Consider the following 57,671-nt stretch of genomic DNA (forward strand, 5'->3'; position numbering starts at 1 on the left):
GAGAAAACTTCTGCGATCCGGACGGGACTCGAACCCGCGACCTCCGCCGTGACAGGGCGGCATTCTAACCAGCTGAACTACCGGATCAATTTTTTAAAAAGAAATTGAGAAAACTTCTGCGATCCGGACGGGACTCGAACCCGCGACCTCCGCCGTGACAGGGCGGCATTCTAACCAGCTGAACTACCGGATCAATTTTTTAAAAGAAATTGAGAAAACTTCTGCGATCCGGACGGGACTCGAACCCGCGACCTCCGCCGTGACAGGGCGGCATTCTAACCAACTGAACTACCGGATCAAATTATTAAAGAACTTCGTTTCTTTTTCGTGGTTGCAAAATTACACCTTTTTTCGTTACCTGCAAATTATTTTCAAAAAAAATGCCTCCCAATCATGGAAGGCATTCATTACCAAAGTTGTTTTTTTATAAGTGAGCGCTTAATTTTTCAGCGATTACCTCTTTTGGAGCTACACCTACTAATTTGTCTACCACTTCTCCATTCTTAAAAATAAGAACTGTAGGGATATTTCTGATACCATACTGCATAGAGATTTCCTGGTTGTTGTCTACATCTACCTTCCCAACTACTGCTTTACCTTCAAAATCTGATGCTACTTCTTCGATGATTGGTCCTAACGTTCTGCAAGGTCCGCACCATACTGCCCAGAAGTCTACTAATACCGGTTTGTCTGATTTTAAAACCGTATCCTGAAATGAGCTGTCTGTAATTTCTAAAGCCATTTTGTTTCTTTTATTTTAATTAATATTATTTTCTTTTTAATCCTTTATTGGATGTTCAAAATTACGATTTTTAAAGCATAAGACTATCTATGCTCAACATTAGTTTTTTCTATGGTGTAATCGCTTGAAATTTCCTTCAAGGCACTTACTAATGTGTCAATCTCTGCTTTGGTCGTCATATGGCTGAAAGAGATACGTAATGGGGTACAATGATCCATTTCGTCCTCAGAAAGTACCATCATCATTACCATTGAAGGTTTTGAAGCTCCTGATGAGCATGCACTTCCCTGAGAGATTGCAATTCCTTTCATATCCAGCTGAAGTCCTATTAATGGGTTTTTATAAGGTAATAAAGCACTTAAAACCGTATAAAGACTGTTTTCCTTTTCAGCACTCCTTCCGTTGAATTTAATTCCTTCAATTTCGGCAGAAAGTCTTTCAATTGCATAAGTTTTGATATCCTGCATATGATTGGTATATTCATCCATATGATTCAGAGAAAGTTCTAAGGCTTTACCCAGTCCTACGATACCGCAAACATTTTCTGTTCCGGCTCTAAGGCTTCTTTCCTGAGGTCCACCGGTAATAATTCCTTTTAAACCAGTGGCCTTTCTGATAAACGCAAATCCTGCTCCTTTTGGCCCATGAAATTTGTGGGCACTGCATGAAGCAAAGTCTACAGGGATATCGGAGAAATCAAGGTTCATGTGAGCCATTGTTTGTACGGTATCCGAATGGAAAAGCGCATGATGCTCTTTGCACAGCTGGGCAACTTTTTTAAGATCAATTATATTCCCAATTTCGTTATTAGCATGCATTAAGCTTACCAATGTTTTTTTATCTGAAGCTTTTAAAAGTTCTTCTAATTTTGCAAGATCAATATCTCCTTTTTCATTCGGGCGGATGTAGTTTACTTCTACTCCTTTTCTGCTTTTCATATCCAGAATACTTTCAGAAACACATTTGTGTTCCAGAGGAGAACTGATGATTCTTTCTACACCAAGGTGTTCTACTGCGGATTTGATGATCATATTGTTGGATTCTGTTCCGCAGGAAGTGAAAATGATTTCAGCAGGAGTTACATGAAGATAGTCTGCAACCTGTCTTCTTACATTTTCAATAAGGATTTTTGCTTCCTGGCCAAAGCTGTGCGTTGAAGACGGGTTTCCGAAATTCATCTTCATAGTGCCCACCATTGCATCTATAACTTCTTCTGCAAGCGGAGTGGTTGCGGCATTATCTAAATATACTTTATCCATTATTATTTTGAATATTTTAATTCTACGGAGGTAAACTGGTAATCTGCGGGAACAGTGAAAATAATCCAGGGACTGGAGATCATCTGAATTTCCATTCCACCGGAAGGTTCTCCCGCCGGAACTTCTACATACAAAATCTGATTTTTCACAGATGTATTTTTAATTTCATCAATTTTGTGACTTCCCGATCTGAAGGTTCCCAAATTGTATAAAACGACTTTTTTGTTTTTCGGAAATGAAGGATATTTGATGTAAGATTCTTTATCAAGGTCTACAACACCAAAACTTCCTCTGACTCTGTTTCGAAAATCTTTTTCGTCTTTAATGATTGTAAAGCCGGGCACATCGGTTCCTCCCTGAGATTCAGAGACAAGGAGTTCAGTATTTCCCTGCACAGCAGAAGACTTCTGAGATGAAGTGCTTGCACAGCTCATCAGGATTGCTGCACATGCAATTAACAGGCTTTTCATTTTTTACAATTTTATCTCCCAAAATTAGTGAAAAAATTGGTAATGTCCCTCATTTGCCCATTTCAACATTGGCCGATCTCCCGAAGTATCACCAAATGCAATAATTTTATCGTATTTAGAATCGTTGATTTCTTCTTTAATTCGTACCAGTTTTTCTTTCCCGTTGCAGTTTTTCCCCACAAAATTTCCTGTGAAAACACCGTTCTTAAACTCTGCCCGCGTAGAAACGAGTTCCATTTTAAGTGCCTGAGCGAATGGCTTCACCCAGATATCCAAGGAAGCAGTAACCAATAAACTCTGTGTATTGTTATGATCTATATTATTAATAAAGTCAAGTGCATTTTCACGCACAATTTTAGGATAATGTTGTTCAAAAAACAGTTTGGACTTCTGTTCTATTTTTTCCTGAGTCTGCCCTTTTAAAATAGAACCAATAAAGCTTTTTTTCACTTTTTCGGTTTCAGCCAGTTTCAGCTTCAGCAGAATAAAGAGGGGAACGTGTCTTAAAAATTGTATACGGTATTTTGTAGAATCGTAGAATTTGAGATACATAAACATGGTATCTTTATACGTCAGGGTTCCGTCAAAATCAAAACAATACAATTTTTTCATTTCTCTTAAAGCTTTAATTTTTTAAATACAAATTCAGGGATATTCCTGATAATCATCATAATAATACTCCAAACCGGCAAAACATATGCCACGTTTTTCTCCTTTTTGAAGGCTTTATAAATGCAGGCAGCCGCTTGTTTCGGAGTTGCTGTCAGTTTTGGATTTAAAGGCAGACCTTCTGTCATTTTGGTCGCCATAAACCCTGGTTTTATTGTAAGAACGTGTACTTTTTTATCAAAAAGATAGTTTCTCAGACCACTCAAATAGGCTGTAAATGCAGCTTTAGCACTTCCATAGATGAAGTTACTCTGTCTTCCTCTGTCTCCTGCTACTGATGAAAGCCCGATAATAGTTCCTAATCTTCTGCTTTCAAATTTCTGGGCAAAATAGTTCATCACAGGAACCAGTTTTGAATAATTGATATCTATGATACGTTCCGTATTCCTGTTGTCATATAATCCTTCTTCGGTTCCTTCTCCTAAATATCCTACGGCACAAAATAATACATTTGAATTGATATTATCAAATCTGTTGTAATCAATTTCTTTTGTCAGGTCCAGTTCGATGACTTCTGCCTGCTGCAGAAATTTCACATCAATATGTCTTGCAAACCGCTCTGTAGTTTCTTTATTTGAGGTAAATAGATAAATTTTTTCAAACTTTTCTCCCTCCTGGAGTGCTTTTTCCACAAAAGCCTGTGCCACTTCAGATGTGCTTCCCAGAACTATCATTATGAGTTGTTATTTATGATTCTTTTGTGCTGTAAAGACACAAATTTAGGATTTTGAATATTTTTAAGGTAATTGGTGAGCGATGATCTGCTCATGCTGTCTTTGGTAAGATAAATCCTTCCTCCGAATTCCTGTACTATAGCATCAAGCTGATCTACCAGTTTTTTCAGTTTTGAATTCACTTTAAAATCCAGCGCCAGTGTATACCCTTCTACAGGGAATGAGTTGTAAGCATCGGTATTATTTTTTCCAAAAAGCTTTAAAACAGCCAGAAATGATCCGTTTCCACTATTTGCGATCGTTTCAAGGATTCTTTTCATTCCTTCTTTTCCTGTTTCTTTAGGAATTACCATCTGATATTGTATAAAACCGGATTTACCGTAGATTTTGTTCCAGTCATTAATAGCATCCAGCGGATAGAAAAATGTTTCGTAATCAATAAAATTTTTAACTTCTTTCTTAGCCTGCTTTTTATAGTACAGCCAGTTGAATATTTTCACAGTAAGCGCATTCAACACAAACCCTGGAAAATAAAACGGAACTGTAGGGGAAAATTTTTTCTTTAATCTTAAAGGAGTTTTCGAAAAGTTTTGAGGAAGTTCATGTTGAAAAGCATGTTCGCCTCTCATGAGAATACTTCTTCCTATATTTTTTCCTTTCTGAAGACAATCAATCCAGGCAACGGTATATGTCCAGCTTTCACTTTCGTCAAACAGCTTAAAAATTTCATCCAGATTTTCCGCTTTGATACTTTCCTGACGGATGTATGCGGATTCTATATTTTTAAGCTTAAACTTTGCAGTAAGAATGATTCCTGTAAGCCCCATTCCTCCAATAGTAGCCCAAAATTTCTCTGCATTCTCTTCTCTTGAACAGGTAATAATTTCTCCGTTCTCCGTCATCAGTTTAAATTCAATCACATATTCCGAAAAACACCCTTCTGCATGATGATTTTTACCATGAACATCGGAAGCGATAGCACCTCCTACCGATATAAATTTCGTTCCGGGAGTAACATACAGGAAATATCCCTGAGGAATAGCTATTTCCAGAACATCTGAAAGCAGTACTCCGGATTCGCATTCTATAACTCCGTTCAAACGGTCAAAATTGATGAACTTATTTAATTTTTTTGTCGAAAATATAGATTCTCCCAACGAGGCATCTCCATAACATCTTCCGTTTCCCCGGGCAATAATCTCGTTGTGATTGAGTACAAATTCTTTTATTTTTTTGAAACTGTCCTCAGATCTCATTTCTTTTTCCACGATAGGGAAATTGCCCCAGTTGGTAACTTTCTGTGTGAAATTCGGCTTCATTTCTTAAAATAAATTTGAATTAAAAATGCAGCTACCCAAAGTAATAAGGTAACCTGTATATAACGATCTCTGTACACAATTTTCGTAGGAGATTCTGTTCTGTTGTAAACCAGCGTCTGCTGAAGATACCTCAACAATGCAAAAACTACAAAAATAACTGTATAAAAAACCCTTGAATGAAATCTTTCCTGAACTTCCGGCGAGAGGGTAAACATCAGATAACACACAATGGCCAGCGTAATAGAAATAGATAATGCAATGTCTGCAAACTGAACGTTATACCCATCCAATGCACGTCTCGTTTTTCCTGAAACCTGTGCATTGATAAGTTCTCCTCTTCTTTTTCCGATGGCCAGTACAAGTGCCAATACAAATGTTAAAAGAATAGCCCATTGTGAAATACTGATTCCGGTAATATAACCTCCCGCCAATACACGCAGGACAAATCCTATAGCAATAATGAAAATATCAATGATCGGAACATGCTTGAGTCTGAAGGTATAGGCAAGATTCATTACTACATAGAACCCTATGATGGTGGCAAATTTCCAAAGATACTCATGGAAATATATCTGTGTAAAAAATACAAGAGCAATGTCTGTAATGACCAAGCCAATAAGAATTCCTATAGCTTTTGATTTTGAAATGGCTCCACTAGCCAGGGGTCTTCTTCTTTTTTCCGGATGCTTTCTGTCTGCTTCAATATCATTATAATCATTCAGAATATACACAACACTTGCCGCAAGTGAAAATATCACGAATGCAAAAATGCTTTTAACCAGCAGATCTATATTTGTAATATTCCCTGAAAAAAACAGAGGGACAAATACAAACAGGTTTTTCACCCATTGCTCCACACGGAGCAGTTTTAAATATTTCTTCATTTATGTTATTTCAAATGCAAAAATAATAAATTCAAAATTCTTAGCCTAAAAATACAAAAAAAACCGCCGGGGCGGTCTTTTACGAAAATATTTATATAATAAATTAACTATTGCCCTTGTTTGGCATCATTAATCATTTTTTCATTTGCAGTAATGGCAAACTCTACTCTTCTGTTTTTAGCTCTTCCTTCATCAGTATCATTGCTTGCAACCGGCATATTTTTACCTTCACCTTTTGTGAACATTCTGCTTGATGCAATTCCTTTTCCTACTAAATAAGCTTTTACAGCGTCTGCTCTTCTTTGAGAAAGTGCTAAGTTATAAGCATCTTTACCTACGCTGTCTGTATACCCATAGATATTAATATTTGTATCTGGATTTTTAACCAATACGTCACCTAATTTATCAAGGTTAGCCTGTGCTACAGAAGTAAGGTTTGAAGAGTCAAATGCAAAATTAACAATACTTTCATTCATTGTTACTTTAATACCATCTCCTACTCTTTCTACCTGAGCTCCAGGTAATGTTTCTTTAATATCTCTAGCCTGCTTATCCATTTTGTTACCGATAACGTTACCAGCAACACCACCGATAATACCTCCTAATACAGCACCAATAGCTCCGTTTCCTCCTTTTCCTACGTTGTTACCAAGGATCCCTCCCAATACTGCTCCTGAAGCAACACCTACCGCAGTACCTCTTTGTTGGTGATTTGAATTTTGAACCGCTTCACAGCTTGTCAATAATAATGCTGATGACAAGAAAAGGGCTCCTACGTATGTTTTTGTAAATTTCATTTTTTTTGATCTTTTATGTTGATAAATTATTTCATTCCTGCTCTCTGGAAGTTGTAAACTACTTTTACATTACCTCCTTCAAAAGGAACATCCTGCTGAAGTGAAAACTGATCTGTTGTCTGATTGATCAGAGTAAGGCTATACCCTACAGAATTTTGTTTTGCTTTTGTACCTGCAGCAATTTTTTTAAACATAAACGTGTTACCGTCTTTTACTTCAAATTTGATAGGTTGTGTAATTGCAGGGCAATCTCCACCACCGTTTAAAGTATATGCTCCTGTCCAGTTGTTAGGAATTAATCTCCAGTGGCTCCCTACAAAACATTGAGCATCTGCACCTTCGTCAAAAGGTTTGATTTTGTATCCTTTTTCGTAGTCTATGCTTACGATTTGCCAATCTCCTTTCATTTTCAGAAAGTCAGCTCTTTGGTTCTGAGATGTAGCTGCTTTGTTAACAGAGGAACACGACACTGCAAAAAGTGATGTTCCCAACATCCCTGCAAGTAGTAACTTTTTCATTTTGTTGTTTATTATTTTGTTACTATAAAGTTACAAAAAACCGTGCCAAAATTTAAAATAAAAAATAAAAAGTCCGAAAAAATTCGGACTTTTTATGGTTTCTCCTTAAATATAGGGAGATAAATTATTTTTTAACAGCCTTTTTTACGGATTTCGAAGGCTTAGAAGTACCTGCCGGCTTACCTTTATAGAAATTAGTATAAGCGTATTCTGCTGCTTTTTTCAGGTCTATAACTCCGCCAGCCTGTGACTGATCTGTAAAGCCATTTGCAGTGCTTGGATTGCTGCTTTTCACCAGTGCTTCAATGATCTGATAAGGCTTCAGATCTGGCATATAAGCTAATAAAACAGCTGCTCCTCCGGCTACTACAGGAGAAGCCATTGAGGTTCCCTGAAGGTATTTGTATTCGTTTTTAGGAACGGTAGAATAAATTTCTTCTCCTGGAGCGAAAACATTCACCATTTTTTATTATAGTTAGAAAAATCTGCTCTCAAAGCATCATTTTTATTGGTACTTGCTCCTACCACAAGGACATTGCTTACAAATGGTTTTTCATCTGTAATATTTTTAAAATTGGTAGGATATGCCAAATGCTCAGCTACATCTTCATTTTCGTTCCCTGCAGCCTTTACTAAAAGAACACCTTTATCTTCAGCATATTTAAAAGCATCCCAGACAACGTTCTTACCTGGAGAAACAGGTTTTCCGAAGCTCATGTTCAATACTTTTGCCCCATTATCTACTGCATATCTGATTGCATTCGCGACATCTTTATCTCTTTCATCTCCATTTGGAACTGTTCTTACAGACATGATTTTAGCAACTTTTGAGGCTACTCCGTACTGCACTTCTTTTCCTTGTGGAAGTCCTGCAATGATCCCTGCTACGTGAGTTCCGTGCTCTGCATCAGGTCCTTCATAATGGTTATTACCATAGTTCTTTTCAGAGTAGTCATCGTAGTTATCCCCTACAATTTCTTTTCTTGTATCATATGAAAGATCATATTGTTTGGCGGCCGGAGCAAAGTGATCGATAGCCTCTTTCATCTCCTCTTTCATCTTTTTTTCAAACTCAGCAGATGATTTTCCTTTGAATTCCGGACTTTGAGAAATCTGGCCCAAGAACTCCAAAGCAATGGCATCTCTTTGATCTGTAGGAGCTTTAATTGCTGAAATCGTTTCAGCAGTCACAGCCTTACCCCCCAATAATTTTATCATATTAGGAATCAATTCGTTCAGCATAGAATAGGTCTTGAAATTCTGTATAGCCTCGATACTTTTCTTATTAAACATATCTTTGGCCTTCATATACATATCAAATTCGTCCTTCATCTGAGCCTGGTTAGCTTTGTTCTTTGCAGAATCGCTGCCTTCAAAAACAGGTTTATATTTGGCAACTACTCTTGTCACTTCCATATTATCGATATCAACATCACCGTTTTTACCTCCTATGAAGTTCCACCCGTGTATATCATCAATATATCCGTTTCCATCATCATCTTTACCATTTCCGGGAACTTCGTTAGGGTTTGACCAAAGATTTTTTACCAATCCAGGGTGATCTACCTGTACTCCGCTATCCAAAACTCCCACCACTACGGTTTTAGGCTTCAGTCCTTTAGATTCTAAGTATTTATAAGCATTTGCTGTATTTACCCCATATACTTTTGAAGTAGTAAAATCTTTATGATACCAAGTCATCAGATCTTTATCTTCGTTTGGATCAATGCTCTTAGCCTTTGCTTCCTGAGCATAAGAGAAACTAAAACCTGCCAGAAAAACTGCAGCTAATAATACCTTTTTCATATGTTGATTTATTTTTTCTGAAGTTATATACAATCGCCTCTTTTGGTTTATTTTCGGATAATTGTTGTTAACAGCGATTTCATAATTAGTATGATTGTTTAATATTTTTTTATATAAGTCAAAGATTCAGGGCCTTTGTTACAAATAAGATCCAAAACTGATAGATCTTCCAAAAACCCGAATTTATCAGAAAAGGTCTGGTAATATTCTTCCATTTGAAATTCTGAAGGAAGTTTTGCCGAAAACTTCTCTCTGAAATTTATACTTTCAGGATTTTTGATATATTCTTCATTCAAAGAGTGTGCCTTTTCTGTTTTCAATATCTGTTGGATCACTTCTATGCCTTTAAGGTTAAAATCCAAAAGGAACTTTTCTTTAAGGTCAAATACTTTTCTGAACTTATCTTCATAATATTCAAAATAAGGAGAGCTTTGGTATGCTGTCTTGATTGATTTCCAATGAAGGGTCCTCCAGTCTTCACGGTAAGAGATTTCTACATCTTTAAATTCTCTTTTTCCGTTATGATTGATAGGAATTATTAACGACAGTTTTCCGTTGGCTCCATAGATGTTTGTTCTGTTTCTATAGGTCTGTTTTGGAAAGTTTTCAAATTGTTCCAATACAATTTCATTCTCAGGGTTCAAAAACACTGAAAACCATGAAATTGGAGGCATATAAAATGCTGGCAATAATACATTCGTCATATTCATAATGCAAAAATGAAGTATTTTTTCAAATACTTCATTCTATTTTAAGTTTAATTTTTCTATTAGTCGTCTTCAGTTTTTTTCTTTCTGAATAGTTTCACGAAATATTCCCATCCGAAGAATAAGATCAGGATCATTGCAGCAATCCACCAGTAAGAGGTTTTGTTGGCTTCTCCTGTATTGGTTGCTTTGAACATTCTCTCCCAGCGGATTTTGAATGGCGCCTGATAAGTAGAGCTACTGTCAGCAAATGCTCCCTGAAGGCTCATCCATGTGAACATTGGTTTACCAACAATATTTTCTTCCGGAACAAAACCAAAGAATCTTGCATCTAATGAAGCGTCTCTATTGTCTCCAACCATCATATAATAATCCTGTTGAATGGTATACTGACTCGCTTCTTTTCCGTTGATGAAGATTTTTCCGTTTTTCTTTTCTAAACTGTTGTGCTCATATTCAGAAATAATCCACTGATAGATTGGAAGTGTTTCCTGATTGATCGCTACCACATCTCCTTTTTTAGGAATCCTTAATGGGCCATACCAATCCTGATTCCAAGGTTTGTTGATCGGGAAGATGGATTGTGTAGTATCAATTTTTGTTTTGGCTTCATCTCTGTAATATACTGCAGCTTCTCCTTTTGGTGAAACTTCTTCTTTCATATCAAGAACCTGAGAAAGTCCTTTAATTTCTTTAGCTGTTTTATCTGTCAACCCCTGAAAAGCATAAAGATATCCTTTATCAGTCTGTAATTCCTGAACTGGTAAAAACCCGTACGTATTATATAAAGAAGGGATATCCAGCTGGCTTCCTGTTGTTACAATATATCTGTGCTGTACTTCCTGATCTCCTAAAACGGTTTCCGGCTTTCCGTTAACGAAAAGTCTTCCGGCTCTCATTTCAAAAGTATCACCTGCTGTAGCTACACATCTTTTTACGTAAGGATCTTTTCTGTCGATCGCTGTGTGTACAGAATCCTGAGGATAGTTGAAAACAACTACATCATTTTTCTGTGGTTTGTTGAACTGCAGAATTCTTGTATAAGGTAATTTTACAGCATCCACATAAGATTTTGGATCGTCTTTAGGATTTCCTTTCTGTCCCGTATCCATGATAGTTCCCTGAAGGAAAGGTATTGCTACCGGACGCATCGGAAGTCTGTAACCATAGCTCCATTTGTTTACAAAAAGGAAGTCACCCACCAATAATGTTCTTTCCATGGATCCTGTAGGAATCCCGAAGGGCTGTGTTACAAAAACGTGGATAATGGTAGCAAAAACTACTGCGAAGGTAATGGAACCAACAAAGGTATCTTTCTTTTTCTCGTTTTTCTCTTCATCTGTAAGGAAGAGATCGTTTGCATTTTCATCTTCTAACTCTACATCTTTAGAATAGTTGATCACTGCCATATAAATAAACGGCAAAATCACTGTAAGAATCTGATCTTTGAAAAGTGTTTTCCCAAACTTTTTCACTAAGTAAAGGTGAAAAACAGACATCATGATTGGCCCTACAATCGGTAGATAAGAAAGGATTGCCCACCATTTCGGATGCTTTGTTTCTTTAAGAATAATAAAATAGTTGTAAAAAGGGATAAAAGCCAATAAAGGGCTATAGCCCATTTTCTTGAACAGTTTCCAAGATGAAATCCCCATCAATACGGATAGTACGAGGACATATACTGTATAAGTTAAAAAATAATTCATAAATTTTTGTGCCTATTCTTATGATATAAATGCTAAAATGATGAGTAATAAATGATAAAAGCAGTCCGCTGTTTACAATTCACTATTCATCATTTTTTGCTTATTGGTCTGCAATTTACAGAATTTGTTACAAATTAAAGCCCCAAAACGTCTTTCATGGCGAAGTTTCCTTTTTTATCTTTAATCCACTCTGCAGCTACTACAGCTCCCAGTGCAAAACCGTTTCTGTTGAATGCGGTATGTTTGATTTCGATTTCGTCTACTTCGCTTCTATAATATACGCTATGAGTTCCCGGTACTTCATCTTCACGTACCGCAAAAATCCCAAGCTGCTTGCCTTCTGTTTCTTCCAGCTTCCAAGCATCGAATTTCGGGTTGTTTTGGATGATTCCTTCTGCAATGGAAATAGCAGTTCCACTTGGAGCATCTTTTTTATGGATGTGGTGAATTTCTTCCAGCTGGCAAGAGTATTCGTCCACATTTTTCATCAGATCTGCCAATTTTTCATTTAAAGCAAAAAATAAATTGACGCCTAAACTAAAGTTGGAACCATATAAGAACGCTGTACCATTATCTACGGCCAGTTTTTCTATTTCAGCTTTTTGATCCAGCCATCCTGTTGTTCCGCAGATCACCGGAATTTTATTTTCAAGACAAGCTTTGATGTTTTCAAATGCCACTTCCGGCAGTGAGAATTCAATCACAACATCCGGATTATTAAGATTTTCAGCAGTTGGGGTTTCCTTCAGACGGGCAACTACTTCATGACCTCTCTTCTGTGCGATCTCATCAATGATCTTACCCATTTTACCATAACCAACTAATGCTATTTTCATATGATCTTTTTATTTTTTAATACTGCACTCAATTTTAAAATGTTTGTGCAAATATGTTGTCTTTTAGAATCTGTAACTTAAACTGAATCCTGTCTTCGGAGCGCTGTACCCATACTGATCCTGAATAACCGATGGTTTAAAAACCAAATCCGGGTCATGACGGCTTTCGTAAAGGTGGGCATCTACTACGGCATCTACAATATTCAGAATATAAATTAATCCTGTGATGGCGATGGCGTAATCCCTTTGTCTTTTGGCTCTGTCCTGGGCATTTCCTAATGCTTTTTTGTCCAGCCATGGGTGGGTGTCTACAAATTCATTAGGGGTACCATTCAGCTTTGCGACGTAATATTCACGGTATTTTTTGTACTGATTGTCATTCCAAACAGCAATTCCTACCCCGGCTCCTACAGCTCCCCAAACAATGGGAATCTTCCAGTATTTTTTGTTGTAAAACTGTCCTAGTCCGGGTAAAACCGCAGAATACAACCCAGCTCTGGTAGGATTCAGTTTTATAGTTTTTCCGGTAGGGCCGTTTGCTTTTTCAAGATCTTCAATGATCTTTGCTTCTGTTTTGCTTGGCTTCAATACACGGGGTTCTTCTTTCGGAGGAACTTCCATCCGAACAGTATCGACAGGTTTTACTTGTGAATAAGCCAGTGCCGCGAAACACAAGAAAAATGTGAAAAATATTTTCTTCATTATTTAATATGAGACAAAATGTATTCCAGCTCTTCTTCATTTTTGAAGTCCAGAACAATTTTACCTTTTTTACCATTTCCGGAAGATTTGATTTCTACTTTTACGTCTAAGATATCAGCGATGGTCTTCTGGGCTTTTTTATAATTATTAGAAAGTTCTACTTTAGCTTTTTTAGCAGCGGGAGACTTTGGGTTTTTCAATGCAGCAGCAGCCTGCTCTGCTTGACGAACATTTAATTTTTCTTTAATGATAAGATCAAACAAAACCTGCTGATCTTCTTCACTTTCAAGACTGATAATGGCTCTTCCGTGTCCTGCAGAAATCTCACCACTTCTGATGGCATTCTGAATATCCGGATTCAATCTTAAGAGTCTGATAGAATTGGTAATGGTACTTCTATCCTTTCCAATTCTTTGGCTTAGATTTTCCTGAGTAAGACCGATTTCCTCTAAAAGCCTGTGATAAGTTAATGCAATTTCGATAGCATCAAGATCTTCTCTCTGGATGTTTTCAACAAGAGCCATCTCAAGAAGTTCCTGATCATTCACCAAACGGATATAGGCAGGAATTGTTGTTAATCCCGCAATTTTAGTTGCTCTGTAACGTCTTTCCCCGGAAATAATTTCAAACTTTTCACCGTCTTTTCTAAGGGTAATCGGCTGGATTACGCCTAAGTTTTTGATTGACTGTGCAAGTTCGTTTAATGCTTTTTCATCAAAATAAGTTCTCGGCTGCGTCGGGTTCGGATAAATATCTTCAAGCGAAACTTCTACAATATTTCCCACAAACTTATCTGCTCCTTCATCAGTAGCTGAATTGATCGTTGCTTTAGATTCTGCGCTTAAAATGGCGCCCAAACCGCGTCCCATAGCTCTTTTTTTGTCCTTCATAGATATAATTGATAAATGATGTTTGATAAGTGATGGCTGGCATTCACTTCATGGCCATTTATTATTAATTTAATTCTTTATTAAGTTTTCATTCTTTAAAAGAACTTCTTCAGCTAACTGAATATACTGAACAGCTCCTTTACTTTCTGCATCATAGTTCAGGATACTTTCTCCAAAACTTGGTGCTTCACTCAGCCTTACGTTTCTGCTGATAATGGTTTCAAAGACCATTTCCGGGAAGTGTAGATTCACTTCTTCCACTACCTGATTGGATAATCTCAATCGGCTGTCGTACATGGTAAGAAGAAGACCTTCAATTCCAAGATCTTTGTTATGAATCTTCTGAACATTTTTAACGGTGTTCAACAATTTTCCAAGTCCTTCTAATGCAAAGTACTCACACTGGATTGGAATAATTACAGAGTCTGCTGCTGTAAGCGCATTTACGGTAATAAGACCTAAACTCGGTGCACAGTCGATGATAATATAATCATAATCGTCTCTTACACTGGCTAGTGCTTTTTTCAGCATATATTCACGATCTTCCTTGTCTACCAATTCAATTTCCGCAGCTACCAGGTCGATATGTGACGGAATAATATCAAGGTTTGGAGTCGCAGTTCTTTTGATACAAACTCTTGTTTCTGCGCTATGCTCCAGCAGATTATATGTAGAATACTGAACATCTTCCACCCCCAGTCCGGATGTAGCATTCGCCTGAGGATCAGCATCAATGATTAATATTTTCTTTTCCAATACTCCTAATGCTGCCGCCAGGTTTACAGCGGTGGTAGTTTTACCAACGCCTCCTTTTTGATTAGCAATACCTATGATTTTTGCCATTATTAGAACTTTAAGTTTCAAAAATACACTTTTTTCTTTGCTCTCGGTGAGTGGGGAAAATCAAAATTGAGTTAAAATATTGTTAATAAGCAATTTAACGATAAAAAAAATTATCCACAAAAAAAAATCTTTGTGGATAACTATTTAAAATTTGTCTTTTCGTATTAATTATCAAATTTCATTGAGATTGGAAATTTGAAATAACTTCTTACGAATTCTCCTTTTTTGTTTTTGGCAGGAATCCATTTCCCTTTGCTTGAGATGTTTTTGATTGTTCTCATTGCCTCACTATTAAAATCGGCGTTGGTTCCATTAGCTTTTACCCCTGAGATCGTTCCGTCCATTTCTACAATAAAGGTAACTGTCGTTTTTACAACGTCTTCTGATTCAAATCCTGAACCATCGAAGTTGTTCATTACTTTATTTCTGAAGGAGTCTATTCCTCCTGCAAAACTAGCTTCTACACCAAGCTCTCCTGATTCTGCAATTTTAGTTTTATCCACTGGATCAGAAATTACTGGCGGCGGCGTGTTAATTACAGGACCTGTTCCTACTGATACGGTTGGAACATTCGGTGTATTAGGTGTTACCGGATCTCCTTTAAAGTTGTTTACAAAGCCTGCTACCGCATCATCTGGTATAGGATCTTTTTTTACATCATCCTTAGCATCACTTGAGGGGGTAGGCACCGTGCTGTCAAACGTTTTTGTGTTTGGAGGAGCAACAGTTTTTACAATCTGCGCAGGCGGATCTTTTGGTTTATTCTCCTCTGGAATAATCATGGGAGGAGGAAGTACAAATCCAACATCAGTAATCACTTCCGGGGTTTTAAATGCAGAAATCACAAACGGTGTAAGAGATACTGCAGCCATTAAACTTGCTCCGATAAAAAGCGCTTTGGTTAATATTCTATCTGATTCGTTTCTTAATACATAGGCACCATAGTCTTTATTGCGGTGCTCGAACAGGACTTCGTTAAAACGAAATTCCTGATTTTGGTTATGTTGTTTCATCACTACTACTATTTAAACTGTTAAAAAATTATGATTATTAGTTTTGTTAGCTCTTATCGATAAGCAATATTGTAATATCAAAACATCTGCCAAAATTTTAGCAAAACAACATAATATTATAAAATTTTATGATAATGTTTAAATTTTAACATTTATAAATAGAAAATTTATACAGATAAACCCTACAGTTTTCATAAAAATAAATAAGAACAGAAAAACGGAAATAACAGAGTAATAACGTAGTAAAGGAGTTATATAAGCATCAAAAGAAGCGCAAGCGGTATTAGTAATCCAAGCGCATTAACAATAATCAGAATAATAGAGCTGATCTTTGTTTTCGAATAGCTTTTGGCGGCAAAATAGATTGCTCCGATGCTAAAAAGCAAACTACAGACAATAAAAAGGATCAGTAAAAAATCTGAACTCACTCTGAATGGCAGTCCTAAATAAACAATCAGTAAAACAGAATATGCCATTGTAAGATATAAACTGATCACTATATTGTTTAAAAAACGCTGGGGTATTTTATTATCTTCCATCATTCTTCTTATTTATATTTTTTTCTACTAAAAACAAAAGTAGATAAAAATTCAAAACCGAAACTCTCTCTTGATTAACTGGGGAATCCATATCAAATTGGAAAAGTAAAACTTTTAAACAAAAAAGAGACCATCTAATGATAGCCTCTCTGTTATTTTATCTCTAAGAATATTAGAATAATTCTTTTCTGATGATGTTCTGACTTCTTTCAGGACCTACAGAAACTAAGTATACATTGATTCCTAAGTATTTTTCAATAAACTCGATGTATTTCTGAGCAGTATCAGGAAGTTCATCGTAGCTTCTTGCTTTCGTAATATCTTCGCTCCAACCTGGTAAATCCTGATAGATTGGTTCGTAGTTGTATAATTTTTCTGTTGAAGAAGTGAAATAATCAATAACTTTTCCGTCTTCAGTTTTGTAATGAGTTACTACTTTCAGGTTCTCAATTCCTGTAAGAACGTCAAGCTTAGTGATTACAAGGTTATTGATACCGTTGATCATACAAGCATGTTTCAAAGAAACAAGGTCTAACCAACCTGTTCTTCTTGGTCTTCCTGTAGTAGCACCGAATTCACCACCGATCTGTCTGATTTTCTCCCCCAGTTCGTTATCCAATTCGGATGGGAAAGGTCCGTTTCCTACTCTTGTACAGTACGCTTTTGCTACACCAATTAAGTTCTGAAGTGAAGTTGGCGGCACACCAGCTCCTGAACAAACACCTCCTGTAGATGGAGAAGATGAAGTTACGTATGGATAAGTTCCGAAATCGATATCAAGCATTAATGCCTGTGCACCTTCGAACAATACGTTTTTACCGTCTCTGATCGCCTCGTTCAGCTCTAATTCAGTATCAACGATTCTGTCCTGAAGCTGTTTTCCGATTGCTAAATATTCGTTGTAGATTTCTTCAACGTCTAAAGTTGGTTTTCCGTAATATTTTTCAAAAAGAGAGTTCTTAACTTTTAAGTTTTTCTCGATTTTGTCTCTTAAAATTTCAGGATTTAAAAGGTCTACCATTCTGATTCCGACTCTTGCAATTTTATCTTCATAACAAGGTCCGATTCCTTTTTTGGTAGTTCCAATCTGAGTCCCTCCGTGTTCCTCTTCACGGTAAGTATCCAAAAGGATGTGGTAAGGCATGATTACATGCGCTCTTCTGCTGATAAAGATATGATCTGTTCTTAAGCCTTTGCTCTCGATCTGACCAACTTCTCTAATAAAAGATTTAGGGTTTACCACTACTCCGTTCGCAATGATACATTTCCCTTTGCATTGAAGAACTCCTGAAGGAAGAAGGTGCAAAACGAATTTCTCTTCACCCACATAAACCGTGTGACCAGCGTTGTCTCCACCCTGGAAACGTACTACATAGTCTGATTTTGCTGATAAAACATCCGTTATTTTTCCTTTGCCTTCATCTCCGTACTGAAGACCTACAACTACATAAGTTGACATATTTTACTTTTGTTTTTAGATTCGTGCAAAATTACTTTTAAAAAAAATGACGACCAAATTATAGAGGATATTTATTTTTAGTTGGGGTGAAAATCATGAGGTTGAATAAATATAATAATTATGTATATTTGATGTTAAACACATATTTAATGAATGATTTTTTAGAAAAAACATCCAAGATAATTCCATTTTTATCAATAGTAATATTATTGAGTAGTATAATAAAAAATTATACTTTTTATTATAATTTTGGCATAAATATAAATGAATATACAGAACTATCAGAATTTCCATTATTATTTATAAATGACCTTTTCTTCTATTTGTTTTTTATATTATCTTTTATATTCTATTTTCCTTTTATCTACATACGGATATATTTTAGACAAAAATTTAATCCAACTGTTTTCACATTTACTCTAACAAAGTATTTAACAAAACTCTCCTTGCCTATACTTGTTTTAATTATAATAGGAATTTGTTTAAAAAATATTCCTTTAGATATAAAAATAGATAATATTGAAACTTATACTGCAATTTTTTTGCATTTCTCCTAATCTATTTAGATAGAGATATAGCTTATTCAAAAAACTATTTTTTTACAATTACCATATCTCTTATGTTAATATTTTCAATGTTAAATGCATTTTCAGAAGTTTCCAAAATAGAAAGAGGTAAAATTAATTATCAAATTTCTTTTATATCTGATAATAAAGAATTTAAAACAAACAAGACACAAATCTATTTAGGAAAAACAAAAAATTTTATCTTTATATACAATAGTAAAACAAAAGAAACTTTGGTATCGAATTTTGATGACATAAAAGATTTTAAAATAAAAAAATTATAACTTTATAACTTTCTATATAAATATTGAATTTCTTTTTTATTACAACAATAAAATGTCCATATCTCCAACCTCAGCGTACCTTCCGTCAAAAATAGACAGCAACTCACAACTTTTCTACACCATCTTTCCTCCGGAAACAGCAAAAGCCACGCTACTCATTGTTCACGGTATGCAGGAGCACAGCGGAAGATATGCAGAGATTGCAGAATATTTTGCCAGTCATGGGATTGCCGTATTGACGTATGATCATTTGGGACACGGAAAATCTGTAAAAGAGAAAAAAGGCATTGGTTTCTTCCAGCTAGAAAAACCAGATGAAAGGCTTGTTGCTGATACAGAAATGATGGCAGATTATCTTGCAGAACAATACCCGGATGTTCCCCATTTTATTTTGGGACATTCTATGGGATCTTTTATTACCCGCTGTCTTCTTCAAAAAGCAAGCACTAAATTTTCCGGAGCTATCATTACAGGGACGGGCGGACCTTTACCCGGGATAGATTTACTCAGAGCTTATTTATCAGCAACCAATGCCATAGCACCTCATCATCGTACTTTCTTGAATTCTGTTTTTACGAGTGTCAATAACAAGCATTTTAAAAAGGATAAAGATTTCAGTGATACCAGCTGGCTGAGTATCAATACAAAAAATAGAAAGGCTTTTGAGCAGGATGAACTTTGCGGAATTCCTTTTACTCATAATGCTTTTTATACTTTATTCACGATTTATAAAAAAGCCACTGCAAGAAACTGGGCTTCCTCTATTTCCCAATCATTTCCTTTTTTATTTATAAGCGGGCAGAATGATCCGATTGGTGATTTTGGAAAAGGTGTCATGCATACAGTAAATCATTTAAAAGCTGACGGTTTCCAGCATGTAGACGTAAAAATCTATCCGGAAATGCGCCATGAGATTTTGAATGAAGAAATAAGAGAAGAGGTTTTGAATGGAATTTATAATTGGATTTTAGAATATTAAAAAGTTCGCTGACTGTACATATTTTATCAACTAATCAAAGGAATTCCTATTTTAGGACACTGAAAAAATAAAATCAATCACCGTGACCATAGAAGAACTTATAAAAGATAAGGCTGTAAAATCAAAGGAAAAAGTAGACATCATAAGCAAATGGATTATTAATGCTTCTTTACCGACCGATGAACTGATTGCTTTCGCTGAAAAATCAAAAGATCCTGTAAAAGCAACCTGCATTGAAGCCTTGGAATATGCTACAAAGCAGAATCCCAATCTGGCTGATGAAACCGTATTTTCATTTGTTACCCAAACGCTTACTGAAAAAGCACCCAGAATAAAATGGGAAAGCGCCAAAGTAGTAGGCAACACCGCCCATTTATTTCCTGAAAATCTGGATCAAGTCATCACCAATCTGCTAAGCAATACGGAGCATGAAGGAACTGTAGTACGGTGGAGTGCAGCATTTGCATTAGGTGAAATTCTGAAATTGAAAACCAGTCATAATACAACTCTTCTTCCTGCTCTTGAAAGTATCAGTAAAAAGGAAGAGAAAAACAGTATTAAAAAGATTTATCTGGATGCGATTAAGAAAACGAAGAAATAATCTTTTTAATTCATAGAAAATAAAAACCTGGAAATCAATTTCCAGGTTTTTTATGATAAGGAATTTTGTTTATTTGGATTAGACGGTCTAAAGCCCGCCCCTATTGAATATTTCCAACATTATACATTAGCAGAAAATAAGCAATTAACATCCCGCGGAAACCTCGTCATATTTAGATTCCTGCGGAATGACAAAGGATGAATATAGTTCTTAATCCAACAAAACTTCACTATTCACTCCAATCTCTTCAAGAAAAACTTCATCATGGGAAATCACCAGCAAGGTTCCATGATAATCTTTGATAGAATTGGTGAGAATTTCTACATTCTGAAGATCAAGATTATTGGTTGGTTCATCGAGAATGATCATATCCGGAGCTTTATTGCTGATGGAAAGTCCGCAAAGAAGTAACCGTAAACGCTCTCCGCCACTCAGCATACCACATTTCTTGTCCCAGGTGTCTTTCCAAAATAAAAATCTTGATAATAATGTTTTCACTTCGGATTCCTGCATTGAACTGTCATTAAAAGTCTGTACAAAGTCATAAATCGTTAAGTCATTATCAATCAGAGAATATTCCTGATCAATATAAATACTGTTGAATACTGCCCTATTGATTTTTCCTTCTGAAGGTTCAATTTTTCCCAGCAGAAGCTTTATCAATGTCGTTTTACCGGAACCGTTTGAACCCTTAATGGAGATTCGATCTCCGCTTCTTAACTCAAGACTGAGGTTTGCTTTCCAGAGGTTTTGCCTTCCATAATTAAAATTAATATTCTCAGCAGTGACAAGAATTTTCCCAGAATGCAGACTGGAATCATTAAAATTGACTTTCATCTGATCGGAATTCTTTAAAGAGGAGCGCAAGTCTCTCAGATCACCTGAAATTCCACTGATTTTCTCAGCATGTACCCCTTTAAGTTTTGAACTGTTTTTTCAGCATTATTCCGAAGGGTATTCATCATAATTCTGGCTACTCCGGATTTTTCCTGCTTCCCTTTACCTCTTGCATCCAGCTTTTGCTTTCGTTCCAATGTTTCCCGTTCTTTTTCTTTTGCTTTTTTCAGAGCCCGCTCTTTGGAGTGAATATCATTCTGCAAAGCTTCCTCCTCCACTTCTTTCTGTTCTGCATAAAAATCATAGTTTCCACCATAGGTTGCAATTCCCTGATTGCTTAATTCAAATATGGATTCCACAAGATTGAGGAAAGTACGGTCGTGGCTTACAATAACAACTGTTGCATCTGTTTTGTCAATAAGATCATACAAGAGTTTTCTTCCTTCCTTATCCAGATGATTGGTCGGCTCATCCAATATGATTATATCAGGCTGGTTAATCTGAATTCCGGCAAGAAAAACTTTGGTCTTTTGCCCTCCACTTAAGCCTTCCAGTTTTTGAGTCAATTCAAAACTGTCGAGTCCCCAATGTACCAATGCATGCTGACATCGTTCTTCAATATCCCAGTCGTCATTGAGTATTTCAAAATACATTTCATCCACCTCTCCACTGATAATTTTTTGGAGGGCATGTAATTTCTGGTCAATTTTCAGACACTCAGCAATGGTAAGGTGATTAAAATTCCCGAACATCTGAGGCACATAAAAAATATCACCCTGAATCGTAATATTGCCGTTGAGAGGCTGCATTTCGCCCGCAATTATTTTCAATAGGGTTGATTTCCCCATACCGTTACTCCCTACCAGAGCAGATTTTGTATGAGACTGTATTGTTAAATTGATATGATTGAATAGAAGATTTCCTCCCGGAAACCCAAAAGACATATTTTGCAGTAAAATCATGATTTCTTTCTTAATAATGGTTGAACACCAGCAACATCTTTGTTACCGTTTTATTGAATCTGAAAGAAATGATATCCTACATGTCCGTATTGTTGGGTTTTGAAGGAACAAAGATACTCATTTTTCGGAATATTCATTTTTCATCAATGATCAAGACATTTATCATCCTTTTTCTTCTGCTCCATTTCAAACACCTGTTTATTTTTAATCATTTCCAGAATGCTATTTTGAGGCTATATCATTCTATCTGGATAAAAAGCTTCTCCTTATTATTATTTAAACAGACTTCATCATGCTATTCAATTCTACCACTACAAAACCCATAAACTTTCAAACTGATAAAAACAGGAAAGTATTTTAATCAAAAATCCGTAACTTTGCCAACTACTAAAAATTTTATGGAAAGCATTAAAGTTCACGACAAAACTTTCGTTCCTTATTTAAAGGATGCCGAAATTCAGGAAATTGTAAAAGAGACAGCGTTAAGAATTTATGAAGATTACAAGGATGAAGTTCCTGTTTTCATTGGAGTATTAAATGGAGTGGTGATGTTCTTCTCAGATCTTTTAAAATATTACCCGGGGGAATGCGAAATTGCCTTCATTCAAATGAGTTCTTATGTAGGAACAGAATCTACAGGGATTGTTTATCAGAAAATGGAGCTTACTAAAGAAGTGAAAGACCGTCATATTATTCTTGTAGAAGATATCGTAGATACAGGAAATACGGTTGAAAGTCTTTTCAAATATTTCAAAGAAACACAACGTCCTAAATCTATAAAACTGGCTAGTTTCTTATTGAAACCTGAGATTTACAAGAAAGATTTCAAACTGGATTATATCGGAAAAGAAATCCCCAACAAGTTTGTACTTGGATACGGACTGGATTATGATGAGTTAGGAAGAAACCTACCGAATTTATATCAGTTGGAAGACGGACAAATCAACCATTAAATGCTGTTGGCTATTAGCTGATAGCTTTTAGCTTAAAAATTATATAAAGAAATAAATTTAATAATAACTTAAAAAAGCTGAAAGCAAAAAAGCAAGCCGCCAAAAGCCACGAGCCAGAAGCAAAAATGCCCATTGCTGGAAGCGTATCAACATTATGATAAACATTGTTCTGTTCGGCCCTCCAGGAAGTGGAAAAGGAACACAAGCTCAGAATCTAATCGAGAAATTCAATTTAAAACAGGTTTCAACAGGTGATCTTTTCAGATACAATATGAAAAACGACACTGAACTTGGAAAACTGGCTAAGTCATACATCGATAAGGGAGAATTGGTTCCGGATCAGGTAACAACAGATATGCTGATCGACGAGATCAAAAAACCTACTGATACCAATGGTTTTATTTTTGACGGATATCCAAGAACAACTGCTCAGACAGAAGCTTTGGAAACAATCGTTAAAGAAGTATTGAATGACGATATTGACATCTGTCTTTCATTGGTAGTAGAGGACAAAATTTTGGTTGAAAGACTTCTGAAAAGAGGAGAAACCAGCGGAAGATCAGACGACAGCAATGTAGAGATCATCGAAAACAGAATTAAAGAATATTATACCAAAACAGCAGAAGTTGCCGAGCTTTATAAGCAGCAGGGTAAATATGTAGAGGTAAACGGTGTTGGAGAAATTGATGAGATTTCCCAAAAACTTTTCGCTGAGGTAGAGAAAATTAAATAATCGGGATACGGGTGCGGGATACGAAATTTCGTCCCGTAGCCTGCAACTCGCAACACAAACTATATGTCTAACTTTGTAGATTACGTAAAAATCCATTGTAAAAGCGGACACGGAGGTGCTGGTTCTGCCCACCTTCGCCGTGAAAAGTATATTCCTAAAGGAGGTCCTGACGGAGGTGACGGAGGTCGTGGCGGACACGTCATTATGAGAGGAAATGCTAATGAATGGACTTTACTTCCCCTTCGATATACCCGTCACATAAAAGCAGAACGAGGTGAAAACGGAGCAAAAAACCAGCTGACCGGAGCTGACGGTTCTGATATTTATATCGATGTTCCTATTGGGACTATCGCTAAAAATGAAGATGGTGAAATTATCGGAGAAATCCTTGAAGACAAGCAGGAAATCATTTTGATGCAGGGTGGAAAAGGTGGAAAAGGAAACGAACATTTCAAATCCTCTACCAACCAGACGCCAAGATATGCTCAACCCGGAATGGATGGTGAAGAAGGCTATGTGGTCTTCGAACTTAAAATTTTGGCGGATGTAGGACTTGTTGGATTTCCGAATGCTGGAAAATCTACACTTTTAGCTTCTGTTTCTGCAGCAAAACCAAAAATTGCCAATTACGCTTTTACCACTTTGACTCCTAACCTTGGAATTGTAGATTACAGGAATTACAAATCTTTTGTAATGGCTGATATTCCGGGAATTATTGAAGGAGCCGCAGAAGGAAAAGGCTTAGGACACAGATTCCTGAGACATATTGAAAGAAACTCTATTCTTTTATTTTTAATTCCGGCTGATTCTGAAAATCATTTCCAGGAATTTAAAATTCTTGAGAATGAATTAAAAGAATACAATCCCGAACTTCTGGATAAAGATTTCATTATTTCCGTTTCAAAATCTGATCTTTTGGATGATGAACTGAAAAAGGAAATTTCAGCAGAATTTCCGGAAAACAAACAACCATTGTTCTTCTCAGGTGTTACCGGAGAAGGCCTTATGGAACTGAAAGACGCAATCTGGAAACAATTGCACGGATAGAAACACATTGATTCATCAGTTTTATTTTGAAAATAGAACTGCATCATAAAAACAGCTTCAGAGAAAATCTGAGGCTTTTTTTATAAAAATAACCCTATTTTTCTAGATAATATTTAAACCATTAAGAAGAATTGAAGAAGTAAAGAGAACCAGGAATGGACTAAAGTAAAGTAGCTTGTAATTAGCTTTTAATTTAAATAAGTTTTTAAAATAAAAGATGGCTGCTCCTATCCGGGTGGTCATTTTTTATAATAAATAAGCATTAAAAAGAGGAATCAAATTCTTAATTTTTTTTAGACTACCTTTGCAGAATGTAATTCTTTCAGACTGAAGGAATTTTTATTTAAATTTTAAAATAATTCATTTGAATTTTACAGACTTAAACTTAATAGAACCTATTGCAAAAGCAATCCAGGAGCAGGGATACACGACTCCTACTCCCATTCAGGAAAGATCTATTCCTGATATCTTAGAAGGCAGAGATTTTTTAGGTTGTGCGCAGACAGGAACAGGAAAGACCGCTGCTTTTTCCATCCCTATTCTACAGAATTTATCCAAAAATAAAATTCCCAATAAACATATAAAAGCATTAATCCTTACTCCAACCAGAGAACTGGCTATTCAGATTGAGGAAAACATTAATGCGTACGGTAAATATCTTCCATTAAAACAACTTGTTATTTTTGGAGGGGTAAAACAAGGAAACCAGGAGGCTGCTTTGAGAAAAGGCGTTGATATTCTGGTAGCAACACCGGGAAGACTTCTGGACTTTATTGCCCAGGGAATCATCAGCCTGAAAAACCTTGAGATTTTTGTTCTTGATGAGGCAGACAGAATGCTGGATATGGGCTTTGTACATGATGTAAAAAGAATCATTAAACTTTTACCTCAGAGAAGACAGACTTTATTCTTTTCAGCAACAATGCCCGGAGAAATTCAGAAGCTGGCTAATTCTATCCTAAATAATCCTGTGAAAGTGGAAGTAACACCTGTATCTTCTACCGCAGATACCATTAAACAATCTGTTTATTTTGTAGAAAAAGACAACAAACTGAATTTGCTTTCTCACATTCTTCAGAATGATATTGCAGATTCTGTTTTAGTTTTTGCAAGAACAAAGCACGGTGCTGATAAAATCGCCAGAAAACTTCAGAAAGACAGCATTTCTGCAGAAGCTATTCATGGTAATAAATCTCAGAATGCGAGACAAAATGCTTTGAATAACTTTAAATCCGGGAAAACAAGAGTTCTTGTAGCCACTGATATTGCGGCAAGAGGAATTGATATTGACGAATTGAAATTCGTGATCAATTTTGAGCTTTCCGATGTTTCTGAAACGTATGTACACAGAATCGGAAGAACAGGAAGAGCAGGAGCAGAAGGAACATCTATTTCTTTTGTAGACGGACTAGATCTTCTGAACCTGAAGAATACTGAAAAACTGATCGGAAAGAAAATTCCGGTAATCAAAGACCATCCGTTCCATACTGATGATCTTGTTGCCCAAAAAAGAGATTCTAACAACAAACCTGTAGCTGCAGGTGGTGGAAAACCCAAAACAGCAGGTAACGGCAATAATTCAAGGCCGAATAACAACAACCGTAAAAAACCTGCTGCAGGAGCTTCGACAGGATTTAAAAAACCTAAGAACAAAAATTTCACAAGAAAGAAATAAAAAACAAACCCCTTTTCAAAATTTGGAAAGGGGTTTTTATTTATCTTAAAATTAAAGTTTTAATAGAGTTTGGAAGCTGGGAGTTGGAAGAGGGAAGTTATTGAGGTTATAACAATAACTGCCAGAAATTATAAGACTAACAGTACCTCCTGCTTCTCACTTCCTACATCCATCCGCTTTACTTAAAAAAAGATTCTTTGCATTCTCTGTAGTAATGCGGTCTATTTCGGAGAAATCTTTTCCATAGATATTCACCAGCTTACCGGCAACCAGATCCAGATAAGAGCTTTCATTTCTTTTTCCTCTGTGGGGAACCGGAGCCAGATAAGGTGAATCTGTTTCCAGAACAATTTTGTCCAAAGGAATTTCGTTCAGGAACTGATCTATTTTCCCATTTTTAAAGGTTACTACTCCACCGATTCCTAAAATGAAATTAAGATCAATAGCATGCTGTGCCTGTTCCAGATTTCCTGAAAAACAATGGAAGATTCCTCTCAGTTTTGGATGTTTTTTTCTTTCTAACACCTCGAATGTTTCATCAAAGCTTTCTCTTGTATGAATCACGATGGGCAGATCTTTTTCTATCGCCCAGTCAATCTGCTGTTCAAAAGCTTTCATCTGAATATCCAGTGTCGTTTTATCCCAATACAAGTCAATTCCGATCTCTCCTATTGCTGGAAAGTGTCTTTGATCAAGATAATTTTTTACAATTTCAAGTTCTTTTTCCCACGATTCTGGTTTTACATAACAAGGATGTAATCCCATCATTGAAAAAATCTGTCCCGGGTACTCTGTTTCCAGCTGCAGCATTTTTTCATGAGATTCTGAGTCGATGGCAGGAAGATAGAATTCTGTAATCCCTTTATCTAAAGCTCTCTGAACAGTTTCTTTTCTGTCTTCATCAAATTCTTCTGCGTATAGATGTGTATGTGTATCAATCATTTTATTTAAAATTTCAATAGATCTTCGTAAGGGTTTTCAAGTCCCAGCAACATTCCGAAAGCGGGTTCTGTTTTTATTCCCTGTTTTTTAAGTTCTATTATCTTTTGTTTAAATTTTTCTCCTTTTTCCTGTAATATTTTGTATTCGGCAACCATATGAAGGTATGCATTCTGCTGTGTCGTAGGTTTATTCTGTCCGAAAATCTCGATGGGAAAACCTTCAAGCATAAAATTTAAGGTAATACATTTCTCCCCGTTTACAATAGGATATTCCACTTCTGCATCATGAGAAATAAGCTGACTAAATAGTAAATCATCCAGAAAGTCCTGCTTATATTTTAAATCTACTTCGAAAATAATATCCAGATCGCTTCCTTTGATGTCAATTTCTATAGGAACTGTTCCTGCTAAAATGGGAGAATAATCCTTCATTTTCTCCAAAACCTGGTATTTTGTAAGGATTTCGTAGGCTTTTTTCTGCCTATCATTTCCGTTTTGCAGATAATCTATTCTGGTAAAATCGATCATTTAAAATATTTTATGTTTTACCTTTTTACGCTGCATTTCAATTCTTTGATCCAGCTTTTCTCTGAATTCTATAAATTTCGGATCTTTCTTATCACTCGTTTTATGTTCCAGAGCTCTGATAATTTTAAAATTTTCTTTGATAAAATCCTGAGTTTCTTCTGAAAAATAAGATTTTCCGAATTTTTCAAAAATATAATTGACCGCCTGCGTACTGGGATGAATCATATCTTCTTTGTAAAAACGATAATCCCGAAGATCATCCATCAATATCTCATAGACAGGCAGATAATGACAGTCTTCAAACATGGAAATAGATTCATGAATCGCTGTGATCAGTTTGGATTTGCTTAACTGATTTTCTACCATTCCGTCTTTTGTATGTCTTACAGGTGAAACGGTAAACAGGATTTGTATTCCTTCTTTACAAATATCTTTAAGGTCAAGAATCGTCTGGTAAATTGAACTGGTAAGCTCCTGATGGGAAAGCAGTCTTTTTTCAAAAAACTTTTGCGGAATTTTGTGACAGTTGGCTACCAGTTTTTTCTTGGGAAGAAATTCATAGATAAATGAAGATCCGTAGGTGATAATGATCCAATCAGCTTCCTGAAGAAAGGCATTTCCAGCTTCAATAGCTCCATTAATCTTATCTAAGGTCTGATGAATATAACGGGTATCAAAACTGGTGTGGTGATCCAAAGAAATATATTCTTCGTTATAAGTAATCAGTTCCTCTTCTTCATAAAATGCAGAATCATGCAATCTATTGACTGCATTATTGATAGAAAAAGGATTAAAAATAGTCCCAAAAGGATTATTGAGGGTCTGAAGTTGTCCGTCTTGCAATAAATCCGTCATCTCAGAAGCAAAACATGAACCTATTGAAAATATTCTATCTTCAATTTCAATCTTCTTTTCTGATGCGGGAATGTCAACTTCTGTTCTGAATTTCATTATATAAGGATTAGGTTGCAGGAAATAGGTTGCAGGTAAATTGCTACCTGCCACCTACCCTCTGCTACCTATATTAGCTTTCTCTTCTCAACAAATAATTGGCCAGTTCGATAAAAGGTTTTTTCTTTTCTTCCGGAACATCTATTTTCTGAAGATAGCTCTGTCCGATTTCATTATGTTTTTCAATCAGGCGTAATGCTTTTTCATCCACTTTTGTTCTTCTGAAAATCTTTTCTACTCCATATACTTTATCAACATTTTCAGTCTTTTTAGAATACCAGTAATCCAGTTCTTTTCTTTCTTCATCGGTAGCATGTTCTCTTGCTAACAGATACAGAACGGTTTTTTTGTTTTCGTAAATATCTCCGGCATGTTTTTTCCCAAACTGTGCCTGATCTCCGAATACATCAAGATAATCATCCATGATCTGAAATGCAATTCCGATATGTTTTCCGAAGTTGAAAATAGCTTTAGCATCTTTAAAATCAGCTCTTGCAATTAAAGCTCCGATTTCAAATGAAGAAGCACTTAAAACTCCGGTTTTATAAGTAATCATTCTGATATAATCATCAAAAGTAACGTCCTTTTGAGTTTCAAAATTGATATCATATTGCTGTCCTTCACAAAGCAGAAGTCCAGTATGGGTAAATATTCTGATACAGGCTTTGAAAATTTCAGGTTCAAGATCCTCAAAGAATTTATAGGCTTTCAGCATCAGTCCATCTCCAGAAAGAATTCCTACGTTAAGACCATGCAAAGTATGAATGGTAGGCTTGTTTCGTCTTAGTGGAGCTTCATCCATAATATCATCATGGATCAGCGTGAAGTTATGGAAAAACTCGATAGCCAATGCTGGTTTGATTGCCTGTTTCAGATCTCCTCCGAACATATCACATGCCATTAGCACCATAATGGGACGAAGACGTTTTCCACCATGGGAAATAATATAATTCATCGGATCATAGAGCTCCGAAGGTTTATCTTTAAAAGTATATTTAGTGATGGCATCTGCAACAATCTGCTGGTATCTGTCTAAAAATTCCATAAAATCTTATAATTTGAACAAAAATACGATTTTTCAAGGCTTTATAAAACAAAAAACTTTGTCCGTTTGGACAAAGTTTATATAAATATATGATTTGTTTTTTAGAAAAGGAAGGTTACCACAAGATAGGTAATTGCTGCTACTATTGCAGAGATTGGAATGGTTAGAACCCAAGCCCAAAGTAAGCTTACCGTAATCCCCCATCTTACTGCGGAAATTCTTTTCGTTAATCCTACCCCGATAATAGAACCTGTAATCGTGTGTGTAGTAGATACCGGAATACCAAAGTGGTCTGTGATGAATAACGTAATAGCTCCTGCAGTTTCTGCACTCACTCCTTCTAGTGAAGTTACTTTCGTAATCTTGGTACCCATTGTTTTGATGATCTTCCAACCACCACTCATTGTCCCTAAGGCAATAGCAATAAACGAAACCAAAGGAACCCAGATATAGTGCTGTGCAAAATAATCAAAACGTTCTGCTGAAGGAATATTCAGATATTGTGCATCCTGAAGCATATTAACGTGATAATAAATTACTGCTGCCCCAATGATCCCCATTACTTTCTGAGCATCATTCAAACCATGTCCCAAGCTGAATAGGGCTGATGAAGCCAGCTGTAATCTTTTGAAAGATTTATCTGCTTTGTGAGGGTTTGATTTTTTATAAAGGTGTACAATAATCAGTGTAATGATGATCGAGATAATCATCCCTATGATCGGTGCCATGAAAATGAACAGGAAAATAGGAATTACTTTATCAAACTTTACAACCCCCTGATGTGTTACCTGGCCGAAAGCTTCTTTAATGGTTTCCCACATCCCAAGCTCTGGCTGTGCAGCAGCTACATCATGATAATCCATCATGAAAGCATGCATAAGAGCAGCTCCTAAGAAACCTCCAATCAATGTATGTGACGATGATGAAGGGATCCCGAACCACCATGTCAAAAGGTTCCAGGCAATAGCAGCTATAAGGCCGGAAAATATAACTTCAAGCGTGATAAAATTCTCATTAACTGTTTTGGCAATTGTATTACCAATTTTGAATTCTCCAATAATGTAAGCAGCAATAAAGAAAGCCGCAAAGTTCCAAAGCGCCGCCCAAAGTACAGCCTGGAATGGAGTTAAAACTTTTGTAGAAACTATAGTTGCAATTGAGTTGGCTGCATCATGGAAACCATTGATATAATCGAAGATCAGGGCCAACGCAATAATAACTACAAGTAAAATCGGAAATTCCATTTTTTGCTATGTATTAGGCGTATTTAATCATGATGTTCTCAATTGTATTGGCAACGTCTTCTGCTTTGTCCGTTACAATTTCAAGGTAGTTCAATACAGATGAAACTTTAATAATGTTGATCGCATCATTGGTTTCAAATAATTCTACCATTGAGTTGGAAAGCAAATCGTCAGCAATGTTCTCAATAGAGTTCACCTTAATACAAGCTTCTTTCACCTGTTCCATATTTTTGAACCCTTTAAGGTTTTTCATCGCATTCTGAATTTCAAGACATGCTTTGTGGATCAATAAAGAGAAGTCTGAATAAGCCTTCATCTCTGGTGATTTGTACAGGAAAATATATTTTGTGGAAGCGTAGATATAATCAGCGATATCATCCAGTCCTGTTGCCAATGTGTGGATATCCTCACGGTCAAAAGGTGTAATGAAGTTTTTCCCTAATTCTACGAAAATTTCGTGAGTAAGTTCATCGTTCTTGTGTTCGAAGTCGCTCATTTTCTTCAACATTGAATCGTCATTAAGATCGAAATCTTTGATTCCTGTGTTGAATTCTTCTGACATTGCAACTAGATTTTCAGTTACTTTTTCGAAAAGTACGAAGAAGATTTTATCCTTTGGTTGAAAAGCGTGGAAAATATTACCAATTCCCATTTTTTAGTATTTATAATTCGTGTGCAAATTTCTTAAAAAAGGATCGCACGTGAAACTATATGACATTAAGTTTTGTTAACATTCGCTTAACTACTGATTATCAAATAAAAAAACCGGCTTTAAGGCCGGTTTTGTATAGTAATTTATGAGAATTAGTTTGCTACTTCAGCTCTCATATCTTTTCCTTTGAATTTCATCGATTGAATATTGCTCAAGACATTGTCTTTAAACGATTTTTCAACTTCGAAGAAAGAGAATTTCTCAAGGATTTCGATGTCACCAATTTCAGCTCTTTTTTTGGTTTTTCCACCAGCAGTAGCTTTATTGATAATATCTAAAACATCAAGCTTCTTCAATTGGTCTTTTTTCCCAAGATTGAAGAAGAATCTTACCATGTTTTCGTCTTTTCTTCTTGGTTTTCCACCACGATCTCTGTCTCTTCCACGATCTCCTCTATCTCTGTCACGACCTCTGTCTCTATCTCTATCACGTCCACGGTCTCTTCTTGAGTAGTCATCGTCTCTGCTGCTTAACTTCTGCTCTGCAAGGTCATGCTTATCTTTGTAATATAAAGCAAGATCTTTCAGCTGGAACTGTAGCAACTGGTGCACCAATTCTTCTTTTGTAAAGTTGCTTAGATCCGGGATCAGGCTATCATCAAATTCGAAAAGATCCTCGTGCTCCGTCAATAATTTTTCGAATACACCTCCTACCTGAGCTTTGATAATATCATCACCTGTAGGAATAAATCTTTCGTTAATTTCAATTTTCGTTGCAGATTTGATCTGCTTTAGTTTTCTGCTTTCTTCAGGCTTTATTAAAGCCATAGAAATACCGTCTTTCCCAGCTCTACCTGTTCTTCCGCTTCTGTGAACGAATACTTCAGGATCATCTGGTAAAGAGAAGTGAATAACGTGAGTCAGAGAGTTTACATCCAATCCTCTTGCTGCAACGTCTGTCGCTACAAGAATATCAATGTTTTTCAGTCTGAATTTCTTCATTACCGTATCTCTCTGCGCCTGAGAAAGATCACCATGAAGAGCATCAGCTGCATACCCGTTCTGCATTAAGAAATCAGCTACTTCCTGAGTTTCCATTCTCGTTCTGCAGAAGATGATGGAATACTGGTTAGGGTTAGCATCAATTAATCTTTTTAATGCTTCTTTTTTCTGACGGTATCCTACTACATAGTATTCGTGAGTAATGTTCTTCTTCACTTCGTTGATAGAACCTACTGAAATACGGTGTGGTTTTGTAAGATAATTTTTGGAAATTCTTTCCACTTCTTTATTCATCGTTGCAGAGAATAAGAAAGTTTGTTTTGTTTCCGGAGTTTCGCTTAGAATGGTTTCCAATTCATCTTTGAATCCCATAGAAAGCATTTCATCAGCCTCGTCTAATACTAACCAATGAATAGCAGAAAAATCTAATGCTTTTCTGTTGATAAGATCAATTACTCTACCTGGAGTTCCCACAATAATCTGTGGCTTATCCTTCAAAGATCTCATCTGCTCTACGATACTACTTCCACCATAAACCGCAGTAGTTTTGATGTCTTTCATATACTTAGAGTAATTCTTTATGTCCTTCGAAATCTGAAGACATAATTCCCGTGTCGGACAAAGCACCAATAATTGGATTTTGCGACTCGTATCGTCAATCATATCCAAAATCGGAAGCGAAAACGCTGCTGTTTTGCCTGTCCCTGTCTGCGCAAGTGCGATCAAGTCGCGAATATCTGAAAGAATAAAAGGGATAGTCTGTTTTTGGATTTCTGTTGGGCTTTCGTAACCCAGTTCGCCAATTGCCTTAAGGATATCAGGACTTAAATTGGTTTCCGTAAATAAATTCATTAACTATTTTAAAATTTTTGCAAAGATACAACAAATATTTGATTTGTTTTTGAATAAATTTTTAAATATCCAAACTTAAATTCACAATCCTTTAATATATTTTTAATTTTTGGAAAATTAAATCCAAAAAACAAGCTTTAGGTTAAATAGTTGTTAAACATTATTTTTTTTATTAAATTGGATTGATTTTTTCTGTGATATTTATGAATTTTCAAAAATAAAGCCATGAAAAGCAAATTTTTCTTTTTGATATTCTCATGCATAGTAATTAAAATATTTGCCCAAACATCCCATTATCCGTCCGCCTGGACTCTGGAAAATTGCATCGAATATGCAAAGGAAAATAATATTTCTATTAATTCTCTGCGGCTTTCAAAAAATTCTGCCCAACAGGATCTTCTTCAGGCAAAAGATGCAAAATACCCCAACATAAGCGGAACTGTTTCCCAGGGACTTTTTGCACTTAATGGAAGTGACGGCCTTCATATGACTGGCGCCCAATCTCAAAGTATAGGAGCTAGTTCCTCTATAACGCTTTATCATGCCAACTACATTAAAAATAATGAAGTTTCAAAAAACCTTCTGGTTCAGATGGCCGATCTGTCTGTACAAGAATCTGAAAACAATATCACCTTGAATATCACTCAGGCCTATCTCAATATCCTGATGAACCAGGAAAATATCATTTCTCTTGAAAATGTTCTGAAAACGACACAGACTCAATTAAAACAAGGTGATCAGCTATATAAGGCCGGAAGCCTTTCAAAATTAAATTATCTCCAGATTCAGTCGCAGGTTGCCCAGGATCAGTACAACCTTATAGCCGCTCAAAACAACCTACGGACCAATACGGTAAATTTAAAACAAATCCTTCAGCTTCCTACTGGTTACGATTTTCAAATTGTAAAACCTGACAGCATTATTGTAGATGACCAGCTGAAACCTTTACAGGATGTTCAAAATCTGGCACAAAATCAACGTCCGGAAATAAAATACAGTGAACTGAATGTAGAAAACTCAAACACCAATCTTAAAATGGCTAAAGCATCGATCCAGCCTACTTTAAGTCTGGTGGGAAATATTTCCACCAATTATGCCAACGGAAACGGAAATTATTTTAATCAGCTGGGAAACAATTTTTACATGCCCATCGGATTGAGTCTTGGAATTCCGATTTATAACAACAGAATCTATAAAACACAGATTGAAAAGTCAAAAATCAATATTGAACAGGCCAATCTCGATTTACAAAATACCAAAACAATTCTGAATCAACAGGTAGAACAGTCTTACATCAACCTTCAGAATGCGTTATCGCAATATGATTCTGCTTCCCAGCAAATGAATATCAGTAAGCAGAGTTATGACATTGTGAATGCCCAGATGAAAATCGGAAGCATTGATTATGTACAGCTTCAACAACAACGATTGCTTTATATACAGTCTGTACAAAATTATCTTCAGGCAAAATACACAGCAGTTCTCAATAAACAGATCTACGAATTTTACGCAGGTAACCCTATAAATCTAAAGTAAGCTATGAAAAAAAAGAATAAAAAATGGTTGTACTGGGTTGTAGGCGGCATCATTGCAATAGGTGCAGTCTGGTTTTTCTTCATCAGAGAAAAAGAAATAAAAATACAACTGGAGACCGTGAAGCCTGAAATGGGAGAAATTTCAAATTCCATTACGGCTACCGGAACTATTCAGCCTGTAGATACGGTTGCAGTGGGTACCCAGGTATCAGGAATCATTAAAAATATTTATGTGGATTTCAATTCTACCGTAAAAAAAGGTCAATTGCTGGCTACTCTAGATCCGGATCTGCTTCAGTACCAGTCACAGCAGATTAAAGCTAACCTGCAGAATGCGAAAAGTAATCTTGCTTACAACGAAATCAATATCAACAGACAGTCCCAATTGTACAAAGTGGGGGCTATCAGCAAAGCAGATTATGACATTGCCACCAATCAATACAATGCAGCAAAAGCGCAGGTAGGATCGGTTACAGCTCAGCTTTCCACAGCCAACAAAAACCTATCCCTTACCAATATTTATTCTCCAATTGATGGAACGGTACTCAACAGAAATGTAAGTGAAGGACAAACAGTGGCTTCAAGCTTCAGTACTCCTACCCTTTTCAGTATTGCCAAAGATCTTACCAAAATGCGGGTTCGCGCCTCTGTGGATGAAGCCGATATCGGAAATGTAAAAGTAGGTCAGAAAGCCACTTTTACCGTGGATGCTTTTCCGGATGAGACTTTTGATGGTGAGGTTTCAGAGGTTCGTCTTCATCCTACCGTTTCATCGAATGTGGTGAATTATACCACCATCATCAATGCGGATAATTCCAGCTTAAAACTGAAGCCGGGAATGACGGCCAATATCACAATCTATACTCAGGTTTTAAATAACATCATGAAAATTCCGGTAGCGGCTACGAGTTTCAGACCTGACAGTCTGGTGATTAAAAAATATAAAGTCAATTCTCCATTTGCCAATGGTAAAAAACATGAAAAAGGAGAATGGAAAAAACAAAATAAAGGGACTGAAAACAAAAACGAAGCAGCTGTCTGGGTGATTGCGAAAGACAGTACCATTTCCCGCAAAAAAATAAAAACAGGAATGGATAATGATACCGAAATACAGGTTATTTCAGGATTAAATAAAAACGACAACATCATTACCGGCTATAAAGTTTTGTCGAAAAAATCATCCGGCGGACAAGCTAAAAGTCCATTCATGCCTCAAAGAAGAGGTAGTGGAAACAACAGAAACAGCGGTGGCGGCGGTGGACCAAGATAAAAGCAATTTGAATGTTAATCTTATCTCCAATCAACAAAAAACCAGCAACCAGCAACCAGCAACCCTAAAACAAAAAGTCATGGCAGAAAAAATTCTGGAGATTACAGATCTGAAAAGAGAGTTCAGAATGGGCGAAGAAGTTGTCCATGCCCTGAAAGGGGTAACATTTACGGTGGAGAGGGGTGAATTTGTGACCATCATGGGAAGCAGCGGCTCCGGAAAATCTACGTTACTGAATATTATCGGCTGTCTGGATAAGCCATCTGGCGGAGATTATATTCTGGATGGAGTTAACATCAAAAACCTTGATCGTGACGAGCTTGCTGTTCTCAGGAATCAAAAAATAGGCTTTGTGTTTCAGTCTTATAATCTCCTTCCCAGAACTACTGCAAAAGAGAATGTGGAACTTCCTCTTCTTTATAACTCAAAAATATCTACAGAAGAACGTCACAAAAGAGCCATACAGGCTTTGACAGCAGTAAAACTAGAAAGCAGGATTGATCATCTTCCCAACCAGATGTCTGGAGGACAGCAACAGAGAGTCGCTATTGCCAGAGCTTTAGTAAATGAACCTGTAATGATTCTTGCAGACGAGGCTACAGGAAACCTGGATACCAGAACATCCTACGAGATTATGGCTTTAATGCAAGACTTAAATAAACAAGGACGAACCATTGTTTTTGTAACTCATGAGCCAGACATAGCTACTTTCAGCAGCAGAACAGTAACCCTCCGGGATGGAAAAGTCATTAAAGATGTTAAAAATGAAAATATAAAATCAGCCAAAGAAGCCCTGGAAAGTCTTCCGGTAAATAATGATTATAACTAGCTTTAAAAACTAAAATCTATTGCAATGAACCTTTCAAACCTCTTCAGAATTGCATGGAAAGCCCTTTTACGAAATAAACTTCGTGCATTTTTAACCATGCTCGGTATTATTATTGGTGTCGCTTCAGTGATTACCATGACCGCCATTGGAGAAGGTTCAAAGAAAAGCATCAGCGATCAGCTTTCTTCCATGGGCTCTAATATGATTACCATACGTCCTTCCAGCAATGTGAATGTTTCCGGAGGGGCGAGAATCGGGGCTTCAGGATTACAAACGCTGAGACCTCAGGATGCAGATGCTATTTCAAAGGGAGCACCTGATGTTTCTTATGTCTCCCCTGCCGTACAAACCAATGGACAGTCTATCAACGGACCTAATAACTGGCCTACTCAACTACAGGGTGTGAATGAGGAATATTTTAATATCAGAGACTGGAGCATTGCAGAGGGCAATCTTTTCACCAAAAAGGATGTCACTTCGTCCAATAAAGTATGTCTTTTAGGTCAAACGGTTTATACAAACCTATTTCCAAATGGTGAAGATGCTGTAGGAAGTATTATCAGGTTCAATAAAGTTCCTATGAAAGTTATCGGAATTCTGGCTCCAAAAGGCTCCAATGCGTTCGGACAGGATCAGGATGATGTAGTTATTGCTCCTTTCAACACTGTTCAGAGAAGATTTTTAGGGATTACTTATGTTCAGACCATTTATGCCGCTTCTTCGAATGAAAATACTTCACAGCAGGCTACTGATCAGGTTTCGGAAATTTTGAGAAAACAGCACAAACTACCTGTTGACGGCAGCAATGATGATTTCAGCGTGAGAACTCAGGCAGAACTTATCTCTACCATGAGCTCTACCAGTCAACTTTTAACCGTGCTTTTGTCTGCCATTGCCGGAATTTCTCTTATCGTAGGAGGAATTGGAATCATGAACATCATGTACGTATCCGTGACAGAAAGAACCAAAGAAATCGGGCTGAGAATGTCTATAGGTGCCAGAGGAAAAGATATTCTTTACCATTTTCTGATTGAAGCAGTGCTGATCAGTATCACCGGAGGAATTCTTGGGGTACTTTTGGGGGTTCTGTCTTCGGAACTCGTTACTTTTTTCCTTTCATGGCCTACGTTTATTACGGAATCTTCGATTATCGTCTCCTTCATTGTCTGTGCTGTCACCGGAGTATTTTTCGGATATTATCCTGCATTGAAAGCTTCAAAGCTTGACCCTATTGAGGCATTGAGATATGAATAGTTTTTGTACATTTGAGTTGTGGGATTCGGGGTTCGAGGTTTCTGGTTGCGGGATGCAAGGTCTTGGAATTCGGGATTGAGAAACCGTTTTGAATTTCACCTAATAACGTAGTTGTTTAGATTTATGAAAAAGTTAAATATTTAAAACCATTAAGAAGGATTTAAGAAATAAAGTATAGTTAAGATGAATCATTCTGATTTTTAAGTTTAAAGCGAAGCTTATCTTAATACTCTTAACCCCTTAATATAATCTTACTATTTCAAAAATAAAAGTTTAAACAAGTTCAACAATAAAAAAACACTTAACACAATATGTCTGCAAGTATTTCTTCCAAAACATTTGATTTTTTAAAAAAATTAAATAAAAATAATAACCGAGAATGGTTTAATGAAAATAAAGACCTTTACACAGAATCTCAGCAAAATGTAGTTTCATTTCTGGATGAACTGATTAAAGAGATGTCCGGTTTTGATGAAGAACTTGCTAAAATTGACAGTAAAAAAGCATTATTCAGAATATACAGAGACACCCGTTTTTCAAAAGACAAATCTCCTTATAAAACCAATTTCGGAGCTTCTTTAGGAATGGGCAAAGGGAATCAGAAAGGGGGTTATTATCTTCATATGGAACCGGGAAAATCCTTTCTAGCCGGAGGAATCTATATGCCTGAATCTTCTGTCCTGAAAGAAGTGCGTAAAGAAATCTCCTTGTATGGAAATGATTTTCTTACAATTCTCAATAATAAAGATTTCAAAAAACATTTTCCCGAGCTTGATCAGGATGACAAACTGAAAAAAATCCCTCAGGGTTTTGAAAAAGAAGATCCTATGGGAGAATATCTGAAACTGAAGAACTTCATTGTGGTATATTCTCTGAAAGACGAAGAAGTACTGGATAAAAATGCCGTGAAAAATATGACCAAAGTTTTCAAGCTGATGAAACCTTTCAATGATTTCCTGAATACCCCTTTTCTTTAATCCTTTATTTTTGCAGAGCCTGCTGATTTTTAACCACAGATGAGCGGAGTTATTTGGGCTGAATTATAATTTATTGACTTTTTAACAGAGGGGACTTGTGGTATACAGGTGTCTCTGTGACAAATTCAAAATAGAGTCATATTCAGTGGATTACAAAAACGAATTTTAAAGATTCATCCTGAAAATCAAGCCATTATAATTAACATTTTTTAAGAAAAGTTTTACATTTTTCCTTATCTTTGCTGTTCGCCAAAAAGCTTACGATGTCTTTATACCAAAAAATTGCAGAGAAACTACAATACATAACCCCGAATTTCTACAAAAAAAGATATTTTAAAACTTTAAATAATCTTAATAAAAACAATTTTTCGGAACGTAATGTAGAACCGGAGCTGGTATGGATCAAAGAATACCTTCCGAAAAATGCTGTAATACTAGACATTGGCGCGAATGTAGGAACTTTCCTGTACCAGCTGGAAAATACATTGGATCATGAACACATTTATGGTTTTGAACCTAATAAAAAGCTATACAGAAGATTAAAGAGATTATTTCCTGCGATGCGTATCTTTCCTCTGGCACTTTCTGACGAAAACAGAATTGCTGAGTTCAAAGTACCGATAATTAACGGAAAAACGATTGCTTCCCGAGGTACTTTAAACACTTCTTACAAAGAGAAGGGAGAGGAGAAAAGCTACACAGAACAAGTGAAGGTTATTAAGCTTGATGAATGGGCTGCACTGGAACATTTCAGCAGACTCGATTTCATCAAAATAGACGTTGAAGGAAACGAAATAAAAACTCTTTCCGGAGCTAAAGAAACCATCAGACAATTCAAGCCGACTTTAATGGTCGAAATGGAACAAAGACACCACCAAACGCCAATATGGAACGAAATATCCGAAGTGATCAACTGGGGATATGACGCCAAATATCTGAACAGAAACAGCTTTACGCTGGAAAATCTTACAGAAGATATTATAACACAAAATACAAACGACGAAAAAAATAAAACTCAGTACATCAACAATATTATTTTTATACCTAAAAACATTTAAAACGACTTATGAGTGTAGTAGCGAGACAAGGCTTCAAATATTCCATGATCGGTTATATTGGTTTTTTGCTGGGCACCGTTTCCGCAATATTCATATTTCCGAATGATTTTGAATTTTACGGAAAGCTGCGCTACATTCTTCCAACAGCCGAAATGCTGGTTCCTTTTGTCGTTTTAGGTATTTCCTATTCGAATGTAAAGTTTTTTCACAGGGTAGAAAGAGATGGTAAAAAGCAGAATATGCTGTCTTTATCATTACTAACTGTTTTTATCAATTTTCTTATTTTCACAGTTGTATTTTTCATACTTCCCTATTTTTACCCAAAGTTCAGACATTCAGAAGCATGGAAGATCAAGGAAATGATTCTACCACTGATTTTAATTCTTTCTTTTTGTGCGATTTTCAATAAATACACATCCAATTATAAAAGAATTGTGGTTTCCAATATTTTCGATAACCTGTTTCCGAAAATAGCCAATCTGGGAGCTTTCTGTCTCTTTTTCTTTGCTTTATCTCAGAATATTACGGCTGGTACATCACAGAACATTGCATTTGCTTTCTTTTTTGGAATCTTTTTTTAATGCTTCTGGGCTATATTTATTATACGAACAAACTGGAAAAAATTCAGCTTGATTTTAATACCGATTATTTCAAGAAGAACAATTTCTGGAAAGAGTTTTTCAATTATAGTTTCTTTGGATTTCTGGGAACTTTCGGAAATTATCTGGCGATCAACAGCTTTATGATCGGTGAATTTATGGGAATGGAAGAGGTAGGAATCTACTCTGTTCTGTATGCCCTTATCTCATTGATTTCTATTCCACAGCTTGGATTATTTAATATTTCGGCTCCCATCATCAACAAAACGCTGGCAGACGGAGATATGGAAGAGCTGGACAGATTCCACAAGAAAACCTCTTTAACACTGTATTTCCTTGGAGCTGTTTTATTTTCCTGTATCATGGTAGGATTTCCTTATCTGACACAATTTATGCCTAAGAATGGAACCATGCTCAGAGAATATGAACCGGTAGTATGGATCTGGGGTTCCGCAGTATTAATAGATCTTGCCACAGGATTCAACGGGAATATTATTTCGCTTTCAAAATATTACAGGTTCAACATCCTGGTCATGCTGTTACTGGCGGGATTGACAATTGGGCTTAATTATTATTTCATTAAAAATACCGACCTGAAACTGATCGGAATTGCTTTATCTACAGCCATTTCCCTTACCATTTACAATGTTGTGAAAATTGTTTTCAATTATATTGTATTTAAAGTTTCTCCTTTGAGCATTGAAATGATTTTTGTCTCTATCATCTGTACTTTAGCGATTACAGTGGCTATTGTGCTTCCGAATTTCAACAGCAATCTGCTTAATCTTATTTACAAACCGGCAGTTGTTTTGATCCTGATCTATATCGGAAATTACTTCACCAAGATTTTCCCGGTTGAAGAATATCTGAACATGAAATTTATTAAGAGTGTATTTAAGATAAAATAAGTGCTTTTAAGACGGAAAAAGACAATAATCCTATTTTTTTATATCAAACCCATTAGAAATTGTTCCAGATTTTTCTGAACATATTTATTACTATATGTTTGATGAAAATCAAATGGGGTCTCTGAAATGGTTATTAACTGTTCAAAAACATTTTCTTTTCCAGGAATAATAAAATTCAGTTTTGAGGGATAATTCTCAGGAAAAACAGCCAGTTTTCCATACTTAATGGCATCACCAAGGTTTCCTGTCATTTTAGTCAGTCCATAAGTTTCTTTCATGCTGAAAAATTCTGTATCCTGCTGAATCGGACACCATAGAATATCTGCCTGCTGCATCCATTTATCGAATTCATCTGAGGAAACTCTCTCAGAAAAGTAGACAACTTCAATATTTTCAGGAAATTTTTCAGAAAGATTTTCAAGTTGTTTTAATTCATATCCGTTTGCTTTTCCAAGGAAAACAAATTTACAGGACCTATCAGTATTAAGTTTCTGAATGGTTTTGAAAATAGCGTTGTAATCTCTCCTTTTCTGCGAAACACCACCAGGAATGACCACTACAAGTTCTTCATTTTTTGTTTTGTTAAAATCTCTTGTATAAAACAGTGGCAAAAACTGATATCTCCCTGAAATCAATGCTTCATCCAATACAAAAAGAGATCTTGAAGTCTTATACACTTTGGTTTTGTAAAATAATCCTTCTTTCAGCCAGAGTTTTAGTCTGAAAACAAGGTCGCCTTTGAAAACACTTTTCATCAGATCAAGCTTCGAAGCTTTTATGAAATTAAGATTATGGCTAATAATTGCTGAATTATACTTTTTCGTTACCGCTAAAAATGTATTGAAATAACGATGTACAGTCCCAATTACAACCAGATCATATCCTTTCCCCTTTAATTGATCCAGAATCATAGAACTATCCGACAAAAACACAGCTTCATCACTATGATTGACCTGATCTTTGATTCTTTTTGAAAAATAATAGTCTACCGCAAAATCCCGAGAACCTTCCATAATATCCATGAAAGCCTGGGCAATTTCTGCGTGAGTATCTATTTCTATGTAAGCTATTTTTTTCACAGGTTAATGGGAGTTACATCTTAAGTTTTGGCTAAAGCCAATCGATTTTATTTCTTTGATTATAGATGGGCTAAAGCCCATCCCTATTGATAAATATTTAATTTACCTCTTACATTTTCAGCCATTTCTTTTTCAACATTCTCCAACGTTGATCATTAACAGCTTTTTGTTCTTCTTTGGTAATTTTAAGTTCTAATTTCTTTGATCTGCAGTTTTCATAAGATGCAATAATATCGAAGAAAAAACCGGCAGATTTGCTTTTCATCGCTTCTTTTGAAGAGGCAATATAAGCCAGAAATCTGTTCAGCCCTAGAAAATAAAAATATCTTCCGTAGTAGTCTGCAGGGCGAATAGTATAATCCGCTCCTTTTACTTTGATAAGTTTTACGTGAAGTTCAGGAAGAACAACTTCTTTCCAGCCCAGATTATCCAGTAATATGGAATCAATATTATCCCAGCCCAATGTTTCTCTTAAACCACCGATCTGAATAAAGCATTCTTTACGGTAAGCCTTCATAGGACCTCTTACGTGATGTTTATTTGAATTTCCTTCATACACCCAGTTTCCATCTTTTTCGATATACAGAAGCCCTCCTACCAATCCATATTCAGGATGAGCGGCAAAAGCAGTTTCAACTGTTGTCAAATAGTTTTCCGGAAGGATGATATCGGCATCAAATTTACAGATGATATCAAATTCATCCATAGATTGAGTCTGAAGTCCGTTTTTAAAAGCATAAACCACTTTAGATCCTGGCTGATGTTCGGATTTCCGAAGATTGACTGTTTCAAAACGGGAGTCAGTTTCAGTATATTTCCTGATTATCTCAGATGTTCTGTCTGTAGAACCATCATTCACCACCACTACCTTAAAATCTTTGCTGCTTTGCTGCTGTAAAGAATCAAGAGTAAATGGGAGGTTGTCTTCTTCGTTATGGGCAGGAATTATGATTAAAAACCTCACGAATTATAAGTGATTAAGATGAGTGATCAATGATAAGAGGCTCTTAGAACATCGATTACCATTGATCATTCATCGTTGATAGAATTTATTTGTTATGCGGTTTCAGCATGTTCTTCGGATCAAGAATTTCATCCAGCTTTTCCTGAGAAAGAATTCCTTTTTCCAACACAAGATTGTAAACGCTTTTTCCTGTTTCCAGTGCTTCTTTTGCAATCTGTGTAGACTGTTTGTAGCCGATATAAGGGTTCAATGCTGTTACTATACCAATGCTGTGCTTCACCATATTCAGGCAAATTTCTTTATTGGCCGTAATTCCTACCACACATTTGTCACGAAGGGTATCCAACGCATTGCAAAGGAAGTTGATATTTTCCATGATGGCATGAGAAAGTACCGGTTCCATTACATTCAGCTGTAATTGTCCTGCTTCTGCGGCAAAAGTTACGGTAAGATCATTTCCAAACACTTTGAAACAAACCTGGTTTACCACTTCCGGAATTACCGGATTTACTTTCCCCGGCATGATAGAAGATCCTGGCTGCATTGGCGGAAGATTGATTTCAAAAAGACCCGCTCTTGGACCAGATGAAAGTAATCTTAAGTCATTACAGATTTTGGATAATTTCACGGCAAGACGTTTTGTAGCTGAAGAATAGATTACATAAGATCCTGTATCTGGCGTTGCTTCCACTAAATCTGGTGCTGAAACAATCGGGAATCCTGTAATCTGAGCTAAGTTTTTAGCACAAAGCGTAGCATACCCAACCGGAGCATTTAATCCTGTACCGATAGCTGTTGCTCCCATATTCACTTCTACGAAAAGGTTGGCGTTGTTATTCAACTTAGAAATATCCTCTTCTAAAGTGGCCGCATAGGCTTCAAACTCCTGTCCCAAAGTCATTGGAACGGCATCCTGAAGCTGTGTACGTCCCATTTTGATGACATCATGAAACTCCTGTCCTTTTGCACGGAAAGCTGTGATAATTCTTTCCAGTTTTTCTACCAGTCCGATATTCATCTGAAGCAATCCCATTTTGATCGCTGTAGGATAAGCATCATTGGTAGACTGTGAAAGGTTGATATGATCATTAGGTGAACAGAATTCGTATTCTCCTTTATTTTTTCCTAATTTCTCCAACACGATATTGGCGATTACTTCATTCGCATTCATGTTGATGGAAGTTCCTGCTCCTCCCTGAATCATATCTACCGGAAACTGGTCATGATATTTCCCTTCTACAATTTCATCACAAGCTTCTGCGATTTTAAAATACAGGTTTTCGTCTAAAAGTCCTAGTTCATAATTGGTTTTAGCAGCTGCTTTTTTTACAAACGCCAATCCTTTTATGAAATCCGGATATGAAGACAAAAGCTGTCCTGAAATTTTAAAATTGTTGATAGCTCTTTGTGTCTGAACCCCATAATAAGCATCTAAAGGCACATTCAGTTCGCCTAATAGATCACTTTCTTTTCTGAAATTTTCCATTACAGATATTTTACTGTTTTTGATCGTTTAAAGATAGCAAAAACGCATCTAACCGATGCGCTTTAATTTGAATTATTTTACTGGATATTTTTGATTTAAAGCTTGCAGTATTGCCCATGTTTCGGCATCCATGATTCCGTCATAATTCTGTGGACGGAAATGGTACTGGAATGCTTCAATTGTTTTCTTGGTAGCATCATCCCATTTTCCACTCAGATCCAATGCATATCCGAACTTTTGCAATCCTGTCTGTATAAGGAAGATAAAGCTGGCATCATTATATCTTGCAGTAATGTCAGCCTGCGCTGGTTCAAGATACGTCTGTTTAGCAGCTTCATCATACCACATTCCTACCTGGTATTCATCATAAAGTTTTTTCCACGGGAACATAGGCCCCGGATCCTGCTTTCTTGTAGGAGCAATATCTGAATGAGCCAATACATTGGTAGGCTGTATTTGGTATCTTGTCACGATATCTTTCACCAAAGCAGCTACTTTTTTCACCTGCTCATCACTAAAAGGAGCAAATGTTCTTTTACCCGTAGCATCTGTAGTATAGCCCATATTGACAATTTCAATACCGATAGAGTTATCATTGAGATTCTTGTCATTTCTCCAGGCGCTCACTCCTGCATGATAGGCACGTTTATTTTCATCCACCAATTGATAGATTTCATTATCTCCTGTATTATTTACGAGATAATGTGCACTTACCGCTTGCTGGGTAAGAACAGTGATTGACTTATCATCCGGAAGTGCGGTATAATGTAAGATAAGATAACGCTGTCTGAAATTTTGGGCAACGGCAGGAAAATAAGTCTTCACGACTTTGTATCCAGCAGGTTTTGCAGATACAATCGAACCATAACTTGCCGTATTATCATTTTTTGTTGGGTCTGCTATATTAGTAGTAAAAAAGTCTACTCCACGATCAGATACTACTTTTGGTTTTTGAACAACCGGAGTTGTTGGTTGAACGGTCGGTTTGGCCTGTGTTACCGGGGTTTTTGGTTTGTAAATATTTTTTTTTACATTTTGTTGGGAAGTACAGGAAAAAACGAATGTGCTTAATCCGATGATATATAATATCTTACGCATCAGTTTGGTTTTTGGATGATTTATTACTTCAAAAATACACAAAATTTTCTTGAATTTTATTTGGTAAATAAAGAAATCTATTCTATATTTGCACTCGCAATAACGGAACAACGATCATTAAAAAATAAACAAAAAGGAGGGTTGCCAGAGTGGTTAATGGAGCAGTTTGCTAAACTGTCGACGCGAAAGTGTCGCAAGGGTTCGAATCCCTTACCCTCCGCTCATTTATATATTCGGGGCGTAGCGTAGTCCGGTCATCGCGCCTGGTTTGGGACCAGGAGGTCGCAGGTTCGAATCCTGCCGCCCCGACTGTTTTAGTAGTTTTCTCAAAACTACTCAATGGGTGCGTAGCTCAGCTGGATAGAGCATCTGCCTTCTAAGCAGACGGTCAAAGGTTCGAATCCTTTCGCGCTCACTTAAAGACTTACTATTTTTAGTAAGTCTTTTTTGTTGCTATTATATCTGAATTTACAATCTAAAAGTGTAATTTTTTTGTGTATTTTAGTTCTATGTACAATTGTTATATCCTTCATTCCAAAACTTTAGATAAATTCTATATCGGACATTCTTCAGAATCTTTACAAGAAAGATTAAGAAAGCATATGTCCGATCACAAAGGATTTACATCAAAAGCTAAAGACTGGACACTTGTTTATTTTGAAACTTTAAAATCTAAATCTCTAGCATATAGAAGAGAAAGGGAAATTAAAGCATGGAAAAGTAAATCAAAAATTCAAAAACTCATACAGTCAGCAGAAAAGATAGAGCATCCCGATTTTTAATCGGGACGGTCAAAGGTTCGAATCCTTTCGCGCTCACTTAAAGACTTACTATTTTTAGTAAGTCTTTTTTGTTTTTCATGGTTTTAGTTGATCAAAAATAAAAATCTTATGCAGAGGAACTATTAATACAAGATTAATTATCTGTAAAGTATTGCCCAAACCATTCATCAAAACTTTCTTTATATTGATCCTGAGCATTTTTAATCAGCAAATCGGGTTCCTCAATCTGTTTTAAACCATAATCTCCTTTCATCCACTTCAAATATTCGTTTAAATTTTCACTTTCTTCATAATCTTCTTCATCTTTATAAAAATAAGCTTCATCAAAATCTACAGAAATTTCAGTGTCAAAAGTGAGCAAATGTAAAAGCTGTACCATATTATCAGCAACAATATGGACACCTCCTTCATCTCCAAAAACCACAACAGGCATTGTATATAAAGGCTGATCCGTTCCGTTATTCCAAATAGCATAGAATGAACCGGAACCATTAGCCTGAGCAAAAGGTAGCATGCTATTCAAAAATTTTCGTCATCACTCCAGCTTTTCAGTCCGGACTTATCGTCGATTAACACACCAAAACCCTGCGAATAATTTTCAAACGAGGAAATAGTATTCTGGAAGTAAATTAGTTTTTCGAGCTCTACAGGCACTTCACTCCAACCCAGGTTTTGTTTAAATTCAGCAATGTCTACCATGATCAATTATATATGATTAATAAAATTTATAAAATGAAAGAAGAACGGTAAATTTATTAACTATCTTTAATTTTCCGGTTATCTTTTATATTAATTTAACAACATAAATATTCCGCTCCCCTTCTAAAATACACATCATAACAAAATCATTTACAATACATTACATTAAAAAAAACTATTGATTACATAAAATATCTTTTTTGTTATTATAAAATACTTATATTTACCACCAAGGAGTTCTTAAAACCTTCTTTATCAACCGAAACTGGTTACACTTAGCTGTGTATTAAAAGGGAATCGTGTGAAAATCACGAACTGTCGCGCAACTGTAAGTAACAAACAAAAAGTTTTTATCCATTGATATCCACTGTATATTCTTCATACGGGAAGGATGATAAAAACCGTTACAAGTCAGGAGACCTGCCTATTTCGTATTGACGATGCTTTCGCGATTTGAAGCTTACAGTCAGGTATGATACGATATGGATATAGTGTGATAACTTTTTTATCAGCCTATTTATTTTTTGAGATGGATATGAGTGTACGTTGGTGCTTCTCATGATCCTGTAGCTCAGTCGTATTTCCTTTCCGTAATTTTTCTTTCTCCATAAAGCACCGCAAAGTTTACAGAGAACTTTTTATTGGATTTAATCAATGTAAAAAGTAATGGTGTACCAAAGCAATCTTAATTATTTATGGAGTCGCAACAGGTTTATTTTACAGACCCGGACAATCAGAATTTTTCAAAATTCTCAACATCTGCACGATTGTATGATTCCTCCATTTATTTCCCACCTTTTCTTTTTTACTCAAAAGCTAAGTCTTAACAGATCTTATGCTTCTTCACTGATAAACAAATTTCAACTCAACAATACATATTAAAATGATCAAAAATGAAAACTGGAAGTCACCCGGCTTAAAATTCCGGGAGGCCATGGAAAAAGAAAATCCCCTCCAGATTGTGGGAGCCATCAATGCGAATCATGCATTATTGGCACAGCAGGCTGGTTTTAATGCCATCTATCTTTCAGGAGGAGGAGTTGCTGCCGGGTCTTTAGGAATTCCTGATTTAGGGATTACAACTCTTGAAGACGTTTTGATTGATGTTCAGCGTATCACCAATGTTTGCGATTTACCTTTAATGGTAGATATTGATACAGGGTTCGGTCCTTCAGCATTCAATGTAGCTAGAACCGTAAAATCATTGATTAAAGCCGGAGCTGCCGCCTTACACATCGAAGATCAGGTAGGCGCAAAGCGCTGTGGTCACCGTCCGGGAAAAGAAATTGTCAGTAAAGAAGAAATGGTTGATAGATTGAAAGCCGCTGCTGACACTCGTACCGATGAAAACTTTGTCATTGGAGCCAGAACAGATGCTTTTGCCAATGAAGGTTTAGAAAGAACACTCGAAAGAGCCATCGCTTATAAAGAAGCCGGAGCTGATTTCATATTTGCCGAAGCTGTTCCCGATCTGAGTTTTTACCAAAAGTTTGCCGATGCTACCGGAATTCCTGTATTAGCCAATATCACAGAATTCGGAATGATTAAAATGTACACCGTAGAAGAATTAAAAGCTGCCGGTGTAGGATTGATTTTATATCCGCTTTCTGCTTTCCGTGCTGCCAACAAAGCTGCACAAAATGTGTATCAGCATATTCGTAAAGATGGGACACAGGCAAATGTATTGGATACCATGCAGACAAGAGAAGAACTTTATCAGAGTATCGGATACTATGATTACGAACAAAAACTGGATCAACTTTTTTCACAAAACAAAAATTAATTGCAAAAGCAAAAATATAATATGGATAATACAACATTTAAACCTAAAAAGAGTGTAGCTCTGTCTGGTGTAACAGCTGGCAATACAGCTCTTTGCAGCGTTGGTAAAAGTGGAAATGATCTTCATTACAGAGGGTATGATATTTTGGATCTTGCAGAAAGAGCACAATTTGAAGAAGTAGCCTACCTTTTAATTTATGGTCAGCTGCCTACTGAAGCTCAACTCAAAAACTATAAAGCAAAATTAAAATCATTAAGAGGACTTCCCCACTCTGTAAGAAATATCTTAAAAAGTATTCCTGCCGCTGCGCATCCAATGGACGTTATGCGGTCAATGGTTTCAGCGATTGGAAGCATTCAGCCGGAAAAAGATGACCACAATGTGGCTGGGGCAAGAGATATTGCAGATAAATTACTGGCATCATTCAGTTCCGGACTTTTATATTGGTATCACTATACCCATAACGGCAAGGAAATCAATGTAGAAACGGATGATGATACTATTGGCGGACATTTTCTTCATTTGTTACATGGTAAAAAAGCACCGGAGTCATGGGTAAAAGCAATGGAAATCTCCCTTAATCTATATGCTGAACATGAGTTTAATGCTTCTACGTTTACGGCTCGTGTTATTGCCGGAACCGCTTCAGATTTTTATTCCTGTATCACTGGTGCCATCGGTGCTTTGAGAGGTCCAAAACATGGAGGTGCCAATGAAGTGGCTTTTGAAATCCAAAGCCGTTACAATTCTCCGGATGAAGCGGAAGAAGACATTCGTAAACGTATTGCCAATAAAGAAGTGATCATCGGTTTTGGACATCCTGTCTACACAATTTCAGATCCTAGAAACGTAGTGATAAAAAAAGTTGCGAAAGAGCTTTCTGAGGAAGCGGGAGATATGCTCCTTTATAATATTGCCGAAAGACTGGAAACCGTCATGTGGGAAGAAAAGAAAATGTTCCCCAATCTGGACTGGTTCTCTGCAGTATCCTATCACCTAATGGGAGTTCCCACATTGATGTTCACTCCGTTATTTGTTATCTCTAGAGTGACAGGATGGAGTGCTCACATTATCGAACAAAGACAGGATGGGAAAATTATCCGCCCAAGCGCCAATTATACAGGTCCTGAAAATAAAGACTTCGTCTCAATTGAAAACAGAAAATAAAAAATTACAATTAATAATTAAACTAAAAAAATAAGATGTCATCACACATTTCAAACGAAAGACCACAGCCGGATCAAGTACTAACAGATATTGCAGATTATGTATTACACTATGAAATCAAAAACGATTTAGCCTGGAAAACAGCTCACTACTGTTTATTAGACACCATCGGATGCGGATTGGAAGCACTGACATATCCTGCATGTACCAAACTTTTAGGACCTATCGTAAAAGGTACCGTAGTTCCGAACGGAGCTAAAGTTCCGGGGACACAATTTCAATTAGATCCGGTGCAGGCTGCTTTTAACATCGGAGCAATTATCCGATGGCTGGATTTCAATGACACCTGGTTAGCCGCTGAATGGGGACATCCTTCAGATAATCTGGGAGGAATTTTAGCAACAGCTGACTGGCTTTCAAGAACGAATATTGCAGAAGGAAAAGCTCCGTTAAAAATGAAACAGGTTCTGGAAGCGATGATCATGGCTCATGAAATCCAGGGAGTTATTGCTTTGGAAAATTCATTCAACAAAGTAGGTTTAGACCATGTTTTATTGGTAAAACTAGCCTCCACAGCAGTTGTAGGAAAACTAATCGGCCTAACCCGTGATGAACTAATCAATGCCGTTTCATTAGCATTTGTTGACGGACAGTCTTTAAGAACATACCGTCACGCTCCTAATACAGGAAGCCGTAAATCATGGGCTGCAGGAGATGCTACTTCAAGAGCCGTACGTCTGGCATTAATTGCGCAAACAGGCGAAATGGGCTATCCATCCGTCTTAACTGCAAAGACATGGGGATTCTATGATGTATCTTTCAAAGGCAATGAGTTCAAATTCCAGAGAGATTACGGTTCTTATGTTATGGAAAATGTTTTGTTTAAAATTTCTTTCCCTGCGGAATTCCACTCTCAGACAGCGGTTGAAGCTGCTATGACTTTACATCATCAGTTAAAAAAATCAGGAAAATCTGCTGAAGACATTAAGAAAATAATCATCCGTACCCATGAAGCCTGCATTCGTATCATTGATAAAAAAGGACCGTTGAACAACCCTGCTGACCGTGATCACGCCATTCAGTACATGGTAGCGGTTCCTTTGATCTTCGGAAGGCTGACTGCCGCAGATTATGAAGATAACATCGCATCAGATCCGAGAATTGACATTCTTCGTGATAAAATTGAATGTGTGGAAGATGTACAGTTTACCACAGATTATCATGATCCGGAAAAGCGTTCCATTGCCAATGCTTTAACAGTAGAACTAAACGATGGAACTGTTTTGGAAGAAATCGTTGTGGAATATCCAATCGGGCACAAACGCAGAAGAGACGAAGGAATTCCTGAACTGATTAAGAAATATAAAGTAAATCTTGCCAGAATATTCCCGGAAAAACAACAGAGAATTGTTTTAGAAAATTCTTTAGAATACGATACCTTTATTAATCTGGATGTCAACGAATTCGTTGATCTTTTGGTAATATAATATAATTCAAAGGTTGAGAGTGGAAAATGAAATTCACTCTCAGCTTTCACTCTCAATCTAAAAATCATGTCACAAAAAGTAAAAATATTAATCAACGGAAATTTTATAGAAAGTAAAGCTACAGAGCATCTTCCCGTAGAAAATCCTGCAACCCAGGAAATTCTTGCAGAAGTTCCTTTAACGGAATTGTCTGAAATAGATCAGGCCATAGAAGCCGCTAAAGAAGCCTTCAAAACATGGAAAGAAGTAGCAACTCCGGAAAGAGCAAGATTCTTTCTAAAGTACCAGCAGCTTTTAAAAGAAAATCAAAAAGAAATTGCCGAAATCCTTTCCAAAGAAAACGGTAAAACATTTCCTGATGCCATGGGAGATATATGGCGCGGCATTGAAGTGGTAGAACACGCTTGCAATATTTCAACACTCATGATGGGAGAAACGGTAGAAAACGTAGCAAGAGGTGTTGATACCTACAGCTATATTCAACCCCTTGGAGTTTGTGCAGGAATTACTCCTTTCAACTTTCCCGCAATGATTCCTCTATGGATGTTTCCAATGGCCATTGCCTGTGGAAATACCTTTATTTTAAAACCTTCAGAACAAACCCCGATGACTTCTATGAAAATGGCTGAGTTATTTTTAGAAGCAGGTTTTCCCAAAGGAGTTCTGAATATTGTTCACGGTTCCAAAGACCAGGTCAATCACATTCTGAACCACCCGGAAATAAAAGCCATTTCATTTGTAGGTTCAGTTCCTGTTGCAGAGCATGTTTACCGTACCGGAACTGATAATTTAAAAAGAGTTCAGGCTTTTGGAGGAGCAAAAAATCATATGGTAGTCATGCCGGATGCCAATAAAGAACAGGTCATCAACAATCTTGTAGGAGCTTCCTGTGGAGCGGCCGGACAGCGTTGTATGGCAATCAGCGTAGCTGTTTTGGTAGGTGAAGCTCAAAACTGGGTGGATGATATTAAAAAAGCTTTAAGCACGATTAAACCTGGAGTTTGGTCTGATGATTCTGCGGCCTTTGGTCCTCTGATCAACAAACAATCAAAAGACAAGGTTATAAGATTGATTAAAAGTGCTTATGAACAGGGAGCTGAAGTACTACTGGACGGCAGCAACTGTAAAGTAGAAGGCTATGAAAACGGACACTTTGTAGGTGCCACTTTATTCAATAATGTATCAACGGATATGGATATTTATAAAGAAGAAATTTTCGGACCTGCTTTGCTATTATTAAAGGCTGAAACCTTAGACGAAGCTATTAAAATCATCAATGCCAATCCTTATGGAAACGGAACTTCCATCTTTACGAATTCAGGGGCAGCAGCCAGAAAATTTCAGCACGAAATTGAAGTGGGACAAATTGGGGTAAATCTTCCTATTCCTGTTCCATTACCGTTTTTCTCTTTTACAGGATGGAGAAAATCATTCTTTGGCGACCTGCATTCTTACGGAAAACAAGGAGTCCGTTTTTATACAGAAACCAAAACGATTACAGCCCGTTGGTTTGAAGAAGACATTCCTGCAGGCGATCTGAATATGACGATCAGTTTAAAATAAGTTTTCTATGGAATTCAACCTAAATCAAGATCAGCTGGCGTTTCAGGATGCCGCAAGAAGATTCGCAGATAAAGAACTGGCACCTTATGCTTCGGAATGGGATGCTCAGAAGACATTTCCGAGAGAAGCTATTGCCAAAGCCGGAGAACTGGGTTTTTGTGGGGTTTATACCAGCGAAGATGCCGGAGGCCTGGGATTATCCAGATTAGATGCCACCATTATATTTGAAGAACTCGCTGCAGCCTGTCCTTCCACTACCGCCTATATTACCATACACAATATGGTTTCATGGATGATTGATGAATTTGGGAATGAAGAGATCAGAAAACATTTATGTCCCGATCTGGCATCAGGAATATTGTTAGGTTCCTACTGTCTTACAGAGCCGGGTTCCGGTTCGGATGCAGCAGCATTAAAGACAACAGCTACAAAAATGGTAATAAATATATCATTAACGGAACAAAAGCATTCATCTCCGGAGCAGGCGAAAGTGATATACTCATTGTAATGGCCCGTACAGGAGATTCCGGACCAAAAGGAATCAGCGCTTTTGTTGTATCGGCAAATTCTGCAGGCATCAGTTTCGGGGAAAAAGAAAAAAAACTAGGATGGAACACCCAGCCGACACGTTTTGTCTTCTTTGATCAGGTAGAAGTAGATGAAAAATACCTCTTAGGTGAATTGGGACAAGGCTTTAAGATAGCTTTGAAAGGTCTGGATGGTGGGCGCATCAATATCGGGACTTGTTCCGTAGGAGCTGCACAGGGAGCCATTAACCAGGCAAGAAAATATATGCATGAAAGATTACAGTTTGGGAAATCACTGGCTCAGTTTCAATCTTTGCAGTTTAAAATCGCTGATATGGCAACAGAGCTTGTAGCAGCTCGTCAGATGGTTCATTTAGCCGCTTTCAAATTAGATTCTAAAGACACAAATGCTACTACTTACTGCGCCATGGCTAAACGTCTGGCTACCGATATGTGCTTCAACATCTGTAATGAGGCATTACAAATATTGGGCGGATATGGATGTACACAAGACTTTCCGGTAGAACGCCTTATGCGTGATGCCAGAGTACATCAGGTGGTAGAAGGAACCAATGAAATCATGAAACTGGTGATCTCAAGAAAGATTTTAGAGGAAGGAGCCATGATACAAATCCGTTAATTCAAAAGATTAAAAATGAGTTTAATACTAACAGAAATAAAAAATAAAGTCGGGATCATCACCCTGAATTCCGAAAAAACGCTCAATTCGCTTTCATTAGAAATGATTGAAGAACTGAAAGCTGTTTTGGAAGATTGGAAAACAGCTGATGAAATAGTTTGTCTATTCATTCAGGGAGCTGGTGAAAAAGCTCTTTGCGCCGGAGGAGATGTAAGAAAACTGCACGATGCTATTATTGAACAGCAAAACATTGATGGAACAAAAGTACCCCAGCCGTGTTTCGATTTCTTTTTAAAGGAATACCGGGTAGATTATGCTATTCACACCTATCCGAAGCCCATTATTGTCTGGGGACATGGAATTGTGATGGGTGGTGGCATCGGAATTATGGTTGGTGCATCTCATCGTATTGTCACTGAAAGAAGCAAACTGGCAATGCCTGAAATTACCATCGGTTTATATCCGGATGTTGGTGGAACCTGGTTTTTAAATAAAATGCCATCAGCCTATGGAATTTATTTAGGATTAACAGGTGCCAGATTAGACGGAGCCGACTGTAAATTTTTAGGATTGGCAGATTATTATATTTCTTCTACTTCAAAAGAAACACTATTAAATGCTCTTAACCAAGCTCAATGGAATGGAAATAACCATCAAACTGTTTCTGCAATTCTGGAAAACATTTCAAAAGAAACCGATACTCCCGAGTCACAGGCACAGAACCATCATTTATTCATCAAAAATTTTGAAGGAGTAGATTCTTTGGAACAGTTTAAAGAAATTTTACTGCAATATCCTGATAAAGATGAGTGGATTAATACTGGAATAAAAAGCTTTGAAGCAGGCTCACCAAGTTCAGCACACATCATCTTCAGACAATTGAAAGAAGGTGAAAACTTAAGCATGGAGGAAGTCTTTCAATCCGAATTAAACTTATCCTGTCAATGCTGCATTCATCCAGATTTTGCAGAAGGCGTAAGAGCTTTACTCGTGGACAAAGACCAGTCTCCAAAATGGTATCCGGCAACATTAGATGATATAACCAAAGAATGGGTGGACAGCTATTTTACCCCGCTTTGGTCTCGTGAAGAACATCCATTAAAAAACTTAGGAAAAAAAGATTAATTATGTCAAATATAGCATTCATAGGATTAGGAAATATGGGTGGTCCCATGGCCATCAACCTTGTAAACAAAGGTCATCACGTTATTGGGTTTGACCTTTCTCAATCTGCTTTAGAAGCACTGGTTTCTGCAGGCGGACAAATTTCGGATTCAGCTATAGCAGCTGCAAAGGATTCTGATGTGATCATATCAATGCTTCCATCTGGTAAACACGTTGCGGAACTCTATTCTGACAAATTTATCAGCCAGCTGAAACCTGATACATTAATCATTGATAGCAGTACCATTGATGCCGTAACCGCCCGTTCTGTTGCAGAGCTGGCCGCTTCAAAAGGATGCAAAATGATTGATGCACCCGTTTCCGGCGGTACTGCAGGAGCACAGGCAGGAACATTAACCTTTATTGTTGGCGGTAAAACCAAAGATTATGAAAAGGCAAGACCTATACTGAAATGTATGGGACAAAATATCTTCCATGCCGGAGATTCCGGGGCTGGACAGGTAGCGAAAATCTGTAACAATATGCTTTTAGCCATACATATGATCGGGACATCAGAAGCCATCAATTTAGGAGTTCGTCACGGATTAGAGCCTAAAATACTAAGTGAAATCATGCAGAAAAGTTCCGGGAGAAACTGGTCATTGGAAGTCTACAACCCCTATCCCGGAGTGATGGAAAATGCCCCTTCATCCAGAGCATATTCAGGAGGATTCGCAGTGGATTTAATGACAAAAGATCTAGGATTGGCGGCGGAAGCAGGACTGGAAACCAGAACCTCTACCCCATTGGGAAATGCAGCTTTAAACCTTTACAGAATCTGGAGTGAAGCCGGAAATGGCACAAGCGATTTTTCAAGTATTATTCAATTCTTAAACAAACATCAGTAATCATGAATTTTGAAACATTACTATACCAGCAGGAAGGATATATTGGTACCTTGACTATTAACCGCCCTCAGGCTTTAAATGCTTTGAACGAAACCGTTTTAAAAGAACTGAAAGCAGTTGCGGATCAAATCCAATCCAACAAAAATATTCGGGTTTTAATCATTACCGGAGCTGGGGAAAAAGCTTTCGTTGCAGGTGCTGACATTAAAGCAATGCAGGGTATGACACCACAGGAAGCAACAGATTTTTCTATCATGGCTCAGGCAGCAT

Annotated in this window: 54 protein-coding genes, 6 tRNA genes, 2 pseudogenes and 1 riboswitch (1 of these 63 running past the window's edge); of the genes and pseudogenes, 26 read left to right on the forward strand and 36 right to left on the reverse strand. The window is 36.8% G+C overall.

Annotation, left to right across the window (positions count from 1 at the left end; translation table 11 throughout):
• Positions 1-13 precede the first annotated feature (13 nt).
• The 21 genes and pseudogenes from BOQ62_RS21730 to BOQ62_RS21830 form a co-directional block, all read right to left on the reverse strand.
• Positions 14-87: transfer RNA gene (locus tag BOQ62_RS21730), tRNA-Asp, on the reverse strand.
• A gap of 32 nt (positions 88-119) precedes the next feature.
• A tRNA-Asp gene (locus BOQ62_RS21735) sits at positions 120-193 on the reverse strand.
• 31 nt (positions 194-224) lie between these two features.
• Positions 225-298 (reverse strand) — tRNA-Asp (locus BOQ62_RS21740).
• 126 nt (positions 299-424) lie between these two features.
• The gene (gene trxA, locus BOQ62_RS21745) at positions 425-742 is read right to left on the reverse strand and encodes a thioredoxin (RefSeq protein ID WP_027374941.1); all 318 of its coding nucleotides are present in this window, start codon (positions 740-742) and stop codon (positions 425-427) included.
• An 83-nt stretch (positions 743-825) separates the two neighbouring features.
• A complete protein-coding gene (locus BOQ62_RS21750; protein WP_129042413.1) occupies positions 826-2,001 on the reverse strand; it encodes a cysteine desulfurase family protein in 1,176 nt (391 codons plus the stop codon).
• Between the two features lie 2 nt (positions 2,002-2,003).
• Positions 2,004-2,471, reverse strand: coding sequence for a hypothetical protein (locus tag BOQ62_RS21755; RefSeq protein WP_129042414.1), 468 nt, complete (start codon positions 2,469-2,471; stop codon positions 2,004-2,006).
• Between the two features lie 24 nt (positions 2,472-2,495).
• Positions 2,496-3,083, reverse strand: a complete 588-nt coding sequence (locus BOQ62_RS21760; RefSeq protein WP_105704340.1) for an HAD family hydrolase — start codon at positions 3,081-3,083, stop codon at positions 2,496-2,498.
• Between the two features lie 5 nt (positions 3,084-3,088).
• Positions 3,089-3,814: an SDR family NAD(P)-dependent oxidoreductase gene (locus BOQ62_RS21765; protein WP_129042415.1), complete on the reverse strand. Its 726-nt coding sequence runs from the start codon at positions 3,812-3,814 to the stop codon at positions 3,089-3,091.
• Positions 3,814-5,133, reverse strand: a complete 1,320-nt coding sequence (locus BOQ62_RS21770) for an FAD-dependent oxidoreductase (protein WP_129042416.1) — start codon at positions 5,131-5,133, stop codon at positions 3,814-3,816. Before BOQ62_RS21770 ends, BOQ62_RS21765 begins: the two co-directional genes overlap by 1 nt.
• Complete coding sequence (locus BOQ62_RS21775; protein ID WP_129042417.1) at positions 5,130-6,017, reverse strand: decaprenyl-phosphate phosphoribosyltransferase; 888 nt, start codon at positions 6,015-6,017, stop codon at positions 5,130-5,132. The genes BOQ62_RS21770 and BOQ62_RS21775 overlap by 4 nt, the downstream gene beginning before the upstream one ends.
• Positions 6,018-6,124: 107 nt before the next feature.
• Entirely contained in the window at positions 6,125-6,814 is a 690-nt protein-coding gene (locus tag BOQ62_RS21780; protein WP_105704336.1) for an OmpA family protein, read from the reverse strand.
• 26 nt (positions 6,815-6,840) lie between these two features.
• Complete coding sequence (locus BOQ62_RS21785) at positions 6,841-7,332, reverse strand: lipocalin family protein (protein WP_129042418.1); 492 nt, start codon at positions 7,330-7,332, stop codon at positions 6,841-6,843.
• Between the two features lie 124 nt (positions 7,333-7,456).
• A pseudogene (locus tag BOQ62_RS21790) lies at positions 7,457-9,138 on the reverse strand (S8 family serine peptidase).
• Between the two features lie 98 nt (positions 9,139-9,236).
• Complete coding sequence (locus BOQ62_RS21795) at positions 9,237-9,842, reverse strand: WbqC family protein (RefSeq protein ID WP_129042419.1); 606 nt, start codon at positions 9,840-9,842, stop codon at positions 9,237-9,239.
• A 65-nt stretch (positions 9,843-9,907) separates the two neighbouring features.
• Complete coding sequence (lepB, locus tag BOQ62_RS21800; RefSeq protein WP_129042420.1) at positions 9,908-11,551, reverse strand: signal peptidase I; 1,644 nt, start codon at positions 11,549-11,551, stop codon at positions 9,908-9,910.
• Positions 11,552-11,685: 134 nt separating this feature from the next.
• Positions 11,686-12,387 carry a 4-hydroxy-tetrahydrodipicolinate reductase gene (dapB, locus tag BOQ62_RS21805; RefSeq protein WP_114821411.1) on the reverse strand — a complete coding sequence of 234 codons (702 nt, stop codon included), beginning with the start codon at positions 12,385-12,387 and terminating at the stop codon, positions 11,686-11,688.
• Positions 12,388-12,450: 63 nt separating this feature from the next.
• A complete protein-coding gene (locus BOQ62_RS21810; protein WP_129042421.1) occupies positions 12,451-13,089 on the reverse strand; it encodes a DUF5683 domain-containing protein in 639 nt (212 codons plus the stop codon).
• Entirely contained in the window at positions 13,089-13,979 is an 891-nt protein-coding gene (locus BOQ62_RS21815; protein ID WP_126653870.1) for a ParB/RepB/Spo0J family partition protein, read from the reverse strand. Before BOQ62_RS21815 ends, BOQ62_RS21810 begins: the two co-directional genes overlap by 1 nt.
• Before the next feature lie 69 nt (positions 13,980-14,048).
• On the reverse strand, positions 14,049-14,822 hold the full coding sequence (locus BOQ62_RS21820; RefSeq protein ID WP_089732508.1) for a ParA family protein: 774 nt from the start codon (positions 14,820-14,822) through the stop codon (positions 14,049-14,051).
• 164 nt (positions 14,823-14,986) lie between these two features.
• The gene (locus BOQ62_RS21825; protein WP_129042422.1) at positions 14,987-15,835 is read right to left on the reverse strand and encodes an energy transducer TonB; all 849 of its coding nucleotides are present in this window, start codon (positions 15,833-15,835) and stop codon (positions 14,987-14,989) included.
• Between the two features lie 711 nt (positions 15,836-16,546).
• Complete coding sequence (locus BOQ62_RS21830) at positions 16,547-17,833, reverse strand: adenylosuccinate synthase (protein WP_129042423.1); 1,287 nt, start codon at positions 17,831-17,833, stop codon at positions 16,547-16,549.
• Positions 17,834-18,735: 902 nt separating this feature from the next.
• Between BOQ62_RS21830 and BOQ62_RS21835 the strand changes: the two genes are divergently transcribed.
• Both BOQ62_RS21835 and BOQ62_RS21840 read left to right on the forward strand, forming a co-directional pair.
• The gene (locus tag BOQ62_RS21835; RefSeq protein ID WP_129042424.1) at positions 18,736-19,662 is read left to right on the forward strand and encodes an alpha/beta fold hydrolase; all 927 of its coding nucleotides are present in this window, start codon (positions 18,736-18,738) and stop codon (positions 19,660-19,662) included.
• 82 nt (positions 19,663-19,744) lie between these two features.
• On the forward strand, positions 19,745-20,263 hold the full coding sequence (locus BOQ62_RS21840; RefSeq protein ID WP_129042425.1) for a HEAT repeat domain-containing protein: 519 nt from the start codon (positions 19,745-19,747) through the stop codon (positions 20,261-20,263).
• A 210-nt stretch (positions 20,264-20,473) separates the two neighbouring features.
• On the opposite strand, the gene BOQ62_RS24175 is transcribed toward BOQ62_RS21840, so the two are convergent.
• Positions 20,474-21,100, reverse strand: a complete 627-nt coding sequence (locus BOQ62_RS24175) for an ATP-binding cassette domain-containing protein (RefSeq protein WP_317127410.1) — start codon at positions 21,098-21,100, stop codon at positions 20,474-20,476.
• Between the two features lie 35 nt (positions 21,101-21,135).
• Complete coding sequence (locus tag BOQ62_RS24180) at positions 21,136-22,062, reverse strand: ATP-binding cassette domain-containing protein (protein WP_317127411.1); 927 nt, start codon at positions 22,060-22,062, stop codon at positions 21,136-21,138.
• A gap of 398 nt (positions 22,063-22,460) precedes the next feature.
• Between BOQ62_RS24180 and BOQ62_RS21850 the strand changes: the two genes are divergently transcribed.
• From BOQ62_RS21850 to BOQ62_RS21865, 4 genes are all read left to right on the forward strand, one after another.
• Entirely contained in the window at positions 22,461-23,015 is a 555-nt protein-coding gene (locus tag BOQ62_RS21850; RefSeq protein ID WP_034697447.1) for a phosphoribosyltransferase, read from the forward strand.
• A gap of 154 nt (positions 23,016-23,169) precedes the next feature.
• Positions 23,170-23,748, forward strand: a complete 579-nt coding sequence (locus BOQ62_RS21855) for an adenylate kinase (RefSeq protein WP_047374143.1) — start codon at positions 23,170-23,172, stop codon at positions 23,746-23,748.
• A gap of 63 nt (positions 23,749-23,811) precedes the next feature.
• Positions 23,812-24,795, forward strand: a complete 984-nt coding sequence (gene obgE / locus BOQ62_RS21860) for a GTPase ObgE (protein WP_129042426.1) — start codon at positions 23,812-23,814, stop codon at positions 24,793-24,795.
• Positions 24,796-25,159: 364 nt separating this feature from the next.
• Positions 25,160-26,470 carry a DEAD/DEAH box helicase gene (locus BOQ62_RS21865; protein WP_129042427.1) on the forward strand — a complete coding sequence of 437 codons (1,311 nt, stop codon included), beginning with the start codon at positions 25,160-25,162 and terminating at the stop codon, positions 26,468-26,470.
• 156 nt (positions 26,471-26,626) lie between these two features.
• Here the strand turns inward: BOQ62_RS21865 and BOQ62_RS21870 are convergent, their stop codons facing one another.
• The 7 genes from BOQ62_RS21870 to BOQ62_RS21900 all read right to left on the reverse strand — a co-directional run bounded on the left by BOQ62_RS21870 (position 26,627) and on the right by BOQ62_RS21900 (position 33,684).
• Entirely contained in the window at positions 26,627-27,412 is a 786-nt protein-coding gene (locus BOQ62_RS21870) for a TatD family hydrolase (RefSeq protein ID WP_129042428.1), read from the reverse strand.
• A 5-nt stretch (positions 27,413-27,417) separates the two neighbouring features.
• Complete coding sequence (locus BOQ62_RS21875) at positions 27,418-27,939, reverse strand: DUF4269 domain-containing protein (RefSeq protein WP_129042429.1); 522 nt, start codon at positions 27,937-27,939, stop codon at positions 27,418-27,420.
• On the reverse strand, positions 27,940-28,890 hold the full coding sequence (locus BOQ62_RS21880; protein ID WP_129042430.1) for a GSCFA domain-containing protein: 951 nt from the start codon (positions 28,888-28,890) through the stop codon (positions 27,940-27,942).
• Between the two features lie 73 nt (positions 28,891-28,963).
• On the reverse strand, positions 28,964-29,935 hold the full coding sequence (locus tag BOQ62_RS21885) for a polyprenyl synthetase family protein (protein WP_034697588.1): 972 nt from the start codon (positions 29,933-29,935) through the stop codon (positions 28,964-28,966).
• 101 nt (positions 29,936-30,036) lie between these two features.
• Positions 30,037-31,179 carry an inorganic phosphate transporter gene (locus tag BOQ62_RS21890; protein WP_129042431.1) on the reverse strand — a complete coding sequence of 381 codons (1,143 nt, stop codon included), beginning with the start codon at positions 31,177-31,179 and terminating at the stop codon, positions 30,037-30,039.
• A 13-nt stretch (positions 31,180-31,192) separates the two neighbouring features.
• The gene (locus tag BOQ62_RS21895) at positions 31,193-31,831 is read right to left on the reverse strand and encodes a DUF47 domain-containing protein (protein ID WP_027374906.1); all 639 of its coding nucleotides are present in this window, start codon (positions 31,829-31,831) and stop codon (positions 31,193-31,195) included.
• A gap of 152 nt (positions 31,832-31,983) precedes the next feature.
• Entirely contained in the window at positions 31,984-33,684 is a 1,701-nt protein-coding gene (locus BOQ62_RS21900; RefSeq protein WP_129042432.1) for a DEAD/DEAH box helicase, read from the reverse strand.
• A gap of 225 nt (positions 33,685-33,909) precedes the next feature.
• On the opposite strand from BOQ62_RS21900, the gene BOQ62_RS21905 reads away from it, so the two are divergent.
• From BOQ62_RS21905 to BOQ62_RS21935, 7 genes and pseudogenes are all read left to right on the forward strand, one after another.
• On the forward strand, positions 33,910-35,220 hold the full coding sequence (locus BOQ62_RS21905) for a TolC family protein (RefSeq protein WP_129042433.1): 1,311 nt from the start codon (positions 33,910-33,912) through the stop codon (positions 35,218-35,220).
• A gap of 3 nt (positions 35,221-35,223) precedes the next feature.
• Positions 35,224-36,489: an efflux RND transporter periplasmic adaptor subunit gene (locus tag BOQ62_RS21910; protein ID WP_129042434.1), complete on the forward strand. Its 1,266-nt coding sequence runs from the start codon at positions 35,224-35,226 to the stop codon at positions 36,487-36,489.
• 79 nt (positions 36,490-36,568) lie between these two features.
• Positions 36,569-37,318: an ABC transporter ATP-binding protein gene (locus BOQ62_RS21915; RefSeq protein WP_129042435.1), complete on the forward strand. Its 750-nt coding sequence runs from the start codon at positions 36,569-36,571 to the stop codon at positions 37,316-37,318.
• A gap of 24 nt (positions 37,319-37,342) precedes the next feature.
• The gene (locus tag BOQ62_RS21920; RefSeq protein ID WP_129042436.1) at positions 37,343-38,572 is read left to right on the forward strand and encodes an ABC transporter permease; all 1,230 of its coding nucleotides are present in this window, start codon (positions 37,343-37,345) and stop codon (positions 38,570-38,572) included.
• Between the two features lie 311 nt (positions 38,573-38,883).
• Positions 38,884-39,549: a DUF2461 domain-containing protein gene (locus tag BOQ62_RS21925; RefSeq protein ID WP_129042437.1), complete on the forward strand. Its 666-nt coding sequence runs from the start codon at positions 38,884-38,886 to the stop codon at positions 39,547-39,549.
• Positions 39,550-39,812: 263 nt separating this feature from the next.
• Entirely contained in the window at positions 39,813-40,607 is a 795-nt protein-coding gene (locus BOQ62_RS21930) for an FkbM family methyltransferase (RefSeq protein WP_129042438.1), read from the forward strand.
• 8 nt (positions 40,608-40,615) lie between these two features.
• A pseudogene (locus BOQ62_RS21935) lies at positions 40,616-42,114 on the forward strand (lipopolysaccharide biosynthesis protein).
• 38 nt (positions 42,115-42,152) lie between these two features.
• Here BOQ62_RS21935 and BOQ62_RS21940 read toward each other — a convergent pair.
• The 4 genes from BOQ62_RS21940 to BOQ62_RS21955 all read right to left on the reverse strand — a co-directional run bounded on the left by BOQ62_RS21940 (position 42,153) and on the right by BOQ62_RS21955 (position 46,741).
• Complete coding sequence (locus tag BOQ62_RS21940) at positions 42,153-43,193, reverse strand: hypothetical protein (protein ID WP_129042439.1); 1,041 nt, start codon at positions 43,191-43,193, stop codon at positions 42,153-42,155.
• A 109-nt stretch (positions 43,194-43,302) separates the two neighbouring features.
• The gene (locus tag BOQ62_RS21945; protein ID WP_129042440.1) at positions 43,303-44,157 is read right to left on the reverse strand and encodes a glycosyltransferase; all 855 of its coding nucleotides are present in this window, start codon (positions 44,155-44,157) and stop codon (positions 43,303-43,305) included.
• Between the two features lie 85 nt (positions 44,158-44,242).
• The gene (aspA, locus tag BOQ62_RS21950) at positions 44,243-45,643 is read right to left on the reverse strand and encodes an aspartate ammonia-lyase (protein ID WP_129042441.1); all 1,401 of its coding nucleotides are present in this window, start codon (positions 45,641-45,643) and stop codon (positions 44,243-44,245) included.
• 72 nt (positions 45,644-45,715) lie between these two features.
• Positions 45,716-46,741 carry an N-acetylmuramoyl-L-alanine amidase gene (locus tag BOQ62_RS21955; RefSeq protein WP_129042442.1) on the reverse strand — a complete coding sequence of 342 codons (1,026 nt, stop codon included), beginning with the start codon at positions 46,739-46,741 and terminating at the stop codon, positions 45,716-45,718.
• Between the two features lie 135 nt (positions 46,742-46,876).
• On the opposite strand from BOQ62_RS21955, the gene BOQ62_RS21960 reads away from it, so the two are divergent.
• The 4 genes from BOQ62_RS21960 to BOQ62_RS21975 all read left to right on the forward strand — a co-directional run bounded on the left by BOQ62_RS21960 (position 46,877) and on the right by BOQ62_RS21975 (position 47,523).
• Positions 46,877-46,961, forward strand: a tRNA-Ser gene (locus BOQ62_RS21960).
• 14 nt (positions 46,962-46,975) lie between these two features.
• Positions 46,976-47,050 (forward strand) — tRNA-Pro (locus tag BOQ62_RS21965).
• A gap of 32 nt (positions 47,051-47,082) precedes the next feature.
• A tRNA-Arg gene (locus BOQ62_RS21970) sits at positions 47,083-47,156 on the forward strand.
• 94 nt (positions 47,157-47,250) lie between these two features.
• Positions 47,251-47,523: a GIY-YIG nuclease family protein gene (locus tag BOQ62_RS21975; RefSeq protein WP_129042443.1), complete on the forward strand. Its 273-nt coding sequence runs from the start codon at positions 47,251-47,253 to the stop codon at positions 47,521-47,523.
• A 133-nt stretch (positions 47,524-47,656) separates the two neighbouring features.
• Here the strand turns inward: BOQ62_RS21975 and BOQ62_RS21980 are convergent, their stop codons facing one another.
• Together BOQ62_RS21980 and BOQ62_RS21985 are read right to left on the reverse strand one after the other, a co-directional pair.
• Complete coding sequence (locus BOQ62_RS21980) at positions 47,657-48,037, reverse strand: hypothetical protein (protein WP_129042444.1); 381 nt, start codon at positions 48,035-48,037, stop codon at positions 47,657-47,659.
• 5 nt (positions 48,038-48,042) lie between these two features.
• Positions 48,043-48,222, reverse strand: a complete 180-nt coding sequence (locus BOQ62_RS21985) for a hypothetical protein (protein ID WP_129042445.1) — start codon at positions 48,220-48,222, stop codon at positions 48,043-48,045.
• Between the two features lie 249 nt (positions 48,223-48,471).
• Positions 48,472-48,665: riboswitch (cobalamin riboswitch) on the forward strand.
• 440 nt (positions 48,666-49,105) lie between these two features.
• Here BOQ62_RS21985 and prpB point away from each other — a divergent pair.
• The 9 genes from prpB to BOQ62_RS22025 form a co-directional block, all read left to right on the forward strand.
• On the forward strand, positions 49,106-50,005 hold the full coding sequence (gene prpB, locus BOQ62_RS21990) for a methylisocitrate lyase (protein ID WP_129042446.1): 900 nt from the start codon (positions 49,106-49,108) through the stop codon (positions 50,003-50,005).
• A 21-nt stretch (positions 50,006-50,026) separates the two neighbouring features.
• Positions 50,027-51,172 carry a 2-methylcitrate synthase gene (gene prpC / locus BOQ62_RS21995; protein ID WP_129042447.1) on the forward strand — a complete coding sequence of 382 codons (1,146 nt, stop codon included), beginning with the start codon at positions 50,027-50,029 and terminating at the stop codon, positions 51,170-51,172.
• A gap of 35 nt (positions 51,173-51,207) precedes the next feature.
• Complete coding sequence (locus BOQ62_RS22000) at positions 51,208-52,659, forward strand: bifunctional 2-methylcitrate dehydratase/aconitate hydratase (RefSeq protein ID WP_129042448.1); 1,452 nt, start codon at positions 51,208-51,210, stop codon at positions 52,657-52,659.
• Between the two features lie 66 nt (positions 52,660-52,725).
• A complete protein-coding gene (locus BOQ62_RS22005; protein WP_129042449.1) occupies positions 52,726-54,222 on the forward strand; it encodes a CoA-acylating methylmalonate-semialdehyde dehydrogenase in 1,497 nt (498 codons plus the stop codon).
• A 7-nt stretch (positions 54,223-54,229) separates the two neighbouring features.
• Entirely contained in the window at positions 54,230-54,730 is a 501-nt protein-coding gene (locus tag BOQ62_RS23735) for an acyl-CoA dehydrogenase family protein (RefSeq protein WP_228414461.1), read from the forward strand.
• Positions 54,694-55,389: an acyl-CoA dehydrogenase family protein gene (locus BOQ62_RS22010; protein WP_262708378.1), complete on the forward strand. Its 696-nt coding sequence runs from the start codon at positions 54,694-54,696 to the stop codon at positions 55,387-55,389. Before BOQ62_RS23735 ends, BOQ62_RS22010 begins: the two co-directional genes overlap by 37 nt.
• Positions 55,390-55,404: 15 nt before the next feature.
• Positions 55,405-56,514, forward strand: a complete 1,110-nt coding sequence (locus tag BOQ62_RS22015; protein ID WP_129042450.1) for an enoyl-CoA hydratase/isomerase family protein — start codon at positions 55,405-55,407, stop codon at positions 56,512-56,514.
• 2 nt (positions 56,515-56,516) lie between these two features.
• Complete coding sequence (mmsB, locus tag BOQ62_RS22020) at positions 56,517-57,401, forward strand: 3-hydroxyisobutyrate dehydrogenase (RefSeq protein ID WP_129042451.1); 885 nt, start codon at positions 56,517-56,519, stop codon at positions 57,399-57,401.
• 2 nt (positions 57,402-57,403) lie between these two features.
• Positions 57,404-57,671, forward strand: partial view of an enoyl-CoA hydratase/isomerase family protein gene (locus tag BOQ62_RS22025; protein ID WP_129042452.1) — the 5' end (the start) only. Its footprint extends 515 nt past the window's final position; 268 of the gene's 783 nt are visible here — the first part of the coding sequence; its start codon is at positions 57,404-57,406; its stop codon lies beyond the right edge, outside the window.

This window comes from Chryseobacterium sp. CH21 (genome assembly GCF_004119445.1).
Classification (GTDB): Bacteria; Bacteroidota; Bacteroidia; order Flavobacteriales; family Weeksellaceae; genus Chryseobacterium.

Excerpts from the sequence above, each read along its gene's own strand:
- trxA (WP_027374941.1), bottom strand. The coding sequence starts at position 742 with ATGGCTTTAGAAATTACAGACAGCTCATTTCAGGATACGGTTTTAAAA.
- BOQ62_RS21750 (WP_129042413.1), bottom strand. The coding sequence starts at position 2,001 with ATGGATAAAGTATATTTAGATAATGCCGCAACCACTCCGCTTGCAGAA.
- BOQ62_RS21755 (WP_129042414.1), bottom strand. The coding sequence starts at position 2,471 with ATGAAAAGCCTGTTAATTGCATGTGCAGCAATCCTGATGAGCTGTGCA.
- BOQ62_RS21760 (WP_105704340.1), bottom strand. The coding sequence starts at position 3,083 with ATGAAAAAATTGTATTGTTTTGATTTTGACGGAACCCTGACGTATAAA.
- BOQ62_RS21765 (WP_129042415.1), bottom strand. The coding sequence starts at position 3,814 with ATGATAGTTCTGGGAAGCACATCTGAAGTGGCACAGGCTTTTGTGGAA.
- BOQ62_RS21770 (WP_129042416.1), bottom strand. The coding sequence starts at position 5,133 with ATGAAGCCGAATTTCACACAGAAAGTTACCAACTGGGGCAATTTCCCT.
- BOQ62_RS21775 (WP_129042417.1), bottom strand. The coding sequence starts at position 6,017 with ATGAAGAAATATTTAAAACTGCTCCGTGTGGAGCAATGGGTGAAAAAC.
- BOQ62_RS21780 (WP_105704336.1), bottom strand. The coding sequence starts at position 6,814 with ATGAAATTTACAAAAACATACGTAGGAGCCCTTTTCTTGTCATCAGCA.
- BOQ62_RS21785 (WP_129042418.1), bottom strand. The coding sequence starts at position 7,332 with ATGAAAAAGTTACTACTTGCAGGGATGTTGGGAACATCACTTTTTGCA.
- BOQ62_RS21795 (WP_129042419.1), bottom strand. The coding sequence starts at position 9,842 with ATGACGAATGTATTATTGCCAGCATTTTATATGCCTCCAATTTCATGG.
- lepB (WP_129042420.1), bottom strand. The coding sequence starts at position 11,551 with ATGAATTATTTTTTAACTTATACAGTATATGTCCTCGTACTATCCGTA.
- dapB (WP_114821411.1), bottom strand. The coding sequence starts at position 12,387 with ATGAAAATAGCATTAGTTGGTTATGGTAAAATGGGTAAGATCATTGAT.
- BOQ62_RS21810 (WP_129042421.1), bottom strand. The coding sequence starts at position 13,089 with ATGAAGAAAATATTTTTCACATTTTTCTTGTGTTTCGCGGCACTGGCT.
- BOQ62_RS21815 (WP_126653870.1), bottom strand. The coding sequence starts at position 13,979 with ATGAAGGACAAAAAAAGAGCTATGGGACGCGGTTTGGGCGCCATTTTA.
- BOQ62_RS21820 (WP_089732508.1), bottom strand. The coding sequence starts at position 14,822 with ATGGCAAAAATCATAGGTATTGCTAATCAAAAAGGAGGCGTTGGTAAA.
- BOQ62_RS21825 (WP_129042422.1), bottom strand. The coding sequence starts at position 15,835 with ATGAAACAACATAACCAAAATCAGGAATTTCGTTTTAACGAAGTCCTG.
- BOQ62_RS21830 (WP_129042423.1), bottom strand. The coding sequence starts at position 17,833 with ATGTCAACTTATGTAGTTGTAGGTCTTCAGTACGGAGATGAAGGCAAA.
- BOQ62_RS21835 (WP_129042424.1), top strand. The coding sequence starts at position 18,736 with ATGTCCATATCTCCAACCTCAGCGTACCTTCCGTCAAAAATAGACAGC.
- BOQ62_RS24175 (WP_317127410.1), bottom strand. The coding sequence starts at position 21,100 with ATGAAAGTCAATTTTAATGATTCCAGTCTGCATTCTGGGAAAATTCTT.
- BOQ62_RS24180 (WP_317127411.1), bottom strand. The coding sequence starts at position 22,062 with ATGATTTTACTGCAAAATATGTCTTTTGGGTTTCCGGGAGGAAATCTT.
- BOQ62_RS21850 (WP_034697447.1), top strand. The coding sequence starts at position 22,461 with ATGGAAAGCATTAAAGTTCACGACAAAACTTTCGTTCCTTATTTAAAG.
- BOQ62_RS21855 (WP_047374143.1), top strand. The coding sequence starts at position 23,170 with ATGATAAACATTGTTCTGTTCGGCCCTCCAGGAAGTGGAAAAGGAACA.
- obgE (WP_129042426.1), top strand. The coding sequence starts at position 23,812 with ATGTCTAACTTTGTAGATTACGTAAAAATCCATTGTAAAAGCGGACAC.
- BOQ62_RS21870 (WP_129042428.1), bottom strand. The coding sequence starts at position 27,412 with ATGATTGATACACATACACATCTATACGCAGAAGAATTTGATGAAGAC.
- BOQ62_RS21875 (WP_129042429.1), bottom strand. The coding sequence starts at position 27,939 with ATGATCGATTTTACCAGAATAGATTATCTGCAAAACGGAAATGATAGG.
- BOQ62_RS21880 (WP_129042430.1), bottom strand. The coding sequence starts at position 28,890 with ATGAAATTCAGAACAGAAGTTGACATTCCCGCATCAGAAAAGAAGATT.
- BOQ62_RS21885 (WP_034697588.1), bottom strand. The coding sequence starts at position 29,935 with ATGGAATTTTTAGACAGATACCAGCAGATTGTTGCAGATGCCATCACT.
- BOQ62_RS21890 (WP_129042431.1), bottom strand. The coding sequence starts at position 31,179 with ATGGAATTTCCGATTTTACTTGTAGTTATTATTGCGTTGGCCCTGATC.
- BOQ62_RS21895 (WP_027374906.1), bottom strand. The coding sequence starts at position 31,831 with ATGGGAATTGGTAATATTTTCCACGCTTTTCAACCAAAGGATAAAATC.
- BOQ62_RS21900 (WP_129042432.1), bottom strand. The coding sequence starts at position 33,684 with ATGAATTTATTTACGGAAACCAATTTAAGTCCTGATATCCTTAAGGCA.
- BOQ62_RS21905 (WP_129042433.1), top strand. The coding sequence starts at position 33,910 with ATGAAAAGCAAATTTTTCTTTTTGATATTCTCATGCATAGTAATTAAA.
- BOQ62_RS21910 (WP_129042434.1), top strand. The coding sequence starts at position 35,224 with ATGAAAAAAAAGAATAAAAAATGGTTGTACTGGGTTGTAGGCGGCATC.
- BOQ62_RS21915 (WP_129042435.1), top strand. The coding sequence starts at position 36,569 with ATGGCAGAAAAAATTCTGGAGATTACAGATCTGAAAAGAGAGTTCAGA.
- BOQ62_RS21920 (WP_129042436.1), top strand. The coding sequence starts at position 37,343 with ATGAACCTTTCAAACCTCTTCAGAATTGCATGGAAAGCCCTTTTACGA.
- BOQ62_RS21925 (WP_129042437.1), top strand. The coding sequence starts at position 38,884 with ATGTCTGCAAGTATTTCTTCCAAAACATTTGATTTTTTAAAAAAATTA.
- BOQ62_RS21930 (WP_129042438.1), top strand. The coding sequence starts at position 39,813 with ATGTCTTTATACCAAAAAATTGCAGAGAAACTACAATACATAACCCCG.
- aspA (WP_129042441.1), bottom strand. The coding sequence starts at position 45,643 with ATGGAAAATTTCAGAAAAGAAAGTGATCTATTAGGCGAACTGAATGTG.
- BOQ62_RS21955 (WP_129042442.1), bottom strand. The coding sequence starts at position 46,741 with ATGCGTAAGATATTATATATCATCGGATTAAGCACATTCGTTTTTTCC.
- BOQ62_RS21975 (WP_129042443.1), top strand. The coding sequence starts at position 47,251 with ATGTACAATTGTTATATCCTTCATTCCAAAACTTTAGATAAATTCTAT.
- BOQ62_RS21980 (WP_129042444.1), bottom strand. The coding sequence starts at position 48,037 with ATGCTACCTTTTGCTCAGGCTAATGGTTCCGGTTCATTCTATGCTATT.
- BOQ62_RS21985 (WP_129042445.1), bottom strand. The coding sequence starts at position 48,222 with ATGGTAGACATTGCTGAATTTAAACAAAACCTGGGTTGGAGTGAAGTG.
- prpB (WP_129042446.1), top strand. The coding sequence starts at position 49,106 with ATGATCAAAAATGAAAACTGGAAGTCACCCGGCTTAAAATTCCGGGAG.
- prpC (WP_129042447.1), top strand. The coding sequence starts at position 50,027 with ATGGATAATACAACATTTAAACCTAAAAAGAGTGTAGCTCTGTCTGGT.
- BOQ62_RS22000 (WP_129042448.1), top strand. The coding sequence starts at position 51,208 with ATGTCATCACACATTTCAAACGAAAGACCACAGCCGGATCAAGTACTA.
- BOQ62_RS22005 (WP_129042449.1), top strand. The coding sequence starts at position 52,726 with ATGTCACAAAAAGTAAAAATATTAATCAACGGAAATTTTATAGAAAGT.
- BOQ62_RS23735 (WP_228414461.1), top strand. The coding sequence starts at position 54,230 with ATGGAATTCAACCTAAATCAAGATCAGCTGGCGTTTCAGGATGCCGCA.
- BOQ62_RS22015 (WP_129042450.1), top strand. The coding sequence starts at position 55,405 with ATGAGTTTAATACTAACAGAAATAAAAAATAAAGTCGGGATCATCACC.
- mmsB (WP_129042451.1), top strand. The coding sequence starts at position 56,517 with ATGTCAAATATAGCATTCATAGGATTAGGAAATATGGGTGGTCCCATG.